This is a genomic window from Actinomadura sp. ATCC 39365, from assembly GCF_054392275.1.
Genome location: NZ_CP184335.1, coordinates 5159069 through 5215892, shown reverse-complemented (window position 1 = coordinate 5215892; position 56824 = coordinate 5159069). Strand labels below are relative to the sequence as shown.

At 71.9% G+C, this 56824-nt stretch carries 51 protein-coding genes and 1 pseudogene (2 of these 52 cut by a window edge); 31 read left to right on the top strand and 21 right to left on the bottom strand.

Going from position 1 to position 56824, the window contains the following annotated elements; genetic code table 11:
• Both ACNF49_RS25660 and ACNF49_RS25655 read left to right on the top strand, forming a co-directional pair.
• Nucleotides 1–652: the 3' portion of a response regulator transcription factor gene (locus tag ACNF49_RS25660; RefSeq protein ID WP_357981866.1), read on the top strand. Its footprint begins 11 nt before the window's first position; 652 of the gene's 663 nt are visible here — the last part of the coding sequence; its start codon lies beyond the left edge, outside the window; the stop codon is at nucleotides 650–652.
• On the top strand, nucleotides 649–1755 hold the full coding sequence (locus ACNF49_RS25655) for a sensor histidine kinase (protein ID WP_482945254.1): 1107 nt from the start codon (nucleotides 649–651) through the stop codon (nucleotides 1753–1755). The genes ACNF49_RS25660 and ACNF49_RS25655 overlap by 4 nt, the downstream gene beginning before the upstream one ends.
• Nucleotides 1756–1788: 33 nt before the next feature.
• Here the strand turns inward: ACNF49_RS25655 and ACNF49_RS25650 are convergent, their stop codons facing one another.
• Nucleotides 1789–2085 (bottom strand): WYL domain-containing protein, encoded by a 297-nt coding sequence (locus ACNF49_RS25650; RefSeq protein WP_498703836.1) that lies wholly within the window; start codon nucleotides 2083–2085, stop codon nucleotides 1789–1791.
• Nucleotides 2086–2168: 83 nt separating this feature from the next.
• Here ACNF49_RS25650 and ACNF49_RS25645 point away from each other — a divergent pair, with 83 nt between their 5' ends.
• From ACNF49_RS25645 to ACNF49_RS25610, 8 genes are all read left to right on the top strand, one after another.
• Entirely contained in the window at nucleotides 2169–2483 is a 315-nt protein-coding gene (locus ACNF49_RS25645; RefSeq protein ID WP_482945253.1) for an alpha/beta fold hydrolase family protein, read from the top strand.
• 474 nt (nucleotides 2484–2957) lie between these two features.
• Entirely contained in the window at nucleotides 2958–5255 is a 2298-nt protein-coding gene (locus tag ACNF49_RS25640; protein WP_498702998.1) for a molybdopterin-dependent oxidoreductase, read from the top strand.
• A gap of 42 nt (nucleotides 5256–5297) precedes the next feature.
• Entirely contained in the window at nucleotides 5298–5849 is a 552-nt protein-coding gene (locus ACNF49_RS25635) for an EF-hand domain-containing protein (protein ID WP_482945251.1), read from the top strand.
• Between the two features lie 188 nt (nucleotides 5850–6037).
• Nucleotides 6038–6223, top strand: a complete 186-nt coding sequence (locus tag ACNF49_RS25630) for a hypothetical protein (RefSeq protein WP_357981883.1) — start codon at nucleotides 6038–6040, stop codon at nucleotides 6221–6223.
• Between the two features lie 35 nt (nucleotides 6224–6258).
• A complete protein-coding gene (locus ACNF49_RS25625) occupies nucleotides 6259–7809 on the top strand; it encodes a hypothetical protein (RefSeq protein ID WP_482945250.1) in 1551 nt (516 codons plus the stop codon).
• Nucleotides 7810–7872: 63 nt separating this feature from the next.
• On the top strand, nucleotides 7873–8454 hold the full coding sequence (locus ACNF49_RS25620; protein ID WP_482945249.1) for a hypothetical protein: 582 nt from the start codon (nucleotides 7873–7875) through the stop codon (nucleotides 8452–8454).
• Nucleotides 8451–9767 (top strand): lanthionine synthetase C family protein, encoded by a 1317-nt coding sequence (locus tag ACNF49_RS25615; RefSeq protein WP_482945248.1) that lies wholly within the window; start codon nucleotides 8451–8453, stop codon nucleotides 9765–9767. The genes ACNF49_RS25620 and ACNF49_RS25615 overlap by 4 nt, the downstream gene beginning before the upstream one ends.
• Entirely contained in the window at nucleotides 9764–12709 is a 2946-nt protein-coding gene (locus ACNF49_RS25610; protein WP_482945247.1) for a lantibiotic dehydratase, read from the top strand. Before ACNF49_RS25615 ends, ACNF49_RS25610 begins: the two co-directional genes overlap by 4 nt.
• A gap of 132 nt (nucleotides 12710–12841) precedes the next feature.
• Here ACNF49_RS25610 and ACNF49_RS25605 read toward each other — a convergent pair whose 3' ends face one another.
• Complete coding sequence (locus tag ACNF49_RS25605) at nucleotides 12842–13432, bottom strand: hypothetical protein (RefSeq protein WP_357981897.1); 591 nt, start codon at nucleotides 13430–13432, stop codon at nucleotides 12842–12844.
• 496 nt (nucleotides 13433–13928) lie between these two features.
• Between ACNF49_RS25605 and ACNF49_RS25600 the strand changes: the two genes are divergently transcribed.
• The gene (locus tag ACNF49_RS25600) at nucleotides 13929–15017 is read left to right on the top strand and encodes an SGNH/GDSL hydrolase family protein (RefSeq protein WP_482945246.1); all 1089 of its coding nucleotides are present in this window, start codon (nucleotides 13929–13931) and stop codon (nucleotides 15015–15017) included.
• A 389-nt stretch (nucleotides 15018–15406) separates the two neighbouring features.
• A complete protein-coding gene (locus tag ACNF49_RS25595) occupies nucleotides 15407–15814 on the top strand; it encodes a VOC family protein (protein ID WP_482945245.1) in 408 nt (135 codons plus the stop codon).
• A 115-nt stretch (nucleotides 15815–15929) separates the two neighbouring features.
• Here the strand turns inward: ACNF49_RS25595 and ACNF49_RS25590 are convergent, their stop codons facing one another.
• A complete protein-coding gene (locus ACNF49_RS25590; RefSeq protein ID WP_482945244.1) occupies nucleotides 15930–16457 on the bottom strand; it encodes a MarR family winged helix-turn-helix transcriptional regulator in 528 nt (175 codons plus the stop codon).
• Between the two features lie 94 nt (nucleotides 16458–16551).
• On the opposite strand from ACNF49_RS25590, the gene ACNF49_RS25585 reads away from it, so the two are divergent.
• Nucleotides 16552–17193 carry an FMN-dependent NADH-azoreductase gene (locus tag ACNF49_RS25585; protein WP_482945243.1) on the top strand — a complete coding sequence of 214 codons (642 nt, stop codon included), beginning with the start codon at nucleotides 16552–16554 and terminating at the stop codon, nucleotides 17191–17193.
• A 204-nt stretch (nucleotides 17194–17397) separates the two neighbouring features.
• Here ACNF49_RS25585 and ACNF49_RS25580 read toward each other — a convergent pair whose 3' ends face one another.
• Complete coding sequence (locus tag ACNF49_RS25580) at nucleotides 17398–18270, bottom strand: alpha/beta hydrolase (RefSeq protein ID WP_482945242.1); 873 nt, start codon at nucleotides 18268–18270, stop codon at nucleotides 17398–17400.
• A gap of 507 nt (nucleotides 18271–18777) precedes the next feature.
• Here ACNF49_RS25580 and ACNF49_RS25575 point away from each other — a divergent pair.
• The 4 genes from ACNF49_RS25575 (at nucleotide 18778) to ACNF49_RS25560 (ending at nucleotide 21336) form a co-directional block, all read left to right on the top strand.
• Nucleotides 18778–19023 carry a hypothetical protein gene (locus ACNF49_RS25575; RefSeq protein WP_482945241.1) on the top strand — a complete coding sequence of 82 codons (246 nt, stop codon included), beginning with the start codon at nucleotides 18778–18780 and terminating at the stop codon, nucleotides 19021–19023.
• A 72-nt stretch (nucleotides 19024–19095) separates the two neighbouring features.
• Nucleotides 19096–20025, top strand: a complete 930-nt coding sequence (locus ACNF49_RS25570) for an alpha/beta hydrolase (protein ID WP_482945240.1) — start codon at nucleotides 19096–19098, stop codon at nucleotides 20023–20025.
• A 33-nt stretch (nucleotides 20026–20058) separates the two neighbouring features.
• Nucleotides 20059–20514 (top strand): GbsR/MarR family transcriptional regulator, encoded by a 456-nt coding sequence (locus tag ACNF49_RS25565; protein ID WP_357981921.1) that lies wholly within the window; start codon nucleotides 20059–20061, stop codon nucleotides 20512–20514.
• A 9-nt stretch (nucleotides 20515–20523) separates the two neighbouring features.
• Entirely contained in the window at nucleotides 20524–21336 is an 813-nt protein-coding gene (locus ACNF49_RS25560) for a class I SAM-dependent methyltransferase (protein WP_482945239.1), read from the top strand.
• On the opposite strand, the pseudogene ACNF49_RS25555 reads toward ACNF49_RS25560, so the two are convergent.
• The 3 genes and pseudogenes from ACNF49_RS25555 to ACNF49_RS25545 all read right to left on the bottom strand — a co-directional run bounded on the left by ACNF49_RS25555 (nucleotide 21324) and on the right by ACNF49_RS25545 (nucleotide 23982).
• A pseudogene (locus ACNF49_RS25555) lies at nucleotides 21324–22525 on the bottom strand (NAD(P)/FAD-dependent oxidoreductase). The gene ACNF49_RS25560 and the pseudogene ACNF49_RS25555 sit on opposite strands and share 13 nt — an antisense overlap.
• A gap of 23 nt (nucleotides 22526–22548) precedes the next feature.
• Nucleotides 22549–22746: a ferredoxin gene (locus ACNF49_RS25550; RefSeq protein WP_357981930.1), complete on the bottom strand. Its 198-nt coding sequence runs from the start codon at nucleotides 22744–22746 to the stop codon at nucleotides 22549–22551.
• A gap of 21 nt (nucleotides 22747–22767) precedes the next feature.
• Nucleotides 22768–23982 (bottom strand): cytochrome P450, encoded by a 1215-nt coding sequence (locus ACNF49_RS25545; protein ID WP_482945238.1) that lies wholly within the window; start codon nucleotides 23980–23982, stop codon nucleotides 22768–22770.
• 421 nt (nucleotides 23983–24403) lie between these two features.
• Between ACNF49_RS25545 and ACNF49_RS25540 the strand changes: the two genes are divergently transcribed.
• Nucleotides 24404–25045, top strand: coding sequence for a mycothiol-dependent nitroreductase Rv2466c family protein (locus ACNF49_RS25540; protein ID WP_357981935.1), 642 nt, complete (start codon nucleotides 24404–24406; stop codon nucleotides 25043–25045).
• Nucleotides 25046–25081: 36 nt separating this feature from the next.
• Here ACNF49_RS25540 and ACNF49_RS25535 read toward each other — a convergent pair whose 3' ends face one another.
• Nucleotides 25082–25630 (bottom strand): NUDIX hydrolase, encoded by a 549-nt coding sequence (locus ACNF49_RS25535; protein ID WP_482945237.1) that lies wholly within the window; start codon nucleotides 25628–25630, stop codon nucleotides 25082–25084.
• A gap of 271 nt (nucleotides 25631–25901) precedes the next feature.
• The gene (locus ACNF49_RS25530) at nucleotides 25902–27113 is read right to left on the bottom strand and encodes a cytochrome P450 family protein (RefSeq protein WP_482945236.1); all 1212 of its coding nucleotides are present in this window, start codon (nucleotides 27111–27113) and stop codon (nucleotides 25902–25904) included.
• Nucleotides 27114–27307: 194 nt separating this feature from the next.
• On the opposite strand from ACNF49_RS25530, the gene ACNF49_RS25525 reads away from it, so the two are divergent.
• Nucleotides 27308–27949, top strand: a complete 642-nt coding sequence (locus tag ACNF49_RS25525) for a histidine phosphatase family protein (RefSeq protein WP_482945235.1) — start codon at nucleotides 27308–27310, stop codon at nucleotides 27947–27949.
• Between the two features lie 72 nt (nucleotides 27950–28021).
• Entirely contained in the window at nucleotides 28022–28243 is a 222-nt protein-coding gene (locus tag ACNF49_RS25520; RefSeq protein WP_482945234.1) for a hypothetical protein, read from the top strand.
• Nucleotides 28244–28341: 98 nt separating this feature from the next.
• Here ACNF49_RS25520 and ACNF49_RS25515 read toward each other — a convergent pair whose 3' ends face one another.
• From ACNF49_RS25515 to ACNF49_RS25495, 5 genes are all read right to left on the bottom strand, one after another.
• Nucleotides 28342–29772: an FAD-binding protein gene (locus tag ACNF49_RS25515; protein WP_498702993.1), complete on the bottom strand. Its 1431-nt coding sequence runs from the start codon at nucleotides 29770–29772 to the stop codon at nucleotides 28342–28344.
• 169 nt (nucleotides 29773–29941) lie between these two features.
• On the bottom strand, nucleotides 29942–30961 hold the full coding sequence (locus ACNF49_RS25510) for a zinc-binding dehydrogenase (protein ID WP_482945232.1): 1020 nt from the start codon (nucleotides 30959–30961) through the stop codon (nucleotides 29942–29944).
• Nucleotides 30962–31035: 74 nt separating this feature from the next.
• Nucleotides 31036–31653: a polysaccharide deacetylase family protein gene (locus ACNF49_RS25505; protein WP_482945231.1), complete on the bottom strand. Its 618-nt coding sequence runs from the start codon at nucleotides 31651–31653 to the stop codon at nucleotides 31036–31038.
• 284 nt (nucleotides 31654–31937) lie between these two features.
• Nucleotides 31938–33149, bottom strand: coding sequence for a cytochrome P450 (locus tag ACNF49_RS25500; protein ID WP_482945230.1), 1212 nt, complete (start codon nucleotides 33147–33149; stop codon nucleotides 31938–31940).
• Nucleotides 33146–34138, bottom strand: a complete 993-nt coding sequence (locus tag ACNF49_RS25495) for a methyltransferase (RefSeq protein ID WP_482945229.1) — start codon at nucleotides 34136–34138, stop codon at nucleotides 33146–33148. Before ACNF49_RS25495 ends, ACNF49_RS25500 begins: the two co-directional genes overlap by 4 nt.
• 153 nt (nucleotides 34139–34291) lie before the next feature.
• On the opposite strand from ACNF49_RS25495, the gene ACNF49_RS25490 reads away from it, so the two are divergent.
• Both ACNF49_RS25490 and ACNF49_RS25485 read left to right on the top strand, forming a co-directional pair.
• The gene (locus tag ACNF49_RS25490) at nucleotides 34292–35833 is read left to right on the top strand and encodes a 4-hydroxyphenylacetate 3-hydroxylase family protein (RefSeq protein ID WP_357981981.1); all 1542 of its coding nucleotides are present in this window, start codon (nucleotides 34292–34294) and stop codon (nucleotides 35831–35833) included.
• Nucleotides 35834–35874: 41 nt separating this feature from the next.
• Complete coding sequence (locus ACNF49_RS25485) at nucleotides 35875–37029, top strand: epoxide hydrolase family protein (RefSeq protein WP_482945228.1); 1155 nt, start codon at nucleotides 35875–35877, stop codon at nucleotides 37027–37029.
• A gap of 63 nt (nucleotides 37030–37092) precedes the next feature.
• On the opposite strand, the gene ACNF49_RS25480 is transcribed toward ACNF49_RS25485, so the two are convergent.
• The 3 genes from ACNF49_RS25480 to ACNF49_RS25470 are packed head-to-tail and all read right to left on the bottom strand — an operon-like array spanning nucleotide 37093 to nucleotide 40062.
• Entirely contained in the window at nucleotides 37093–38472 is a 1380-nt protein-coding gene (locus tag ACNF49_RS25480) for an FAD-dependent oxidoreductase (protein ID WP_482945585.1), read from the bottom strand.
• Between the two features lies 1 nt (nucleotide 38473).
• Entirely contained in the window at nucleotides 38474–38875 is a 402-nt protein-coding gene (locus tag ACNF49_RS25475; protein WP_482945227.1) for an SgcJ/EcaC family oxidoreductase, read from the bottom strand.
• Nucleotides 38876–38886: 11 nt separating this feature from the next.
• Nucleotides 38887–40062, bottom strand: coding sequence for an acyl-CoA dehydrogenase family protein (locus tag ACNF49_RS25470; RefSeq protein ID WP_482945226.1), 1176 nt, complete (start codon nucleotides 40060–40062; stop codon nucleotides 38887–38889).
• Nucleotides 40063–40236: 174 nt separating this feature from the next.
• Between ACNF49_RS25470 and ACNF49_RS25465 the strand changes: the two genes are divergently transcribed.
• Nucleotides 40237–41445, top strand: coding sequence for an acyl-CoA dehydrogenase family protein (locus ACNF49_RS25465; RefSeq protein ID WP_482945225.1), 1209 nt, complete (start codon nucleotides 40237–40239; stop codon nucleotides 41443–41445).
• Between the two features lie 95 nt (nucleotides 41446–41540).
• Here the strand turns inward: ACNF49_RS25465 and ACNF49_RS25460 are convergent, their stop codons facing one another.
• The 4 genes from ACNF49_RS25460 to ACNF49_RS25445 form a co-directional block, all read right to left on the bottom strand.
• A complete protein-coding gene (locus tag ACNF49_RS25460) occupies nucleotides 41541–43088 on the bottom strand; it encodes an MFS transporter (protein ID WP_482945224.1) in 1548 nt (515 codons plus the stop codon).
• 24 nt (nucleotides 43089–43112) lie between these two features.
• Nucleotides 43113–44171, bottom strand: coding sequence for a glucose-1-phosphate thymidylyltransferase (locus ACNF49_RS25455; RefSeq protein ID WP_357981999.1), 1059 nt, complete (start codon nucleotides 44169–44171; stop codon nucleotides 43113–43115).
• 131 nt (nucleotides 44172–44302) lie between these two features.
• Complete coding sequence (locus ACNF49_RS25450; protein WP_482945223.1) at nucleotides 44303–47197, bottom strand: AfsR/SARP family transcriptional regulator; 2895 nt, start codon at nucleotides 47195–47197, stop codon at nucleotides 44303–44305.
• A 385-nt stretch (nucleotides 47198–47582) separates the two neighbouring features.
• Nucleotides 47583–47777, bottom strand: coding sequence for a hypothetical protein (locus ACNF49_RS25445; RefSeq protein ID WP_482945222.1), 195 nt, complete (start codon nucleotides 47775–47777; stop codon nucleotides 47583–47585).
• Between the two features lie 367 nt (nucleotides 47778–48144).
• Here ACNF49_RS25445 and ACNF49_RS25440 point away from each other — a divergent pair, with 367 nt between their 5' ends.
• The 8 genes from ACNF49_RS25440 to ACNF49_RS25405 all read left to right on the top strand — a co-directional run.
• Nucleotides 48145–48471, top strand: a complete 327-nt coding sequence (locus ACNF49_RS25440; protein ID WP_357982008.1) for a hydroxyisourate hydrolase — start codon at nucleotides 48145–48147, stop codon at nucleotides 48469–48471.
• 18 nt (nucleotides 48472–48489) lie between these two features.
• Nucleotides 48490–50244: a 2-isopropylmalate synthase gene (locus tag ACNF49_RS25435; RefSeq protein ID WP_482945221.1), complete on the top strand. Its 1755-nt coding sequence runs from the start codon at nucleotides 48490–48492 to the stop codon at nucleotides 50242–50244.
• Between the two features lie 57 nt (nucleotides 50245–50301).
• Nucleotides 50302–52872 carry an AAA family ATPase gene (locus ACNF49_RS25430; protein ID WP_482945220.1) on the top strand — a complete coding sequence of 857 codons (2571 nt, stop codon included), beginning with the start codon at nucleotides 50302–50304 and terminating at the stop codon, nucleotides 52870–52872.
• Between the two features lie 5 nt (nucleotides 52873–52877).
• On the top strand, nucleotides 52878–53072 hold the full coding sequence (locus tag ACNF49_RS25425) for a helix-turn-helix domain-containing protein (protein WP_482945219.1): 195 nt from the start codon (nucleotides 52878–52880) through the stop codon (nucleotides 53070–53072).
• A gap of 130 nt (nucleotides 53073–53202) precedes the next feature.
• Nucleotides 53203–53391, top strand: a complete 189-nt coding sequence (locus ACNF49_RS25420) for an acyl-CoA carboxylase epsilon subunit (protein WP_352366329.1) — start codon at nucleotides 53203–53205, stop codon at nucleotides 53389–53391.
• A gap of 35 nt (nucleotides 53392–53426) precedes the next feature.
• Nucleotides 53427–54419 (top strand): DUF1702 family protein, encoded by a 993-nt coding sequence (locus ACNF49_RS25415; protein ID WP_482945218.1) that lies wholly within the window; start codon nucleotides 53427–53429, stop codon nucleotides 54417–54419.
• A 143-nt stretch (nucleotides 54420–54562) separates the two neighbouring features.
• A complete protein-coding gene (locus ACNF49_RS25410) occupies nucleotides 54563–55540 on the top strand; it encodes a DUF1702 family protein (RefSeq protein ID WP_498702991.1) in 978 nt (325 codons plus the stop codon).
• On the top strand, nucleotides 55537–56824 hold the 5' portion of the coding sequence (locus ACNF49_RS25405) for a CRTAC1 family protein (RefSeq protein WP_482945216.1). It continues 659 nt past the right edge of the window; the window shows 1288 of its 1947 coding nt (coding positions 1–1288); its start codon is at nucleotides 55537–55539; the stop codon falls past the right edge of the window. The genes ACNF49_RS25410 and ACNF49_RS25405 overlap by 4 nt, the downstream gene beginning before the upstream one ends.

Genomic DNA, 56824 nt, shown 5'->3' with positions numbered 1-56824 from the left:
CGTCGTCGAGGACTTCGAGGTCCTCGCCCGCTCCGTCGGAACCGGGCTGCGCCGCGAGGGCATGGCCGTCGACGTCGTCCTCGACGGCACCGCCGCGCTCGATCGCCTGGCCGCCACCCGCTACGACGTGGTGATCCTCGACCGCGACCTGCCCGGCGTCCACGGCGACGAGATCTGCCGGCGACTCGCCCACGGCCGCTGCGCGACCCGCGTGCTGATGCTCACCGCCTCCGGCACGATCGAGGACCGCGTCGACGGGCTGAGCCTCGGCGCCGACGACTACCTGCCCAAGCCGTTCGCGTTCGCCGAACTGGTCGCCCGCGTCCGTGCCCTGGGCCGCCGCGCCACCCCGCCGCTCCCGCCGACCCTGGCCTGCGGGGACATCACCCTCGATCCGGCCCGCCGTACCGCGTTCCGGGCCGGGCGGCGCCTCGATCTGAGCCCCAGGGAGTTCGCCCTGCTCGAATGCCTGCTCGCCGTACCCGGCCTGGTCGTCTCCGCCGAGGAACTGCTCGAGCGCGCCTGGGACGAGGCCGCCGACCCCTTCAGCAGCGCCGTCAAGCACACCATGCACCGGTTACGGGCCAAACTCGGCGACCCGCCCGTGATCGAGACCGTCCGTGAAGGCGGCTACCGCATCGGACCGTCATGACCTCACAGCGGCTCGCCAGGAGATCCCTGCAGACGCGGCTCGCGCTCGCCTACGCGGCGGGCTTCTACGCCGCCGGGGTGCTCGTGCTCGCCCTCGTCGCCGTCCCGCTCGCCGGCATCGACGCGGCCACACCCGTAGGCCGGCCCTCAGCGAGCGCGATCATCGAGTCCGGGCCGGGGATCAGGCTGCCCCAGCTCCTCACGGGATCCGCCGTCGCCCTGATCCTGCTGATTCCCGTCGCCCTGGCCCTCGGCTGGTTCGTCTCCGACCGGTTCCTGCGCCCGCTGCGCGCCATCACCGCCACCGCCAGGACGATCTCCACCGGAAGCCTCCACCGGCGCCTCGACCTCGGCGAACCCATGGACGAGCTGACCGAGCTCGGCCGCACCCTCGACGACCTGTTCGCCCGCCTGCAAGCCTCCTTCGACAGCCAACGCCACTTCGTCGCCAACGCCTCCCACGAGCTGCGCACCCCTCTGGCCGGCCAGCGCACCCTGCTTGAAGTCGCCGTCGCCGACCCCGATGCGGACACCGACAGCCTGCGCTCGGCCTGCCAGGAGGCCCTCGCCCTGAACGGAGACCAGGAGCGGCTCGTCCAGGCACTGCTCGCCCTGGCCACCAGCGAGCGCGGCGTCACCCGCTGGGACACCCTCGACCTGGCCCACATCGCCGAGGGAGTGCTCGCCTCCCGCCGCCGCCAGGCCACGGAACGCGGCATCGACCTCGCCGGACACCTGGCGCCCGCGGTGACGGCCGGGGACCCGCGACTGATCGAGAGCCTCGTCGCCAACCTCGTCGACAACGCCATCCGCCACAACCACCCGGACGGGCACGTGAAGGTCACCACCCAGACCTCCGGCACGCAGGTGACCCTCACGGTCACCAACAGCGGGCCGGTCGTCCCCGGCGACGACCTCCAGCGCCTCTGCCGGCCCTTCCAGAAACTGGCGTCCGATCGTCACGACCGCGGCGACGGCTACGGCCTCGGCCTCGCCATCGTCAACGCCGTCACGCAAGCGCACCGCGCCACCCTCACCGCCGGCGCACGCCCCGAAGGCGGCTTGTCCATCACCGTCCGGTTCACCCAGGCATCTCGACCTTGACCACCGTGGCAGCGGGGTGAGAGGCGCCGGCGGTTACGGTGCCGGATGGGAGCGGGCGACGGCGAGGGTGAGCGCGGTGACGTGCTCGGCGAGCGCCGCAACCAGCGCGGGCGGATTGCGGACGGTGAAGGGCCAGGGCAGGCCGGCGAGGATGCGCGCCATGGCGGGCAGGTCCTCCGCGCCGCTGACCAGGAGCACGCCGCCGTCAGGGCAGGCGTGCAGGTCGCCGAAGGTGGCCGGCAGATGGTCGCGTCCGACCAGGTACCAGCGGCGTGCGTGCACGACGAGCCCGTACGGGTCCACCTCGCGTGCGCCGCGGGTGTGCTCGATCCGGACGGTGTGCCGCGCGGACGGCCGCGGCCAGCGTCAGCGCCAGGTGTGGTTCGGGGGTCAGCGGGCCTGCCGTCGCCGAGGTGACGGCGATCAACGCGGTGATGAGCGACGAGGTCATCGACGCCAACTTCGGCGAGCACGGCCTCACCCCCGAGGACAGTACCTGGCTGCGGGTACGCGGCGTCGGCCAGCCCATCGGCACCTACCAGGACCCGGCGCCGGCCGACCTGAGCGCGGCGCAGGGGCTGCCCCGTACCTACATCGCCTGCGCGGGCGACCCGGGCGGCCCGCCGCACCTGCCGGGCCTGGAGGTGATCACGCTGGACGCCGGGCACTGGCCGATGATCACCGAGCCCGAGCTGCTGGCCCGGACGCCGGACAAGGCGGCCCGGTGAAGACGCAGGAGCCACTGGACGGCCTGGCTGCCGAAACCCGGCGCCAGGCACCGTGCCAGCATGATCTGTTTGTCGGCTGGTGAACCGTCTGCACCGAGACCACCGTCCACACCCGGACCGCGCAGACGACGACGCCGCAGCCTGACCTCACCGGTGCGAGGGGATCTCGCACACGGCGCCGACCGGAAGTCCTCCGGCCACTCCGGCACGCATCAGCCACCTCGCAGGCCCTCTGACGTGGCCTCCTGCCCTGCTCCCCGCGGGGGGCCGCAAGAAGGGCCGCGTTCAACCGGAGACGCCGCGCGAGGTGCAGAACGAGCCGGTGCGCACTGACGGGATTGAGCAGCAGGGCATGGGGGAAAGTCTCCGTCCTGCGGGCCGCCGACTGAGGTGGAGCCCCCTGCGACGCAAGCAACCGCTGGTCGAAAGCAGGGGGAGCTTCAGGGATGGGGTTGATGCATGGTGGAACGACGCATGTCGGTTGCGACGCACTGGGGCAGCTTCATCGCGGTGGTCGATTCCGGGCGATTAGTACGAATTGAGCCGAGGCGCGAAGACCCCGTGCCGTCGCCCATCGGCCCCGGAATGGTGACAGCCGCCGACGACGGCGCTCGCGTGCTGCGCCCCGCGGTGCGCAAGGGCTGGCTCAACGGCGAGCCGCGCACCCACGACGCGGCCAGAGGCGCGGACACCTTCGTGGAGGTGAGCTGGGACGACGCGATCACGCTGGTGAGCGATGAACTCCGTCGAGTGCGTTCACAGCACGGAGACAGCGCGGTGTTCGGCGGGTCCTACGGCTGGGCGAGCGCGGGCGTGTTCCACAACGCGCAGAGTCAGCTCCACCGGTTCCTGGCGCTGGGCGGGGGTTTCACCGACTCTCGCAACACCTACAGCACTGCGGCGCTGGAGGTCATCCTTCCCCATGTGATCGGCGGGCATCCGTGGAGCTACCAGTCGCGGATGCCGATGTGGGACGAGATAGCCGACAACTGCGAGCTCGTGGTGGCGTTCGGAGGGCTGGCCCTCAAGAACAGCCAGATCAACCCGGGTGGGCTGGCCAGGCACCAGACGCAGAACCTGCAGCGACAGTGCCGTGCGGCCGGGGTGCGGTTCGTGAACGTCAGCCCCATCCGCAGCGACGTCGCCGGCTTCCTCGACGCCGAGTGGCTGCCCGTCATCCCCAACACCGACACCGCCGCGATGCTGGGCATCGCCCACACGATGCTGGTCAACAGGTGGCACGATGAGGACTTCCTCCACCGGTGCTGCGTCGGGTTCGACCGCTTCGCCTCCTACCTGACCGGCGAGCTCGACGGCGTCCCCAAGGATGCCGCCTGGGCGGCGAGGATCACGGGTATCGGTCGCGAGACGATCATCGACCTCGCTCGCCGCCTCACCGAGCGACGTTCTCTCATCATGGTCAACTACGCGGTGCAGCGGGCGGACCACGGCGAACAGCCGATCTGGATGTCTGTCGTGCTGGCCGCCATGGCCGGATCGATGGGCCGGCCCGGCTGTGGCTGGGGAGCAGGTTACGCGACGATGGACGCGACAGGCGTTGCCAGAGGCCGCCCCAGCGTGGCTGGGATACCCGGGGTCCCCAACCCCGTCCCGGACTTCATCCCTGTCGCGAGGATCGCCGACACCCTGCTGCATCCGGGTAGGACCATCGGCTACGACGGCCGGCGCCTCACGTTGCCGGAGCTTCGCCTGATCTACTGGTGCGGCGGGAACCCGTTCCACCACCACCAGGATCTCCATCGGCTGGCCCGAGCCTGGCAGGCCCCTGACACGGTGGTGGTTCACGAAGCCTGGTGGAACACCACGGCCAAGTTCGCGGACATCGTCCTGCCTGTCGCCACCAGCTTGGAGCGCGACGACTTCGCCGCCGGATTCTCCGATCCTCACCTCGTCGCGATGCCCAAGGTCCGCGAGCCGGCGGGAGAGTCACGCACCGACCATCACATCTTCACCGCCTTGGCCTCCCGGCTCGGATACGAGCAGGAGTTCACGCAGTCGCGCTCCGAGATCGAATGGGTCCGGCACCTGTACGAGCAGACGAGGGCCAACCTCGGCGACGACGCCGCCCTGCCGAGCTTCGAGGACTTCTGGGACAGCTCCACCGCTGAGCTGCCGGCGTTGACCGGACCGTTTCCCGGCAGCTTCGAGGCGCTCCGCTCAGATCCGCAGCGTTTCCCCGTGACGACGCCGTCGGGCCGGATCGAGATCTTCTCCGAGGAGATCGACTCGTTCGGCTACGACGACTGTGCCGGGCATCCGATGTGGTTCGAACCAGTGGAGTGGCTCGGCGCCGATCTGTCGGGCCGATTCCCGCTGCACCTGATCTCGAATCAGCCCGCCTCGCGCCTGCACAGCCAGTACGACAACGGTGGCCACAGCCTCCATTCGAAGATCCGTGGCCGTGAGCCCGTGACGATCAATCCGCTGGATGCCGCCTCGCGCGGCATCGAGAACGGCATGATCGTACGTGTCCACAACGACCGAGGCAGCTGTCTGGCGGGCGCGGTCCTGTCGGACGACGTCATGCCGGGCGTCGTACAACTGTCCACCGGAGCGTGGTGGGATCCGGTCCAGCCGGGCCTGAGCGGAACATTGGACCGCCACGGCAATCCCAATGTCCTCACGGCGGATCGGCCGTGCTCGCGTCTGTCCCAAGGACCGAGTGCCCTCAGCGCGCTGGTCGACGTCGAGCCCTACGACGGCCCTCATCCCGATGTGCTCGCCTTCACCCCACCGCACCTCGAGCATTGAGCCGCTTGCTTTACCGTAATCAATCGAATACTTTGCGTAACCGTGACTGCACTTCAAAACCTCAAGTACGGCCGGTGGTTCAGGGGCGCCGACGTCGACGGCGACGGGTTCATCACCCAGCGGGACGTCCGAATGATGAGCGAGCGTTACATCGCCGCCCGCGGCGCCGAGCCGGACTCCGAGACCGCCCGCCTGCTCACCCAGAGCATGGACACGTTCTGGGCGAACGTGATCGCCCCGATGGATCACGACGGTGACGGAAAGGTCGATCTGCGGGAGATGACCGAAGGGTTCAGGCGGGCCCTGACCGACCCCGCCCTGTACCCGCAACAGATCGAGCCGGTGACCGACCACTTCTTCGACCTCGCCGACCTCAACGGGGACGGCAAGATCGACCAGGCGGAGTTCCAGCAGATGTTCGACTCGGTCGGCGGCGTTCCCGGCGAGGACTGCGCCGCGGTCTTCGCCGCTCTGGACCGGGACGGCTCTGGCGTGCTGGACCGCGCCGAATTCCATCAGGCGGTCACGGAGTTCTTCTACGGCAACGACCCGGACGCCCCCGCCAACCACCTGTTCGGCAGGGTCGCCGGCTGACGGCCCACGATGCGGCCCTACCCGCGACGCCCACACCCCTGCCGGTGTGGGCGTCGCGGCGTGAAGCACATCGGATTTCCGCAGGCCGGCGCCCGGACGGAAGAACCTTGAAGAAGCCGATGGTTCTCTCTTGCCCGACGTCGAGCAGGACCAGCATCGATCCGATGAGACCGATGAGGGGAGTACCGATGGGGCAGAGCATCAAGGGGCCGATGGTCCTGCGCATCACCGAGGGTGAGATCGTCGACAGCCAGCTGTCCGAGGACGATATGAGAGCGCTGAGCGACAAGGGCGAGGGAGCCGCCGGCCTGGCCAGGGTCAGATGCCCCGTCCTGTACTGCGCCGCCATGTACGACTCCGGCCTCCAGCGCTGAGACCGCCGGTGAACACCGCTCAAGCAAGGCGGCAGATGGAGGAGATCCTCGCCGGCGACCGCCCGTTCGGCGACTGCGACTACATCCGTCAGCGCACCCGCCTGCACTACCGCCACCGTCTGCTTCTGCTCAAGGAGCACTCCAAGGGCGCGCATCTGCTGCTCGCCGCACAGGAGGACGCCTCCGACGACCGGCACCACCAGGTGCTGGGCGACCCGGCGGTCCGGGTGGCGACGGACACCTGGCTGAGCGCCGTGCTCGGCGGCCGTGATCTCCCCTGGCCGGAGGAGGAGCTGGACACCGTCCTGGAGACCGCGGCCGCTCAGAGTCCTCGCGTGACCGTGCCGCCGCTGGCCGAGGGCGCCGCGGACCTGGTGAGGCTGCACGAGGCCGCCTGGCCGTGGGTGTGGTCCGAGCCCCGGGCGGAGGTGGATCCGCTGGGCGAGTTCTTCCGCCGCGTCTTCTCCGCGAGCTTGCATGGGCTCACCCTGACGAGCCCCGAGGGCCGCGTGCGCGAGACGCTCCTGCGGGGTGCGGAGCTGCTGCACGAGCTCTGCCCCAAGCTCGCGCGCAGCGCGCTGAGCCACGTGCACCTGGTCGTCGTCGCCGGCAAGGAATCGCCGCCCGAGTCCGCGTCGCCCGAGTCCGCGTCGCCCGGGTTCGCGTCGCTCACCCATCCCCGCATCCCGGGGGTGATCTTCCTGTCGGCCGCCGTGCTGGGCGACGCGTGGCAGGCCGCCGAGTATCTCCTCCACGAGGCGATGCACGTCAAGTTCACCGACCTCGAGCACACCCACTCCCTGCTGGAGGAGGGCTACGACGCGGCGGTGTCGCCGCTGGTCCGTCCGCACTGGAACAGGGCCAGGCGGGAGGCTGGTGAGGGCTGGCCGGTCGATCGTGCCCTCACCGTGAGCCACGTCTACACCACCTTGGCGCTGTTCCACTCCACCGTGGCCGCGAGGCACGAGGAACTGGCCGACCGGTACGGGCCCATCGCCGGCGCGGACCCCGCCCGGCAGGCAAGGCGGTCCTTCGACCGGGCCCAGTACCTGCTTCACTGTCTCGGCCGGCACACGGAACAGCTCGGAGCCGGTGGCCGGCTCTTCCTGCGCTGGCTGGGCGGGATCAACGAGGCGTTCGACCCGTCGCCCGCGCCGCGGGGCGCGTACGCACACCTCGTGCTCGACCTGTACGAGCGTGAAGCGGACACGATCCGGAGGGCTCTGTCCCGCCCGGACGCCGGAGGCGCCGACGAGGACGCCGCCGCCCTGCGGAGCGCCGCGAGGCAGGAGATCAGCGGGTGTCTCGCCGTTCTGGCCGCGACCGGCGAGCCAAGCGGTCAGCGGCAGGAGCTGCAGGACCAGGACAGGGTGCTCGCGGAGCTCGAATCCTCGGGGGCGTCGTTCCGTGACAGCGCCGAGGCGTTCCTGCGGACGAGGGACCTGGTGCTGCGGGCGTTGGGGCCGGTGCCACCCGCCGCGTTCCTGGGCCCCGTGCCCGACCGGCCGGAGGAGACCGTCGCCGAGACGGTACGGGCGATGGCCGAGGAGTCCGGCCGCCGCCTGGGCGCCCTGCTGGAGCGCTGATCAAGGGGTCGCGGGGCCACGTCCCCGCGACCCGGCAACCGCGGACGTCAAGGAGCACAGGCGATGCCCGACGAGGACGAGAAGGCACCGGGGAGTGCCGGCAGATCACAGGACCCGATCGTGGAGAGGTTGCGGCCCGATCCGGCGCAGGCGCCCGCGGCGGTTCTGCGCATGACCGGCTTTCTCGGCGACAGCGACCAGCCGGACCACCGGCGGCTCTACTTCACGCGCGGGCTCGACTACTACGCGGAGTTCCGCACCGGCGACGTCATCGACATGACCACGGTCGCCCGCCACGAGGAGCCGTTCCGGGGCGAGGAGGCCACCCAGGTGACCCTTCGCCGCGACGCGATGGTGGAGTTCACCAGAACCCGTACGGGCCGCTCTCTCGACGAGTTCGACCTCGACGTGCGGATCGGCCGGTCGGGGAGCGGTCAGTGCATCCCGGGCCTGACCGACACCCGCGAGCACGACTGCCAGGAGCCGACGGCGGCGGACGGCGGGGACTGCGTGACGCCGGGCACCTGCCAGCCGAGCTGCGAGACCTGCGTGACCAACTGCGGATCCTGCTACGAGAGCTGCGTCATCGCCACCAATTGCGGTAACTCCGTGACGTGCGACGCCGGGTGCGGTGGGAACGGGTGAGCGCCGTCACGTCCGGGCCGGCGCAGAGGTGTGACGCCGCCTGGCAGAGCCCGCTCGACCCCGACCGGCAGGCGTCGGCCCTCCGCGTCGCTCGCGACGTCGCCGCGCGGGTGACCGACCCGGGCCGGGTGGCGGCGGCGCTCGCCGCGTCCGTCGAACAGACCCGGTTCCCGAAATCCCTGGCCCGCAGGCCCTACGCCGTGGCGGACGGCGACGCGGGCCTCGCGGTGACCTGCGCCTATCTGGACGCGTGCCTGCCCGGCGAAGGCTGGGACGCGGTGGGCCACCGGTTCCTCACGGCGGCCGCGACAGGCGTGGAAGCGGCGCCGGCGGGCCTGTTCGCCGGGTTGAGCGGGCTGGCGTTCGCCACCGTGTCACTGAGCAGGGACGGGACACGCTACCGGCGGATGCTCGCCACGCTGGACGACGCCCTCGCGCCCCGAGCCGCGGCGATCGGCAGGCGGCTCGGCGAGAGCCGCGAGCCGGGCCCGGTGAGCGCGTTCGACCTGATCTCCGGCGCCTGCGGGACAGGCGCCCACCTGCTGACGCACGACCCGCACGGCATCCTCCCGGAGATCCTCGCGGGGCTCGTGACGCTCGCCCGGGAGCAGGAGCCGCCCGCCTGGATGACGCCCGCCCACCTGATGGGCGACGAGACGATGTCGCGGCTGCACCCGCACGGCGCTGTGGACTGCGGTCTCGCGCACGGCATCCCAGGGCCGCTCGCCCTGCTGTCGCTCGCCCTGCGCGCGGGCATCGAGGTGCCGGGCCAGGCGGAGGCCGTCAGACGGATCGCCGACTGGCTGGTCGCCCACCGCGCCGGGGACGACTGGCCCGCGTTCGTACCGCTGACCGGCGAGGGACGGCCCGGCCGGGCCGCCCCGTCACGGAGCGCGTGGTGCTACGGGGCCCCCGGGGTCGCCCGCGCCCTGTGGCTGGCGGCCCAGGCGCTCGACGACGGCCTCCTGGGCGAGCTGGCGCTGGAGGCGATGGACGCCGTCCTGCGCCGCCCGGCCGAGCGGCGCGCCATCCCGTCGCCGACGTTCTGCCACGGGGTAAGCGGCCTGCTGCACATCGTGCTCCGCTTCGCCTGCGACACCGGCCTGTTCCGCCAGGAGGCGGGCGAGCTCGTGGACGAGCTGCTGGCCGCCTACCAGCCGGAACGGCCGCTCGCGTACGCCTCGCTGGAGCCGCAGGGCAACTCCGTGGACCGCGCCGGGGTCCTGGACGGCGCGGCGGGCGTCGTCCTGGTGCTGCTGGCCGCGGCGACGGACGTCGAACCGGCCTGGGATCGGCTCTTCCTCCTGTCATGACCCGCGCGAACCGGAGCCTGTACACGCCGATGGACTGGGCGCTGGTGCGCGCCCCGCTCCTGCCGGTGGACGCCGCCGTGCGAGCGGGCGAGCCGGCGGATCCGGGCCGCCTGCTGCCCGGCGCCCCGGCGGTGGTGGCGGCCCTCCAGGTGGCGAGCGGCGATCTGGCCGCCGCTCTGGCGCGAACGCCGCCCGGCCATCCCAAGGCTCGGCGGATCGGCCGCAAACTGCTGCGCTACCTCATCCGCATGAGCACGCGGCCGACCCCGTTCGGCCTCTTCGCGGGGGTCGCCCTGGCCGACTGGGGACCCTGCACCGACCTGGCCCTCGCCAAGCGGGAGCCGCGCACCCGCACCCGCCCGGACCTGGGCTGGCTCATGGACCTGGTCGCGCAGCTCGAAGCCGACCCCGACGTCCGCGCCCGGCTGCGGCTGGTGGCCGACCCCTCTGTGCTGGTCCGCGCCGGACGGGCGTTCCCGGCGGGCGGCACGGCCTCCGTACGGGCCACGTCGGCGGTACGGCGGGCGCTCGCCCTCGCCCGCGCGCCGGTCTCGCGTGCGGAGCTCGTCGAAGCGCTGATCACGCTGCCCGGCGCCACCCCGGAGAAGGCGGACGGGCTGGTCGAGGACCTGCTCCGGCAAGGGTTCCTGCACCACGACCTGCGTCCGCCGCTCACCCGCGACCCCCTCGGCCACGTGCGGGAACGGCTCGCCGGCCACCCCGTCGCAGAAGATCTCGCCGAGTTGCGCGCGGCCCTGCGGGAGTGGGACGCCCGCCCGCTCGGCGAACGGGCCCGCACGTGGCCGGGCCTGCTGGACCGGATCACCACGATCGTGTCCCCCACCGACCCGCGCAACCTGCTCCAGACGGACCTCGCGCTGCCGCTGTCCGGGACCGGCCTGAACAGGCGGATCGGGGCGGAGGCGGCGGTTGCGGCCGAGCTGCTGCTCCGGCTGAGCCCGCACCCCGCGGGACCGCCCCACCTCGACGCCTGCCGCCGGGCGTTCGAGAGCCGCTATGGCGCGGACCGCGAGGTCCCGCTCCTGGAGCTGGTCGATCCGGACTTCGGGCTGGGCCGCCCCACCGACGGCGGCAACCAGCTCCACGCGCCGACCACCCGGCACCGGCTGCTGACCGACCTGGCGGTGAACGCCTGCCGTGACCGGGTGACCACCGTCGAACTCGACGACGACCTGCTGGAACGCCTCCAGACCTGGACCCCGGCGGCCGCGCCGGCCCCACCGACCCTCGACCTCGCGGTCCTGGTGGCGGCCTCCAGCGCCGAGGCCGTGGACAAGGGCGACTTCCTGCTCGTCGTGGGCCCGAACCTGGGCGCGACCGCGGCCGGGCGCACCCTCGGACGCTTCGCCGACCTGCTCGGGCCTCCGGCGGCCACCGCGCTGGCGCGGGCGGCGGAGGCCGAGTCCCGGCACGCGCCCGGCCGCCTCCTCGCCGAGGTGGTCTACACGCCGGAGCGTGCCCGTTCCGGCAACGTCGCCGTACGCCGCTGCGGGCACCGCCACGAGATCCGTCTCGGCCCTTCCACCGGCCTCGCGGAGGAGTGGGTCGTACCGGTCGACGAGCTGGTCGTGGGCCTGCGCGACGGCCTGTTCACCGTCCGGTGGCCCGCACGCGACGTGGAGGTCGTCGCCACGCAGTGCCACATGCTGAACCCGTCGCACGCGCCCCCGGCGGCCCGCTTCCTGCTGGACGTCGCCCGCCACGGCCGGTGCGTGTTCACCTCGTTCGACTGGGGACCGGCCGCCGGTCTTCCGTTCCTGCCCCGGATCCAGCGGGGCCGCGTCGTCCTGTCCCTGGCCCGCTGGCGAGTCGATCCCGCGGCCCTGCGCGAGCCGGCCAGCCTGGCCGCCTGGCGGCAGGCGCACGGCGTGCCCCGCCACGTGTACCTGGCCGGTGGCGACAACCGGCTGCTGCTCGACCTGGACGACCCCGAGCAGGCCGAACTGCTGCGCGACGAACCGCCAGGACGTCCCGTTCTGCTCCAGGAGGCCCTGCCCCACCCGGATCACGCCTGGCTGCCGGGCCCCGAGGGCTCCCACCTCAGCGAGGTGGTGGTGCCGCTCGCGCTCAGGGAGCGACGGACCGTCCCGCCGCGGCGCCGGAGTCCCGCCGTCGTGCCCGCCGGGGCCCGCGCGCGGCCGCCCGGCAGCGACTGGCTCTACCTCAAGCTGTACGGCCCCCGCCGTTTCCAGGACGAGCTGATCGTCGATTCACTGCGCCCCTTCGGGCAGTTCGTCACCGGAGCGGGGCTGGCCGACGGCTGGTTCTTCCTGCGTTACGCCGATCCCGACCCGCACCTGCGCATCCGCTTCCACGGCGACCCCGCCACGCTGCTCGGCCCGCTCATGCGCCACGTCTGCGACTGGGCGGCCGATCTGATCTCCACGGGCGCGTGCGCGACCTTCGCCTTCGACACCTACGAACGCGAGATCGAGCGGTACGGCGGCCTGGACGACATGCCGGCCGCCGAGGGCGTCTTCATCGCCGACAGCCCGGCGGTAGCCGGTCTGCTGGCTCTGTCCAGAAACCACGGATTCCCCTACGACCCGGCCACCGTGGCCGCGCTCAGCGTCGACGACCTGCTCGACGGCCTCGGGCTGGACGTCGAGCAGCGCACGCGCTTCTACCGTGACGGCGTCTCCCGCTCGCCGGACGGCGGCCGGGACTACCGCAGGCGCTCCCGCGAGCTGCGCCGGCTCCTGGGCGATCCGGGTTCGCTCGGCACGACACCGCACGACCGGGCCCTGACGTCCCTGCTGGCCGTCCGCCGCCGGAACCTGCCGTCCGCCCGTCCCTCTTCCGCGGTGTGCCGCAGCCATGTGCACCTGCACTGCAACCGCTTGCTCGGCACCGGCCACGAGCTCGAACACCGCGTTCTGGAGCTCCTTCGCCGCACTCGCGAAGGTCTCGCCCACCGGTGACCGCGGCGCTCAGGCGTCGGTCACCACGCGCCCCCGCGTACATCTGTCCGGAAAGCCGGGAAACCCCCGTCCCGGCGAGAGCCCCCGGCCCTCTCGCGGTTCAAGGGGCCGGGGGCTCGCGGCGGTGCTCGTTCAGGCGGAGGGGGTCGCCCTCACGTAGCTGACCTCGACGTTCAGGTACGTTCCGACGCCGTAGTCATGGCCGCGGATGGCCAGGAGGTTGCAGCGCTCCAGGTGTCTGGCGGGGATGACGACGTTGATCGCGCCCGCGGCACAGCCACCGCTCCTGACGCTCTGGACGAGGCGGCCGTTGAAGTAGACCCGGGCATCGTTGTCGATCGTTCCTTGGATGCGGACCAGTCGTGCGTCGCGCGGGATATGCACCCAGTGGCGTACCAGGATGTCGGTGTTCACCGCCCAGGACGTCTTGACGTTGGTGGAATTGTTCCAGGCGCAGATGCCGTTGGTGGTGCCGAAGCCTTCTTGTCCGCTCGACCAGTCACTGTCGTCGAAGTTCGGGTCGTAGAAACGCGGGGCGTTGGCCGCAGGCGGCACCTGGAGGTATTTCCAGTCGGTGCTGTTGTAGCCGAGTACGGTGACGACGTTCTGCCGCATTCCGGCCTGGGAGACTGACGCCGATGCCGGTGCGGGCAGGGCCACGGTGGCCAGCAGCGAGCCGGCCGCGAGGCCGGCGGGAAGGAAACGCAGCAGTTTCTTGAACATGGCGATCTTCCTCCGTCGATTGTGCGAAATGTCGGTCCTGCAGCCGCCGAAAAGGACATGTCTATCCATGTCGCAATTCTGCCGCCTAACATCCCGGCCGGAATGGGTAAATCGAATCATAATTTCATCACGCACGAACAGGCTAGGCAATGGCAAAGAAAGACCGACAAGAGGCGGGCTCATTTATCAGCAAAAAGGAATTTTCCGATATGCCGATTATGAGCGCCCCCTCTCAACCGGAGCCGAGAAACATCGACACAGTTGGCGATCTGGGCGCACACCTCCCCCATCGCCATCGGGGCCGAGCCGGCCTTCACCGCGACCTGTTGGTACCTGACCAGCCGAGTACTGCGGCTGCGCACTCCCCCTGCCACCCCTGCTCGTCCGCGTGAGGGCGGTCTTACCTCCACGTCACATCGCAGTCAGTAGTCATACAACTACAGTGCGTGACGGGATGGCACGTACCAGTCCCCCTTTCCCCCGGAAGGACGTACGCATGACACGTACCCTGCGCACTATGGCCCTGGCCGCGGCGATCCTCGCCTCGGCACTGCCGATCACCGCGACCGCCGCCCCGGCCAGCGCCGAGCGCAGCCGAGCCGCACAACCACTGAACTGGGTAGCGCTAGGAGACTCCTACAGCGCGGATGTGATGGTCCCGCCCTGGGACGCTCCCGCCGACAGCGACGGGTGTGGCCGTTCCGGGTACAGCTGGGAGGCGATGCTGGCCCGGGACCTCAACGCGGCGCACCCCGGCTGGGTGAACAGGACGGACGTGACGTGCGGTGGGGCCACGGTCGCGCGAGGGGTTCTCGGGCCCCAGCCGGCGGGCGTGCTCTTCGGCCCACCCGCCAACGGCAAGGACCACGGCGGCTGGACCACCAAGCCGCCGCAGATCGACGCGCTCGACGCCGGCACCGACGTCGTCACTGTCGGCATCGGCGGCAACGACTTCGGCTTCGGGGAGATCCTGAACAACTGCCTGGCCATCGGAGCCGAGCAGACCCTGCCCGTCAAGTACTGCAAGACCTACTACGAGTCCGAGGAAGGGCAGCACTGGCTCAACGAGCGCTGGCAGATCGTCGAGGACAGCCTGCAGGCCCTTCTGGCGGACATCCACTCCAGGGCGCCTGAGGCGAAGGTGTTCCTGCTCGGCTACCCCGCCATCGTGCCTTCCGCGTTCGGCTGCTCCTACGGCAACTTCCATCAGCTCGGCACGATCCGGCTGCACAACGACGCACCGTACCTCGACTCCCTGCAGCAGCAGCTGAACCAGAAGATCTCAGACGCGGCCGGCGAGAATCAGGCCACGTATGTCGACACCTACACCTCGAGTGAAGGGCACGGCGTGTGCGCCCATGGCACTGACCGCTGGATGTACGGCGTCTTCTCGAATCTGGTCATGCCGCCCGGAGTGGACAAGCCGGCCGACCCGGCGCAGTACCAGTGCGCGGCCCGCGACCAGGTACCCGCGCTGCTCCCCAAGGGTGAGGCCTGCACCTTCGTCCACCCCAACTACTACGGCGCGCTCAACCAGCGCAACGAAGCCGAAGCCGCGTTCCAGGCCGCCGGCCTGACCCCGTAGGCGACCGGCCTGTGTCAGGGCCATGACCTGCGACGTCGTCTGTCCTCGCGGCCCCTGGAGAACCGCTCCGGGGGCCGCTTGCATGCGCCGGCGGTCTGCCCATAGGGCCCGACAGGTCGTCGTTCTCCAGCGCCCGACACAGCGTCGACCGGCCGGCTGCGCTGCCGCCGCAGTAGAACCACCGGAAGCAACCGGGGACAGCTCCACGGCAATACACGACGCAGGATGTCGTGATTCGTTGGGAGGCTTGACGCAGCGGGTCCAGGCGCGCGAGCGGTTCCCGCGGGGCCCGAACCTCGGCGGTCGAACGCTGCCAGGTTCGGACAACCATCGGTGACCGTTGCCGCAGTGCTGGCCGTTCGCCGTTCACTCACACCGAGGAGCATCAGATGGGATCCCAGCTCAACCCGTGCCTCGCTTTCGACGGGAACGCGCGACAGGCGATGGAGTTCTACCGCGACGTCTTGGGCGGCGAGCTGGAGATGGGCACGTACGCCGAGTTCGGCTCGCCGGACGCACCCGCCGACAAAATCATGCACGCCACGCTCCGCACCCCGGACGGCTACACGCTGATGGGTTGGGACGTCCGGGAAGAGATGCCCCACACCCCGGGCGACAACGTCGCGGTCTTCCTCGGCGGCGACGACGCCCGGCTCCGCGGCTACTTCGAGAGACTGTCCGTCGGCGGCACTGTGACGTTGCCCCTGGACAAGCAGTCATGGGGGGACGAGGCCGGCTCGCTCGTGGACCAGTTCGGGATCACCTGGATGGTCAACATCACCCGCCGGCAGCCCTGATCGACCACAGCAGCAGCCGGACCGGCTCGCCCGTGCTCCGGAGACCCGATCCGCACTTCGGCGCGCTGCTCGGTGGGATCTCGATGCTGCGCGGCGGTCCCCCGCGCCTGCCGGATCAGCAGTCACCGCTCTCCGGGCATGTCTCGGGCGCCTCCGCCATGGTGACGGCGGTGATCGCCCGGGCGGCGTCGCCGAGTGCGGCGAGCTGCTCGGGCGTCAGCGCGTCGACCACGAGTCGACGCGCCTCTCGGACGTGACCAGGGGCGATCTCCTCGATCTTGGCGAAGCCGGCGTCGGTGAGCCGTGCCTCCGTGTGGCGGCCACCGCGGTTGGGCAAGCTGTGCCGCTCGACCCAGCCAGCCCGCTCGAGCCGGGTGACCGCATGGGAGATCCGCGAGAGCGACCCCTGCGCCAATGCGGCCAGGTTGCTGAGCACCAGCGTGCGGTTGGGCGCCTCGGAGAGAGCCGCGAGCACGTGGTACTCGAAGCTGTTGACGCCGGCGTCGCGCTTGAGCTGGGCGTCCAGTGCGGGCGGCAGGGTCATGATCAGCGCGACCAGCGCACGCCAGTCGCGCTGCTGCTCGGGCGACAGCCATGGCGCGTGGTGCTCGGAGGCGGTTTCACGGGGGGGCTCGGTGCTCACAGATCAACTCTACCAGGCGATTTGAATATTCAAGTGGTTCGACATACTGTCAACTTGAACATTCAACTAGCACTCACCCGTCAGGGAGATCCCCATGTCCGTGCTCCGTGTCGACGCCACCATCCAAGGCGACCGCTCCGCCAGCAGCGCACTCGCCGACCTCGTCCTCGACGAGCTCGTGGCGGCCCGCCCTGGGGTGCCGGTGGTACGGCGTCACCTCGGTCAGGAGCCGCTGCCGGCACACGTCTGGGAGGCCGCGATCTCCAGCCGTCACATCCCGGAGGAGGGCCGCACCGCCGCGCAGCGCGAGGCACTCGCCACAGCGGAGCGGCTCGCCGCTGAGCTCCAGCAGGCGACGAGCGCCGTGCTCGCGATGCCGCTCTACAACTTCGGCGTCTCGCAGCACGCGAAGACCTGGATCGACCTCGCGATCGCCGGGGCGCCTCAGGGCGTCCGCCTGCTCGAGAGCACGCCGACCGTCCTGGTCACCACTCGCGGCGGCGCCTACGGCCCCGGCACCCCGCGCGCGGGCTGGGACCACAACATCGACTACCTGCGCCGGATCCTCGTCGACATCTGGGGCGCCGACCTCACGGTGGTCGAGCGCGAGTTCACGCTCGTCGGCGTGAACCCCGCCCTGGACGAGTTCACCGAGATGGCGGCGATCATGCACAAGACCGCCGAGGAGGCGGCAGGCGAGGCCGGACGAGCACTCGCCGCCCGGTACGCCGCCTGACCTACGAGCGCTGCGCATCACTCGCCGTCAGCGACCAGGTTCTCCGCCAGATCAAGAACATGCCTGCCGAGGCCACTGACCGCTGAGGCCGCGCGACCGCCCCCCGCACCACCATGTCCGCCGTCCCGGCTGAGGCGCAGCCACCTCTGCGGGAGTGGCAGAGCTCGAAGGCGAAGGGGACGGCCGGCCGTCCCCGGCCTTTTGCTAGATCGCGGCCTTGTCCAGGATGGCGGCGACCTCATCGGCCCTGAACAGGAACCCCACATGTGACGTGTCCAGCGTGTGCACGTCGTACGGGTTGCCGGGTGTCAGGGCGTCCGCTTCGGCGATCAGCCTGTCCTGCATGGCCACCGGCAGGGATCGGTCGCCGGCCAGGCGGATGTAGGTGCGGGCGATGGTGCCCCAGGTGGCGGCGTCGACGCGGGCGTCGGCCGTCATCACCGCGATCGACTCGTCCGGCTGCAGGATGTTGAGGAAGGCACGGAACTGCTCGTCGCTGACGTCCGCCATGGTGGCGGCCTTGAGCGCGTCGAGCAGTTCCGCGTCCGCGGTGCGGTAATTGGCCCGGCCGACGCCGAGCCGGGCGGGATCGCCGACGTTGAACGCGGCCAGCGGCCCCGTCAGGTTGCCGGCGAACTCGGGCTCCTGCATGTACTCGATCGGGTTGGCGCGCACCACGCACGACCAGGCGGAGATGTAGACGAGCCGATCCACCAGGTCAGGGATGGCGTTGCCCACACCGCTGATGGTCAGGCCGCCGAGGCTGGCCGCCACCAGCACCACGGGCCCGTGCTCGGCCACGCGCCGGACCACGTCGACGACCGCGTCCACGTTGTCCTGGAGGGTGACGTCGGCCAGCGTGGACGGCTCGGCCGCCCACGCCTCGAGGTCCTGGGGCGCCTGGTAGGCGAGCGGGTACTGCGCGTCGAGGCCATGGCCCGGCAGATCGACGGCGTAGCTGCGGTGGCCGAGCAACGCCAGCTCGCGCTGGACGGGAGCCCACATGAAAGAGCTGCTGCCGGAGCCGTGGACCAGCACGAACGTGGGCGACGACGAGTGGTTGGAGTTGGATCGCATGAAGAACAGTCCGTTTCGTTCGAAGGCATGGCGAACATGCCCGCGTCGCGGGGAACGACGTGCGGCTGCCGGGTGAGAACGCGGCAGATCAAGCCGTGAGAATGAAGCCGGCGATCGGCTGCGGGCGTAACCCATGTGGTGCGCGGCTTGTGCCCCAGCACCTGTCTGCGGGATCGAACTGCGCTGGTCGCTGAACGACCGGCGGGCAGACCACTTCAGCTGTTACGAAGACGGATGAACTTCTCGATCATGTCTGAGAGCGTATCAGCGGTCGGTGCCGCAGCCTGGCCCGTTGCCCCATTCCGGCGGGCCAGGAGAGCCCAGGCGGAAAGGTCAGGAGCAGTCCAGCAGGAGGTAGTTCACGAGCGCGTTCTGAGCCGTGACCGTCGTCCCCGACCCCATGTAGTCATTGTCCTGGAGTCCCCCGCTCGGAGACGGCGGCCACTTCGCCGACGTCCGGTTCCTTGGGGAGACACCGACGGGCCGGGGCCGGCGCGGGCGATCATCGTGCATCTGCCCACATCCGAGCTGCCCCTGCCGTCCGGCAAGGTCGACGCGCTCATGGCCCAAGCGAGGCCCGCGGGCGGCGGCTTCGGCGCGATCCTCGCCGGCCACCTCAAGACGCTGGTGCGCGAGGCGCAGTCCATGTCCTTGCCTGAGGTGAAGCGCCTCGGCGCCACCACACTGGCCTGGCGGCACGAGGCCCTGACCCGCGCGACGTCAGCCGCGGACGACGGCCACACACGTCGATGACGCCGAATGCGTTGAAGTTGCTAGTTATTTCAGTCATGATTGAAATAACTAGCCGCTACTAGGGAGCGAGCCATGGAACACGTGACCTTCAACAGCCTCGGCACCCGCTGCGCGGGCGATCTCTACCTGCCAGAGACGAGTGACCCGGTCCCCGGGCTGGTGCTCGGGCACAGCGGGGTGATGGTCAAGGAGGCGCTGGCGTTCTTCGCGCCGCACTTCGTCGAGGCCGGCTTCGCGGTGCTGGCCATCGACTACCGCACGGTCGGTTCCAGCGAGGGCGAGCTGCGCGGCCTGGATCACCCGGAGCGGCAGGTGGAGGACTTCCGCAGCGCCGTGTCCTACCTGCGGACCCGTCCCGAGGTGCAGCCGGAGCGGATCGGGGTGTGGGGGGTGAGCATCGGCGGCTCGGTGGCGGCCCAGGCCGCCGTGCTCGATCGGCGCATCAAGTGCGTCGTGGTGCAGAGCCCCAGCGTGTGGGACGGATGGCGGTACACCGAACGCCTCCTGGGCCGCGCCGGCGTTCACGCGCTGCGCGACCGGCTGCAGCAGGACTGGCAGCGGCGCCACGAAGGCGAGCCGAGCGCTCGCGTGCCGCACCTGACGCTGGAGGGCGACAGCGTGAAGGACGCTCCGGACATCTCGACCCGCCTGTTTCCCGCCTACCGCAACGAGAAGACCCTCGACTCGGCCGAGCACCTGCTCACCTTCGCCCCGGAGAACCTCATCCACCGGCTCGCGCCGACGCCGCTGCTGATGATCGCCAACGGCGGGTGGGACCCGTACCACATGCTCGAAGAGGTGCAGAGCGCCTTCGCCAAGGCGGGCGAGCCCAAGCGGCTCGCGGTGCTGCCGTACGACGTGCTCGGCCTCTACACCGGGCCCGGCCTGCGGGAGGCGATGGCGCTCGCCATCGACTGGTTCGACCTCTACCTGCGCAGGACCCCGCTCGCGGGCCGCACCCCGGCGCCCACCTATGAGTCGGTGGCCGCCATGACACAGTGAACCGGCACACGATCACCAAGGGAGGACGCGACGATGAGCGCTGAGGAACAGCAGGACCGGCTGCTTCGATGGGTGGAGCGGGTGTCCGCCTTCTGCGTCGAGGAGTGGGGGCTGCCGCCCATCACCGGACGCATCCTCGGCTGGCTCATGATCTGCGACCCGGCCGAGCAGTCCGCCGGCCAGATCGCCGAGGCCATCCAGGCCAGCCGGGCCTCGCTCACCTCGAACATGCGCTTTCTCACCGCCATCGACCTGGTCAAGAAGGTGAGAAGGCCCGGGGATCGCACCTCCTACTACCGCATCGAGGACGACGCCTGGCAGAAGGTCATCCAGCGCAAGCTCGACAGCCTGAGCGCGTTCGGCGAGATCGCCGACGAAGGGCTCGACCTCGCGGGCGGCGAGGGGCAGCGCACCGAGCGCATCAAGGCCGCCCACGACTCCCTGACATGGCTGCAGAACCTCGCGGCCCACCATCCGCTACGCCATTGAGGAATCTCCATGCACCGCTGGAAACCCGAGCTGGGGCTGATCCAGGAAACGCTGCTGCTCACTCTCCACGCCAGGGCCCTGGACGCCGGGCTCTCCCATCCGATCCTCGGCGACACGCTCTCCGCCGACCTGGCCGGCACCATCGACTACGACTTCGGCAGGCTGAAGGTCAAGCCCGGCCTCGTCCTCACCACGGCACTGCGCGCCAGGAAGCTCGACGACGTCGTCCGCGCCTACGTCGGCGCACACCCCGGATGCGTGGTGCTCGACCTGGGCTGCGGGCTGGACACCAGGATGTCCCGTTGTGATCCGCCGCCGGGCGTCGACTGGTACGACGTCGACTTCCCCGAAGTGGTGAACCTGCGGTCCGAACGCCTGCCCGGCCGTTCCCACCTGGTCGGAGCCGACCTCACCGGCTCCGACTGGCTCTCGGCCATCCCCGGCGACCGGCCGGCGATGATCGTCGCCGAGGGGCTGCTCCCCTTCATGCCCGGCGACTCCTTCCAGGCGATGACCCGCGCGCTGACCGGCCATTTCCCCTCGGGCGAGCTCGCGCTCAACGGCTACACCCGCTTCGCCGCCCGGGCCATGAAGTACCACCCGACCATCAAGGCACTCGGCATCAAGGCCGCCCAGGGCTTCGACGACGCGCACGAACCCGAGTCGTGGCACGCCGGCCTCGAACTGATCGAGGAGCAGATCCTCACCCGCGCTCCGGAAGTGGCCCGATTCCCGCAACCCCTAAGGGCGCTGACCCGTCTCACCGCCCGCAGCACGACCTTGTCCCGGCAAGGGGCACGCGTTCTCCGCTACCGGTTCTGAGCCTGGGCCGGAGACGTCCGCGAGTGCGCCCGCGCCGCCGGGGCCTGGCGCCACGGGGTCCGCTCGGCGACGTGACGGCGGAGCTCCCGTGCCTGCCGGGGCAGGTTCCAGGTCATGGCGCCGATGACGTGGCCGTCCCTGCCGTACAGGCCGGCGAACCGGCCGGTGGCGGGGTCCCCGGCGACGACCCGGAACCGGGCGTCGCCGCCTGTGACGCCGTGGACCTGGATCTTCACGTCGTACTGGTCGGTCCAGAAGTAGGGCACGGGGGCGAAGGGGGTCTCGCCGCCGAGGAGCGTCCGGGCTGCGGCCGTGCCCTGCTCGGTGGCGTTCAGCCGGTGTTCGACGCGCAGGCGGCCGAAGCGGGGGTGCCACCAGGAGGCCACGTCGCCGGCGGCGACCACGCCGGGAGCGGCCCGGCACCGGTGGTCGCACTTGACGCCGTCCTCCACGTCCAGGCCGCTGCCGGTCAGCCAGCCGGTCGCCGGGGCCGAGCCGACGGCCACGAGCACCAGGTCGGCCGGGACGTGCGCGCCGCCGTCCAGATCGACCCCGGTCACCTGGCCGTCGTGGCCGGTCAGGCCGGTGACCAGGGTGCCGGGACGCAGCTGGACGCCGTGCCCGGCGTGCAGGCCGGCCAGCAGCCGCGCCACCCGGTCGCCGAGCCGGTCGATCAGCGGCGCGGGGCGCGGATCGACCAGGGTGACGTCCAGGCCGAGCTGCCGGGCGACGGCGGCGACCTCCGTACCGAGGAAGCCCGCGCCGACGACGACCACCGACCGGGCGGCGCGCAGCCCTCCCGCAGGGCGAGGGCGTCGTCGAGGGTGCGCAGCACGTGCACGCCGCCGAGTTCGTGCCCTGACGGCAGCCGGCGCGGGACGACGCCGGTGGCGATCACCAGCCCGTCGTAGGGCAGGACGCCGCCGTCGGACAGGGCGAGTTCGCGCGCGCCGGTGTCGAGGGCGGTGGCGGCGACGCCAAGCCGCCAGTCGGCCCCCAGCGCGACACGGCCCTCATGGCGGCGCAGCGTCACGCGGTCGGGCGCCCACCTGCCGAGCAGGATCTGCTTGGACAGCGGCGGCCGGTCGTAGGGCTCCCGCCGCTCGGCGCCGACCAGGGTCAGCGAGCCGGTGAATCCGTCGCGGCGCAGGGCCTCGGCGGCGGTCAGGCCCGCCGCCGAGGCGCCCACGACCACGATCCGGGAGGGCCGGCTCACGACGCGCTGAGCGTGATCGCGCGGGCCGGGCAGATCCGGGCGGCCTCGCCGACGCCCTCGCGCAGCCCCGGTTCCGGGCTGTCCCGCAGCAGGACGACGATGCCGTCCTCGTCGCGCTGATCGAACACGTCGGGACAGAGGAGGACACACTGCCCCGAGCCGGTGCAGGCGTCCTGATCCACGGTGACCTTCATGTGCTTGACTCCTTCGCTCGATCACCAGGTGACGGGCAGTTCGCGGACGCCGTAGAAGACGGCCTGCTGTTTGAACGCCAGCTCCGCCGGCGGCACGGCCGCCGCCAGCGTGGGGACGCGCCGGTGGAGCGTGCCGTGGACGACCTGCAGCTCCACCCGGGCCAGCGACTGCCCCAGGCACTGGTGGGCGCCGAACCCGAAGGCGACGTGGTGGCGCACCTCGCGGCGGACGTCGAGGACGCCGGGGTCCGGGAAGGCCGACGGATCCCGGTTGGCGGTGCTCTTCACGACGACGATGCCCTCGCCCGCGCGGATCATCGTGCCGCCGACCTCCAGGTCCTCGCGGGCGACGCGGCGGGCCTCGGTGTGGGTGATGGACAGGTAGCGCAGGAGTTCCTCGACGGCGTTGGCCACCAGCGCCGGGTCGCCGTCGCGCACCGCCGCGAGCTGGTCGGGGTGCGCCAGCAGCGCGGCCGTGCCGAGCGCGATCATGTTGGCGGTGGTGTCGTGCCCGGCCACCAGCAGGAGCTGGCCCATCGTGGAGATCTCGGTCAGGGTCATCGCGCCCGTCCGGTACTGCTCCACGGCCAGCCTGCTGAGGACGTCGTCACCCGGCTCGTCGCTCTTCGCCTGCACCAGCGCCTCCAGGTAGTCGTTCAGCTCCTCGGCGGCGGCCAGGGCCCGCGCGGGGTCGCCTTCGTCCATGACGAGCTCGGCCGCCGCCCGCTGGAAGAAGGCCCGGTCCGCGTAGGGCACGCCGAGCAGTTCGCAGATCACCAGCGAGGGGACCGGCAGCGCGACCGCCCGCACCAGGTCGGCCGGATTGGGACCGGCGAGCAGGTCGTCGATGAGGTCGTCGACGATCCGCTGGATCCTGGGCCGCAGCGCCTCCATCTTCCTGATCATGAAGTCGGCGGTCAGCAGGCGCCGGTGTGCGGTGTGCTCGGGGGCGTCCATCTGCATCAGCGTCTTCATCCGCGCGTCGCGTGCCTTGCTCACCGCGTTGGTGTGCGGGAAGCCGGGCTCGGCCACGTCGACGCTGACGCGCGGATCGGCGAGCACCGCGCGGACGTCGTCGTAGCGGGTGACCAGCCAGGGAGTGGTGCCGTCCCACAGACGGACGCGTGAGACGGGCGCTTCCGCGCTGCGGCGGGTCAGCTCGGGCGCCGGGTCGAACGGGCGGGCCGCCGCGCGGGGCATCGGGAACGTCACCGGATCCGGCAGGGCATCGGTCATGATCTCTCCTCACCTCGGTCGTGTGGTCCGCGCAGGGGCGATGACGGCCGCCCGGCGGGAACCGTCGTGGTCCGCAGCGCTCATACGTCAAGGCTGTCGTTGAACCAGCCCCGGAGACTTCCGCCCGGAAGCGCCGGAAGGGCGGGCGGAAAGCCTCAAGCGGCGGTGGAACCTGGGCGGACGGTCCATCGGGGTGTGTCGGTGGTCGGGAACAGCCGCCGGCAGTACTTGCCGGCGGCTCAGCACGCCGTGACCGAAGCCGGCGTGATATACAACCAGGGCGAACGCCGGCCCGCATCGACCTTCTGGACACCATCCCGATGGCCGAGCACCTCATCCTCAGCCTGCCCCGCCACCTACTCGACACGTTGCCGGCGCACTTCGCCCTCTGCGAGATCGGTCCGAGAGGAAGGAAGGCATCATGACGATCACGAAAGAGTCGGAGCTCGTCGAGGTCCCGTTCTGGTTCGATCCGCTGTGCCCATGGGCGTGGGTCACCTCACGCTGGCTGCTGGAGGTCGAGAAGGTCCGGCCGGTGCACGCCGACTGGCGGCTCATGTCGCTGGCCCACCTGAACCTCGTCCAGCGTGGGGGTGAGGGGATGAGCGAGGACTACCGGAACCAGATGGAGAAGGCCTGGGGGCCGGTCCGGGTCTGCGCGGCCGCCGCCGAGCACGCCGGCCGTGAAGTCCTCGGCCCGCTGTACACCGCCATCGGCACCCGGTTCCACAACCAGAAACGTCGCGATGACCCCACAGTCGTGCCCGAAGCCCTCACAGAGCTGGGCCTGCCCGCCGCGTTGGCGGCGGCCGCCGACAGCGAGGAGTTCGACCAGCTCATCAGGGACTCCCACGATGAGGCCTTCAACGAGGTGGGGCTCGATGTCGGGACTCCCGTTCTGCGCATCGGCGGCATGGCCCTGTTCGGCCCGGTGATCAGGCAGGCGCCCCGTGGCGAAGCAGCCGGCCGGCTCTGGGACGGCCTGGTCCTGGTCGCCGGGACGGAGGACTTCTTCGAGCTCAAGCGGAGCCGGGGGCGGAGCGTCAGACCGTCCTTCGACTGAGGGACGCCGCAGCCGGCCGGACGCGGTTGACGGGTTCTAACCGCGGGCCGGTACGGCTCGCGCGATGCGCGAGCCGACCAGGCGTTCGGCCTCGTCGAGCGGATACCAGCCCGCATCCGTCACCTCGGACTTCTGGATCGGCCCCATGTCCGCGTGCGTCACGAACGCGTACCCGATGTCGAGGTGATGGTGCGCCGGCTCGCCCTTCTGCGGTCGGGCCGGAACGCGGGCGTACTCGATGTAGACGGGGCTCTGCGACGCCGGCATGACCTGCGCGGGGTCGATCCCGGTCTCCTCCGCCAGCTCGCGCACCGCTGCGTCGATCAGCGAGGCGTCGGCCGCCTCCAGATGGCCGCCGGGCTGCAACAGGATCCCGTAGGCGCGGTGCTCGACAAGCAGGACCTCGGTGCCGTCGCGGACCAGCAGCGCGCCGGCGGTCACATGCATCACGAAATTCCGCCGCGAGGCGAAATCCCGGCCCTCGGACAGCAGGCGGAGCGGCTCGGACAGCAGCGCGGCCTCGCCCGGGAAGCGCGAGAGGTGGTCCCGGACGGCGCTCGATATGTCCGCGTCAGTGATCGCCACAGGTCACTCCCGCGCCTGACCGACGGCGCAGCTCCTGGTGACCGACCGCCGAGACGGGATGAGCGATGGACACCGGCACAGTCTGCTCCTTGACCGAGAGGAGGCTTCGCACCGTACAGGTGCGACCGGTCGGCGCACGCCCGCCACGCCGAACGGACAGGGCAGGCAACTCGCCGGTCCGTCCCGAGTCCGGCTCGCCGGCTGCGCGACGGTTGTCGCCGGTGCGGCGGGCGCGTTCAGAGTTCACGACGCGCGCCGTCTGCGCACGACACTAGGTGCCACGCGTCACGGGCAGTCGCAGCACGTCGGTGCCGATGAAGGAGGGGATCGGCTGGAGATCCGCCGGGCCGGCGGCCAGCCGCAGATCGGGAAAACGGTCGAACAGTGCGGGCAGCGCGATGCGCGCCTCCAGCCGGGCCAGCGGCGCGCCCAGGCAATAGTGCATGCCGTGGCCGAAGGCCAGGTGCGCCCGGTCGCGCCGGTCGATGTCGAAGCGGTCAGGCTCGGCATTGACGGCAGGGTCACGCCCGTGAGCGCCGAAGCAGATGAGGATGAGGTCTCCGGCCCGGATGGTGGTCTGCCCGTCCAAGGGGATGTCCGCGGTGGCGTAGCGCATCGGCAGATGCATGACGGGCGGGTGCAGACGCAGACTCTCCTCGATGACGTCGTCCCAGCGTGCGGGATCGCGGCGGACGACGGCGAGCTGCTCGGGGTGGCTGAGCATCGCGATGACGGCGTGGTCGAGCAGGGACACCGTGGTCTCGCTGCCCGCGCCGATCATCAGGAGCAGCGTGCTGACGAGCTCGTCGTCGCTGAGCTGGTCGAGTCCGCTGTCCCTGGCGGCGATCAGCCGGCTGGTCAGGTCGTCGCCGGGCTGAGCTCGCTTGGCCTCGACGAGGCGGTGCATCGAGGCGATCATTTCCTGCTGGACGCGGATCGCCTGCTCGGCTGACAGGCTGGTGTCCAGCACGGCGTCGATGGCGGCCAGCATGGCGGGCCGCTGATCCAGCGGCACCCCGAACAGGTCGCAGATGACCTGGGTGGGGATCTTGTAGGAGTAGCGTGCTCGCAGGTCCAGCACGTCTCCCGGGGCAGCGGTGCTCAGGTCGTCCAGCAACGTGGTGACGATGGCGGTGATCGGCTGCTGCATCGCCTCCACGCGGCGGGGTGTGAACGCCTTGCCGACCAGGTTCCTCAACCGCTGGTGGTCGGGGTCGTCGGCGGTGAACATGCTCCGCACGTCGACCCAGGCGGTGAGCCAGCCGATCGCGTAGGGGCGGTAGCCGGGCCAGGACTTGCGCGCGTCCTTGGAGACGTGGGGGTTCGTCAGCAGGTGCTTGACGACATCCCCGTCGGTCACCGACCAGGCGGTGAGGTCGCCGGGCAGCTGGACGGGCACGGCCGGTCCGGCGGCGCGTAAGGAGTCGGCCTGCTCATGGATGCGGTGTCCGCTGCTGTCGAGAATCACGGCTGTGGGAGTCACGCATGCCTCCTGTCTGTTTCAGACTCCACAACGTGTCGACGATCGTTTCAAGGGTCCCGGGGTGATGTGTGCCAGCCCCTGCCCTCGGCACGCCAAGAAGGCAGGGCATGCCGGGGAACCTCGACCCCCTGCTGCCCTCGTGAACAACTCTTAAGATCACTCAGGAACAGCCCCCGAACAGGAAGACTTCACACATGCGCACCATCTACGCCGTCACCCATCCCGAGGCGACGCACCACGTCGAGAGGGTGGTCGGTGGCTGGCATGATTCACAGCTGACGCCGGCCGGCCTCCGCGCGGCGGCCTCCATCGCCCAGGCGCTGCGGGCCCGGATCCCGGACGGCGCCGACGTGGAGCTGTTCTCCTCGGATCTGCGGCGCACCCGGCAGACGGCCGAGAAGGTCGCCGAAGTGTTCGGCGTGAAACCCGTCCTGGACCGCAGACTGCGGGAGAAATCCTACGGAGAGGCAGGGGGAAGGCCACAGGAGTGGCTGGACCGGCGGTTCGTTCCGCCGCCGGCTGTCGGGGAGCGGTTGGAGCACGACGAGGGCGTGGAGGGCGCCGAGACCAAGGCGGCGTTGGCGCAGCGCGTCTACGCGGCGATGGACGAGATCTTGCAGCGTCCCTGCGAACACCAGATCATCGTGACCCACGGCGGCTCCCTGACATGCGTCGTGACGTCCTGGATCAAGATGCCGATCGCGGCGGTCGGCTACGCCAGCTTCCGGGTGCCATCGGGCAGCATCACCACGCTGCGCGAAGACGACTTCTTCCACAACCGCACGGTCGTCAGCCTCGGCGACGCCCGTCATCTCGATTCCACCGAAGCCGGCTGACCTCCTCGGGGCATAGATCAGCCCACAGTCGCGGACGGCAAGGAGCAGGCTCCCACCGCCCACCCCTTCTCGGTGCTGAGGAAACTCGGCACCTCGCCCCCTCCGACCGGCCCGCATGAGTGCGCGACCGCGACCACACGCTGCGACGGCGACATCGAGGTCCCCCTTGACCGGAAGAACCCCTCCTCCGACCGCATCTCCGTGGCCTTCACCTTCCTCCCCGCCAAGGACGCCGACGGCACGGTGGCGGCCAACCGCGGCGGGCCGATGGCGGCCGACGCACCCACAAGGTGACGCTCTCCTGGACGGCGTTCTCCACTCAGCGATCCGTATCCGGCACCGTCGACGGCATCCCCTTCGCGTAGGCCCAGCGCCACGGCCGGACGCGGGCTTCACGGACCCGGAGGGAAGACGCCCTGGCCCGGGGTGAGGATTCCGTCGGGGTCGTAGCGTTCACGCGCCGCCTCGAAGGCAGCCCACGCGGGGCCGTAGTGGGTGCGCCACTCCTCAGGCGTGGTGGGTATGGAGCCGACCGGGTACTGGTAGCCCCCCACGGCCTGGGCGCGCAGGTAGAGGGAACGGTTGGCCGCCACCATGTCCTGCGGGTCCTCGGCTCCGTACGAGGCGGTTCTGAGCAGGGTGAAGAGGAAGACCGTCTCCTCGTCGGGCACGCGCAGCAAGGGCAGGTGCAGGCGGTCGCGGGGGAAGGGATAGAGCAGGAGCACGCCGCTGGCGCCGACCTCGGTCTCGGTCAGGTCCTTGACGACGGCCTCCACGAAGGCGTCGGTGCGGCTCGCGGGCAGGAACATGTTCCACCACGGGTGCGGGCGGTACCACTCGCCCGTGGACTTCAGCTCGGCGACGCCCGGGGCGAGCCGGTTGAGGAAGTCGAAGTAGGACATGTCCTGGATCTGCCGGTCGCCGGGCTGGTCGCCCAGCCCGGCGAGCAGCCTGGCGTCGTCGGGCGGGGTGGTGCCGTCGAAGAAGGCGACCGCTTCGAGCTGGTAACTCCAGCCGGCGGAGCCGGTCGGCAGTTCGAGCTCTCCCTCCACGTAGGCGAAGCGGCCGTCGTCGACCACGCGCCGCTGGTCGGCGGTCAGCGCGGCGACGCTCGGGTAGGTGAGCAGGTAGTGGCGGACCGTCGCGGGGGCGGGCAGCAGGCGCACGGTGGCCCTGGTGATGATGCCGCACTGTCCTCTTCCCGCCAGCACCGCGCGGAAGAGGTCGGGGCGCAGCCGCGCGGAACACCTCCTCAGGGCGGCCTCCCCCGTGACGACCTCCAGCTCCACGACGCCGTCCGCCTGGGATCCGTAGTGGTGGGTCTGGCCGCCGAGACCGCCCACCGAGAGCGTGCCGCCGACCGAGAGCTCCAGGTAGTCGGTGAAGACCGGAGGGGTCAGGCCGTGGGCCAGGGTCGCCTGCGCCAGGCCGCTCCAGAGCGCGCCCGCCTCCACGACGGCCGTGTCCTCCCGCACCTCGATCGCGTTGAGCGGGCTCATGTCGATGATCAGGCCGCCCGCGACCTGGCCCTGGCCGAAGGTGGCGTGTCCCTGGCCGCGCGCGGCCACCTGCAGGTCGTGCGTGCGGCAGTACTTCATCATCAGCATGATGTCCGACACTGCGCCGGGCTCCAGAACGGCCCCTGGGGTCCGATGGACCAGGTGCCCGAAATCGTCGGCCGCCTGGCCGCGCGAGGCGGGATCGGTCACCACCTTGCCCTTCAGCGGCGGCAGGTCGACCATCCCCTGAGACCGGGCGGCGTCGGTGACCCACGTGCGCGTGGACGGGTCGAAGCCGACCACGGCCGCCCCCGCCGTGACCAACGCTCGTCTCCACGAATGCCACGTCATACCCGACCCCCTCGTAGCGCGGTCACGTCGCGTCGATAATCGCCGACGGCACTCGGCGGCGCTACCTGAACGAATCCGGATGACAGCCATAAAAGGGTTACCAAGGCCGTTCGGGCTCGACGGGCCGAGCAGGGGCTGGCGGTCACCGCTCCCCCTCCGTGCCGGTCCAGTCGAAACAGAGCGCTCCGGCCGGTGCGCCGCCGTCCCGCAGGCGTGCGTAGACGGACGCCGCGTCCATGGGGGACACCTGTTCGGAGATCATTCCGGCGGTCCGGAACGTGCCGGAGGCGAGGCGGCGGAAGTACAACCCGGTCACCGCGTCGCGGTTGAGCGGGCCGGCTGACGGGTCGTCGGAGACGAGGTCGGCGTGCGCCCCGAGGATGGTCAGCGAGTCGCTGACCACGCCGGGGCCGAGCATCTGCCGGGACGGCGTGGGCGTGTCGCCGAGAAGGACGACCCGGCCCAGCGGGCGGGCCAGCCGTACCGCCTGGGAGAGCACGGCGGGGTTGCCGGTGACGTCGAAGACCACCTCGGCGAGCCGGCCGCCGGTCAGGTCGGCGACGGCGGCGCGGGCGTCGGCCGCGGTGGCCTCGATCAGGTCGCTCGCGCCGCTCGTCCGCGCCAGGTCGAGGCGCCTGGCATCGGTGTCGACGGCGACGACGCGGGAGGCCCCATGCGCGACCGCGTACTGGACGACCAGCTGACCCACCGGGCCGAGTCCCAGGACCACGACGGTCTCGCCCAGGGTGATCGCGGCTCGGGCGGTGCCCGCCGCCGCGGTGACGACGAGGGGCACCCACACCGCCTCCTCGGCCGTCACGCCGCCGGGCAGCAGCCGGACGTCGCGCTCGGCGAGCGTGACCAGTTCCTGGTGGGGCGCGTAGCTTTGCACGCGGTCGCCGGGCCGCAACCTCGTGGCGCCTTCGCCGACCGCCTCCACGATCCCGGCCATGCTGTACCCGGGCCGGAACGGGTAACGCACCCACTCCTCCCAGTTGGTGCCCGGGTCGAACTCGCCGCGCAGACAGGCCAGCTCGGTGCCGGGGCTGATCAGCGACAGCGTGGTGCGGCACAGCACCTCGCCGAAGCCCGGAGGAGCGACGTCCTCGCGGGCCACTCGCACCTCGCCCGCTCTCGGGAACTCCACGAACAACGACCTCATTGATCCCTCCCAAGGTGTACGGTCCGGCCGCGGGCCGTGCTCCGGTTTGCGGCCCCGATGGCGCGGTGGGCGGTTCAGACCAGTTCGTCCATACGGACGAAGCGGGCACCGGCCGCGCGCAGACCGTCGATGACCAGCGGCAGGGCACGGCCGGTGGCCTTGGTCCATGGATGGAGCAGCACCACGGCGCCGTCGCCGTGCGCGGTGGCCTCCTCGATGACCAGGCGGGCGACGCTCGGCCCAGTGGCCTTGCCGCGCCAGTCGAACGGGTCCACGTGCCAGCTCGTCTCCTGGTAGCCGAGCCGGTCCAGCGCGGACCGGATCGCCGGATCCTCGCTGCCGTCGCCGAACGGGCAGCGGAACCAGGGACGCGGGTCGTGGCCGGTGGCGCGCCGGATGGCGCGTTCGGCGAGCTGGACGTCCCGGTCGAAGGCCTTGGGCGACAGCCAGGTCATCGGCGCGTGGTGATGGGAGTGGTTGCCGATCAGGTGACCACCGGCGGCCAGGTCCTCGGCCAGCGAGGGGTTCGCCTGGGCCCAGCGCCCTTGGACGAACATGGTCCCCACGGCAGGAACCTGCTCTCCGCCCCGGTCAGCCAGGTGACCGCGCCGGACGAACGCCCGTACCGCGAGCAGGACCAGGATCGGGGGCGCCAGGAAGTACAGGCCCCAGCCCGCCTGCGCGCTCACCATCTCCGGCGGCCCCCCACGCGCCCATGCACCCCGGTCCGTACGCCCGCGTGCCGGCCGGCCAGGGCCAGGGCGAGCAGCGGCGCGCCGCCGAAGTCGAAGATCAGGAGTTCCCAGAGCGGGAGGCCCTGGATCAGGGTGTGGATCCGGACAGCGGCGACCGGATCAGGTCGTGGAGGCCGGGAGCGAGTGCGGTGAGCGTGGCCGCACCCCATGAAGCCCATGATCGTCGGGACACGGGAGGGAACACTGGAGGAGCGGTCCGACAGGGAGGAAGAGCCTGGCGGTCAGGAGGTGGTGACGAGGAAGCGGTGGAGGCCGCGGCCCACCCAGCGGTCGCGATGGTCCGGCGGCTCGGCCGCGGACAGCGCCGGGAAACGCCGCAGGAGCAGCGGCAGCGCGATGCGGGCCTCCATGCGCGACAGCGGCGCCCCCAGGCAGAAGTGCGGCCCGGCGCCGAAGCTGAGCGGCTGGACGTCCGGCCGGTCCGGGTCGAAGCGGGCCGGGTCGGGGAAGCGGCGCGGGTCCCGGTTGCCGGCGGCGAGCATGAGGACGACCTTCGTCCCGCCCGGCACCGAGACGCCGGAGATGTCGGTCGCCGTCTCGGCCCACCGGCTGGTCGCCTGGACGGGCGCCTCGAACCGCAGGACCTCCTCCACGTACGCGGTGGCGAACCCCGGCTCCTCGCGCAGCCGCGCCGCCTGGCCCGGATGCTCGAACGCCAGCCGCAGCCCGTGCCCGAGCAGGAAGCTCGTCGTCTCGAACCCGGCGGTCAGCAGCAGCATGAGGTTGCCGACCAGCTCGTCGTGGCTGAGCCGGGTGCCGTCGTCGTGGGCGCGTACGAGCGCGGTCAGCATGTCGTCGGCGGGGTGGCGGCGGCGGTCGTCGATCAGCTCGCCGAAGTAGCCGGCCAGCTCGTCCATGGCCTTGTCGGCGATGGACAGCCTGGAGACGTTGGTGATGCCCTCCAGGGCGATCGTCAGGTCCGAGGCGACCTGGCGGAACCATTTCTGGTCGTCCTCGGCCACGCCGATGAGCGCGCTGATGACGGCGATCGGCAGCCGGGAGGCGAACTCGGCGATGTAGTCGACGGGCGTGCCGCCGGCGCCGAGGTCGGCCAGCCGGTCCAGCAGCCGGTGGACCATCCGCTCGACCGACTCCTGCATCCCGGCCACGCGGGCGGGCGTGAAGCCGCTGCTGACCAGGCGCCGGGTCTGGGTGTGGCCGGGCGGGTTGCGGTACAGCATGGAATCGGTGTAGCCGCGCAGCGAGGAGTGCGAGCGCCAGGCGGGATAGATGTGGTCGTACCCGGCGGCGTCCTGGACGCGGAGGCGGTTGTCGCGCAGCGCGCGGTTGATCTCGGCGTAGCCGACGGCGACGGTGAGACCTGGGCGTACCGGGACGACCGGGCCGTGGGCGCGCAGCAGCTCGTACAGCGGGTAGGGGTCGCGGCGGCCCTCGGGGGCGACCAGGGCGGCGACGATCTCGGCGGGGGTCACGGGCGTGCCACCAGCCGGACGATCCGCAGCGCGCCCGCCGGGTGCACCGAGGCGACCTCCAGGCCGCAGCGATCGGCCAGGGCCCGCAGGTCGGCGACGGCGCGCTCGCGGCCGCCGTAGTAGACGAGCATGCGCAGGTCCATCCCGGTACGCGGCGACTCGCCGTCGGGGCCGAAGTCCTCCACCACGAAGACCGAGCCGCCCGGCCCGGCCGCCTCGGCGCAGCGGCCCAGGATGACGGCGGCGTCGTCGTCGCTCCAGTCGTGCAGGATCCACGACAGCAGGTAGCCGTCGGCGCCCGGCGGCAGCGGGTCGAAGAAGCTGCCCCCCACGGCCTCGCCGCGGCCGGACAGGCCGGCGGCCGCCAGCGCCGCGGCGGCGGCCCGCGCGGTGGCGGGCTGGTCGACGACCGTGCCGCGCAGGCCGGGGTAGGCGGTGAGCAGCGCGATGAGCAGGGATCCGTCGCCGCCGCCGACGTCGACGATCCGGCCGAGGCTCCCCCAGTCGAAGCCGGCCACGATGGCGGGGGCCCGGCCGGGGACCTCGGCGGCCATGCGCGCGTCGAACGCGGCGGCGCGGGCCGGGTCGGCGGCCAGGTCCGCCCAGAAGGAGCGGCCGAACTGGCGGGGGAAGGCCGCCTCGCCGGTGCGCACGCTGTGCAGCAGGTGGGCGAAGGCCAGCTCGGCCCGGCCCTCCCAGCTCTCGATGTCCAGCATGGCGCGCATCCCGGCCGGATGGTCGTCGCGCAGCTCCTCGCCGATGGCGGTCAGCGTGTATCTGCCGTCGTCGTCTCGGCCGAGCACTCCCCTGGCGGCCAGGTAGCGCATGAGGCGCTCCAGCACACCGGGGTCGGCGCCCACGGCGGGGGCGAGTTCGGCGCCGGTGGCCGGCGCCTTGGCGAGCCGGTCGGCGATCCTCAGCGTCGCTGCCACCCGGATCGCCATCGGGGTTCCGAGGTGGGCCAGCGCCCACAGGCGATGCTCCGTCACGCGGTCATCGTCACATCGGGGCGCGCGTACGGGCACCTTCCAGAATGCCGCCCGCGCCCACGCCGGCGGAACAGCGCACATCGCGAGATGGCCGCCGCGGGCCCGGGTGCCACGCTGAGGATGCACCGTGCTGCCTGCCCTGGGAGATGTCCGATGCCCGATGCCGCGCCGAAGACCCGCCCGCTCACGGGCAGCGAGTACGTCGAGAGCCTGCGTGACGATCGTGAGATCTACCTCTACGGTGACCGCGTCAAGGACGTCACCGAGCACCCGGCCTTCCACAACCCGGTGCGGATGACCGCCAGGCTCTACGACGCCCTCCACGCCGACGGCACCCGTGAGCTGCTGACCTGCCCCACCGACAGCGGCGGCGAGGGTTACACGCACCGCTTCTTCACCACCCCGCGCACGGTCGAGGACCTGGTCGCCGACCAGCGGGCCATCGCGACGTGGGCCAGGATGAGCTACGGCTGGATGGGCCGCAGCCCCGACTACAAGGCCTCCTTCCTCGGCACGCTCGGCGCCAATGCCGGCTTCTACGCGCCCTTCGACGGCAACGCCCGCCGCTGGTACCGCGAGTCGCAGGAGAAGGTGCTGTTCTGGAACCACGCGATCGTGCACCCGCCGGTCGACCGCAACCGGCCGCCGGACGAGGTCAACGACGTCTACGTGCACGTCGAGCGGGAGACCGACGCGGGGCTCGTGGTGAGCGGCGCGAAGGTGGTGGCGACCGGCTCGGCGCTGACGCACTACAACTTCATCGCCCACTACGGCCTGCCGGTCAAGAAGCGCGAGTTCGCGCTGGTGGCCACCGTGCCGATGGACGCGCAGGGCCTGAAGCTGATCTGCCGCCCGTCCTACGGCATGGCCGCGGCGCTGACCGGCGGCCCGTTCGACTACCCGCTCTCCTCCCGGCTGGACGAGAACGACAGCATCCTCGTCCTGGACAAGGTGCTCATCCCCTGGGAGAACGTGTTCATCTACGGCGACCTCGGCAAGGCGCAGCTGTTCACCGGCCAGTCGGGCTTCACCGAGCGGTTCACCTTCCACGGCTGCACCCGGCTGGCGGTCAAGCTGGAGTTCATCGCCGGACTGCTGGTCAGGGCGCTGGAGATCACCGGCACCAAGGACTTCCGCGGCGTGCAGACCCGGATCGGCGAGGTGCTGGCCTGGCGCAACCTGTTCTGGGCGCTGTCGGACGCCGCCGCCCGCAACCCGGTGGAGTGGCGCAACGGCGCCCTGCTGCCCAACCCGCAGTACGGCCTGGCCTACCGCTGGTTCATGCAGATCGGCTACCCGCGGATCAAGGAGATCATCCTTCAGGACGTGGCCAGCGGGCTCATCTACGTCAACTCCGGCGCGGCCGACTTCAAGAACCCCGACATCCGCCCGTACCTGGACAAATACCTGCGGGGCTCGGACGGCACCGACGCCGAGGGCCGCGTCAAGGTGATGAAGCTGCTGTGGGACGCGATCGGCTCGGAGTTCGGCGGCCGCCACGAGCTCTACGAGCGCAACTACGGCGGCAACCACGAGAACACCCGGGTCGAGCTGCTGTTCTCGCAGATGGCCGGCGGCCAGCTCGACGAGTACGCGGCCTTCGTCGACCGCTGCCTCGGCGAGTACGACCTGGACGGCTGGACGGTGCCCGACCTGTCCTCCTTCGAGGAGCTGCGGCGCACCGGCACCGGCTGACCTGCTCGACCCAACCCTGACAAGAGAAGGGCGGACCACCCATGCGTCCATTCCGCATCGACATCCCCGAGGCCGAGCTGGCCGACCTGCACCGCAGGATCGACGCCACCCGCTGGCCGGACGAGCTGCCCGGCACCGGCTGGGAGCGCGGCGTGCCGCTGGGCTACCTCAAGGAGCTGGCCGACCACTGGCGGCACGGCTTCGACTGGCGGGCGGCCGAGGCCGAGCTGAACCGGCACCCGCAGTTCGTGACCGAGATCGACGGCGCCGACGTGCACTTCCTGCACGTGCGCTCGCCGGAGCCGCAGGCCGTGCCGCTGCTGCTGACGCACGGCTGGCCGGGCTCGGTCGCCGAGTTCCTGGACGTGATCGGGCCGCTCACCGACCCGCGCGCGCACGGCGGCGACCCGGCCGACGCCTTCCACCTGGTCATCCCGTCGATCCCGGGGTTCGGGTTCTCGGGGCACACCAGGGAGGCGGGCTGGCATCCGTACCGGGTGGCGCTGGCGTGGGCCGAGCTGATGCGCCGGCTGGGCTACGACCGCTACCTGGCGCAGGGCGGCGACGCGGGCGCGGTGATCTCGCTGGAGCTGGCCAGGCTGGCCCCCGAGCACGTGATCGGCGCACACGTCAACATGCTGATGGCCTTCCCGTCGGGCGATCCGGCCGAGCTGGCCGGCCTGACGCCCGCCGAGCAGGGGCGGCTGGCCGGGCTGGCCCGGTTCGACGAGGAGCTGTCGGGCTACATGAAGCTGCAGTCCACCCGCCCGCAGACGCTGGCGTACGCGCTCACCGACTCGCCCGTGGGGCAGCTGGCCTGGATCGTGGAGAAGTTCCACGACTGGACGGACTCCGACAAGGCGCCCGAGGACGCCGTGGACCGGGACCGGATGCTGACCAACGTGTCGATCTACTGGCTGACCGCGACCGCCGGGTCGTCGGCGCGCTTCTACTACGAGGGCGCGGCGGGGCTGAAGATGGCCGCCGAGGGGCACCGGCCGCCGCCCATCACCGTGCCCGTGGGCGTGGCGGTCTTCCCCAGGGACATCTTCGTGCCGGTGCGCCGGCTGGCCGACCGGGACGTCCCGACGATCAGCCACTGGACCGAGTTCGAGCGGGGCGGCCACTTCGCCGCCATGGAGCAGCCGGAGCTGCTGGTGGGCGACGTCCGCGCGTTCGCCCGCTCGCTGAGGTAGCCGTACGGATGAAAGGGACGCCGGCGGGGATCCGCCGGCGTCCCTTTCGTCGTTCGGACGGGGTCAGGGCTTGAGCAGCGGCACCTGCGGGCGCTGCTCGGGGGCGGCGGCCGGCGCGGGGCCGGCGCCGCTCTGGCACAGGACCCGCAGCATGAGCGCGGGCCGCATGAGCGTCTGGGGCGGGTCCACGAGCCCGGCCACCCGCATGAACGCGGCCGTGACCGCGCCGTCGCGAGCCGCCGCGGCGTGCAGGCGCGCCATGTAGGCGTTGCCGATGCGCACCTTGGCGGTACGCCGCCCCTCCACCCCGGGGAAGGCGAGGTCGGCGCCGGCGGAGATGTCCCACGGGACGTCGATGACCCGCGAGATGTCCCTGAAGAAGGCCTGCCAGGGCGGCACGGCGCCCGCCTGGAGGTGCTCGCGCAGGATCATCGCCTCCATGGCGGCGACGGTCATGCCCTGGCCGTAGACGGGGTTGAAGCTGCACACGCCGTCGCCCAGCACCAGCAGGCCGTCGGGGAAGGCGGGCAGACGTTCGTAGCGGCGCCGCACGCTGGCCGGGAAGGTGAAGGTGACGCCCTCGTCGAGCGGTTCGGCGTCGCGGACGGCGTCGTAGACGTCGGGCACGGGCAGGGATTTGGCGAAGGCGAGGAAGCCCTCCAGGTCCGCCGGCGGGTGGTCGCCCAGGATGCCGGTGAGGGAGAGCATGCTCATGTCGCCGGGCAGCTTGGGGAAGAACGCGCCGCGCGGGTTCGCGGGCGAGGCGACGGGGTTGATCGACAGGTCCTCGCCGTACGGGTCGCGGCGCAGGCGGAAGTGGCGGGTGGTGTAGGCCAGGCCGATCTTGACGCGGTCCTCGTCCGGCCGGGGGAAGCCGAGCTCCTGGAGCCAGGCGGGGGTGCGCGAGCCGCGGCCCGTCGCGTCCACCAGCAGGTCGCAGGCCAGGTGCTGCTCGACGCCGTCCGTCCCGCGCACGCGGACGCCGGTGACCCGGTCGCGGGCCGGCGTCGCGGTCGGCCCGAGGATGTCGGTGCGCTCCAGGAAGCGCACGTTGGGCAGGGCCGCGACCCGGTTCCTGACCTGCTCCTCCAGGACGGGCCTGGTGGCCGAGACGCTGATCAGGCCGGTGGGGGCCGGGCGCAGCCGGCGGCCGTTGAAGTACCAGCGCAGGCTGGTGGCGAGGTCTCCGGCGGGCACCCCGTCGTCGATCATCTGCTGGGTGAGGCCGGGGAACAGCTCGTCCAGGATCTGCTGGCCGCGGGCCAGCAGGGCGTGGGCGTGGCAGCCGTGCGGCACGCCCCGGCGCGGGCCCGCCGCGCCGGTCAGCGTGTCCCGGTCCACCAGCAGGACCTCGGCGCAGTGCTCGGCGAGCACGCGCGCGGCCAGCAGCCCCGCCATGCCTCCGCCGAGCACCACCGCGCGCTGTGCGACGTGAGCGGCCATCTCAGTCACGCGGGCTGTTCTGGTAGGCGGCCAGCTTCCACTGCCCGTCGCGGCGGACGGCCAGCCAGGAGGCGCGGACCGCGCGCTCGGGGGCGACCTCGCTCTCGCCGGCCGCCAGCACGCCGCCCTCGGTGGTCAGCAGGCAGACGTCCTCCGCGAGGAAACGCAGGTCGATGGGCTGCCCGGTGACCTGGGTGCCCTGGTACGGCCCGGCGAAGGCGTGGGCCATGAAGGCGCGGATCTCGGCCTGGCCCTTGCGGTACACGCCGGGCAGGATCATGGAGCCGTCCTGCGTGAAGACGGCGGCGAACGCCTCGGCGTCGTGGGCGGCCCAGGCGGCGATGATCTGCTGCGGCAGGGCGGCGACGGCGAGGGTCTGGTCGGGGGCCGACACGGTGGTCATGGCGATCTCCTTCAGATGTAGAGGGTGTCGGGTTCGAGGCCGCACAGAATCCGCCCGTACAGCTCGGCGTTGGTGTTGGGGTGCATGAGGGCGTGCTGGTTGACGGCGTGCACGTCGCGGGCGATGCGCTGGATGGGCACGTCGCTGTAGATGGAGGAGCCGCCGCTGGCGGTGGCCAGGATGTCGACGGCCTCCTTGGCCAGGCGGCAGACGGCGCCCATGTCGGCGCGGGCGCGTACGCGCTCCTCGACGGTCCACCCGGCGGAGTCGGCGTCCTTGGCGTCCACGGTGGAGGACAGGCGGTGGGCGTGGAACTCGGCCTGGTCGATCTTGAAGGTGGCCTCGGCGACCTGGAGGTGGGTCAGCGGGGCGGCGCTCTGGCTGGCGTACCCGGTGTAGGTGATCTTGCGGTCCGGCAGCCGCTCGAAGAAGACCTCGCGGGCGGCCTTGGCCAGGCCGAGCACGGTCCCGACCGAGGAGGCGGCGGCCACGGGCAGCAGCGGCGAGCGGTAGATCGGGGAGCCGGCGTTGGCGCCGTCGGCGTGCTGTCCCTGGAGGATCGCGCCCAGCGGCATGACCCGCGCGGCCGGGACGAACAGGTCCTGGGCCACGGTGCTGACGCTGCCGGTGCCGCGCAGGCCGGAGGTGTGCCAGTCGTCGATGACGGTCAGGTCGCTCATCGGCACCAGCGCCATGACCGGCTCGGGCTCGCTGTCCGGGCCGACGACGACGGCCACGATCTCCTGCCAGTGGCTGTGGTGGGCGCCGCTGACGAAGCCCCACTTGCCGTTGACCACGATGCCGCCCTCGGCGCGCACGGCCATCGCGGTGGGGCTGAGCGTGCCACAGATGCGCACGTCGGGGGTGGCGAACACCTCGTCCTGGACGGCCTCGGGGAAGTGGGCGGCCATCCAGGTCGGGATCCAGTAGACCGAGGCCGTCCACGCCGCGGCGCCGTCGGCGCGGCCCAGCTCGGCGGCGACCTCGACCAGGGTGCGCGTGTCCGCCTCGAAACCGCCGTAGCGGCGCGGCGTCCGCAGCCTGAAGACGCCGGCCTCGGCCAGCGCCTCGATCGTCTCCTCGTGCAGCCTGCGGTTCTCCTCCGCCCAGGCCGCGTTCCTGCGCAGGACAGGGCCTGCCTCCGTCGCGCGGCGGACGAGCTCTTCCCGCGCCGGAGCACCTGTCATCAACACCATGTCCTCCCGGGACGTCAGTCGAGACACTGCTCCCTGAACGTCCCATTCGCCGGTTGACGGGCGCATCTTCCGGCGTGCGGGATTGCCGGGCACGCACGGAGATGCGAAGGTCACCGGAGCCGGGCGAGCCTTGAGGGAAAACCCGAGACGAAGGGTTCGCGCAGCATGACAGCCGTCACCCACGCCCCCATGGCTCCGCCCGAGCCCGGGCTCACCCCCGACGAGATCGTCGCCAGGGCCGAGGCCATGGTGCCCGCCCTGGTCGAGCGCCAGGCCGAGACGGAGCGGCGCACCTACTACGCCCCCGACACCCACGAGGCGTTCGCCAGGGCGGGCTTCTACCGCATCCTGGTCCCCCGCCGCTTCGGCGGCTACGAGTTCGGCGTGGAGACCTTCATGCGGGTGTCGATGACGCTCGCGCGGGGCTGCCCGTCCACCGGCTGGATGTACTCCTTCGGCTCGGCGCACACGCTGGCGGTGGCCACGCTGTTCGGCGAGCGGGCCCAGAGCGAGCTGTTCGCCTGCGGGGACTTCGTCTGCCCGGCCACGGTCGCGCCCGGCGGCTCCGCCCGTCCGGACGGCGAGGGCGGGTGGCTCCTCGACGGCACCTGGAGCTACTGCTCGGGAGCCCCGTACGCCACCCACTTCATGGGCCACGTCGTCGTGGACGGGCAGCCGATGTTGTTCGTCGCGCCGCGCGACCAGTGGCGCCGGCTGGACGACTGGGGCGGCCAGCTCGGCCTGAAGGGCAGCGGCTCGCACAGCATCGCCATGGACGGCGGCCGCGTCCCCGGCCACCTCACGCTGCCGATCCACCTCAGCCAGGCCGTCGTCACCGGCGGCACCCCGGGCCGGGAGCTGCACGGCAACCCCGAGTACGGCGGCGGCCCGCTCAGCGTCATGCTGCTCGGCAGCGCGGCCGTCGTGCTGGGCATGGCCCAGGGCGCCCTGGACGCCTACGAGGAGCTGATGCGCACCAGGACGACCATCTTCCCGCCGTTCACCACCCGCGCCGAGGACCCCGACTACCAGTCCTGGTACGGCGAGGCCGCCGGCATGCTCGCCGCCGCCGAGGCGGCCATGACGAACGCCGTCCAGCAGTGGAGCCGGACCTGCGCGGCGGGCCCGGAGGCGTTCACCAGGGAGCGGGACGTGCGCCTGGCCACCGTCAGCCGCGAGGTCGCCCGGCTGGCCTGGCGGGCCGTGGAGGGCTGCCTGTTCCCGACGGCCGGTTCCAGCGCGGTCAGGGACGGCCAGCGCATGGAGCGGATCTGGCGGGACATGTCCACCACGCACAGCCACGCCGGGTTCGCGATCTACCTGGCGGCCCTGGCCAACCGGGAGCTGTCCCGCGCCCGGTTCGGCCTGACCTGAACCTCCGGAAGACCAAGGCGGGCCCGGTCACCCGGGCCCGCCTTCTCGTGTGCTCAGTCTGGTGTGCTCAGTCTGGTGTGCTCAGTCTCGTGTGCTCAGTCCACCAGGACGGGCTCCTGGTCCGGCTGGTGGTGACCGTCGTGGACCCCGGCGAAGGGCGCCACGCCGCGCAGCCGGACCAGCGCGAGCACGGCCAGCACGGTGCACAGGGCCGCGCTCGCCCACGCGACCGCGTGCAGCCCGGTGGTGAACGCCTCGCGGGCCGCGCCGAGCAGCGCCGCGCCCTGGTCGGCGGGCAGCTGCCCGGCCACGGTGACCGCGCCGGTGATGCTGTCCTGGGCGAGCGCCGGGGTGCCGGCGGGCGGGGTGAACGTGCCCCGGTAGACCGCGGTGCCGAGGCTGCCCAGGGTCGCCACGCCGAGCGCGACGCCGAACTCGCCGCCGGTGGCCACCAGCGAGGCGGCCGAACCGGCCTGCTCCGGCGGGCTGGTGCTCATCGCCACCTGGTTGATCATGCCGCCGACCGGCCCGACGCCGAAGTAGCACACGCCGAGGAAGACGATCAGCGCGGTCACCGCGCCCACGACGACCTGGGTGAGCAGGAGCTGCCCGACGACCGCGATCAGCATGCCGCCGCCCAGCAGGTACGCCGGCCGCACCCGGCTGGCCAGCCGCGGGGTCAGGTTGATCGAGACGATGAGCGCGACGGCCGGGCCCAGCAGCCACAGCCCCGCCTCCAGCGGCGACATGCCCTCGACCGTCTGCAGGAACAGCGCGACCTCCATCCCGGTCCCGGTCTGCAGCGCCCCGCACAGCAGCCCGATCAGCACCGCGGCGGTGAACGCGCGGTGGCGGAACAGCCGCACGTCCAGCAGCGGGTGTGCCAGAGCGCGCTGGCGGTGCACGAACACCGCGCCCAGGAGCAGCCCGGCGGCGACCGCGACGGCCGGACCGGCGCCCCAGCCGTCGCGGGCGACCGCCTTGAGCCCGTAGATCAGCGGCAGGATCGCCGCCAGCGACAGCACGACGCTGACCAGGTCGATCCGGCCGCCGGAGGGATCGCGGAACTCCGGCAGCAGCGGGGCCGCTGCCAGCAGCAGGAGCATGACCGGCACGCCCATCAGGAAGACCGACCCCCACCAGAAGCGCTCCAGCAGCGCGCCGCCGACCACCGGGCCGAGCGCGATGCCGAGCATGAAGGCCGTGCCCCAGGCGGCCATGGCCAGGCCGAACTGCCGGGGGTCGCGGAACATGACGCCGATCAGGGACAGCGTCGAGGGCAGCAGCGTGGCCCCGGCGACGCCGAGCAGCGCGCGGGCCACGATCAGCATCTCGGGGCTGGTGGAGAAGGCGGCCAGGAGCGACAGCAGGCCGAAGGCCGCGCCCCCGGCCAGCAGCAGCCGCCGCCGGCCGATCCGGTCGCCGAGCGAGCCCATGGTGACCAGGAAGCCGGCGGTCATGAAGCCGTAGATGTCGGTGATCCACAGTTGCTGGGTGGCGTCCGCGCCCAGGTCGGCGCTGAGGTGCGGCAAGGCCAGGAACAGCACGCTGATGTCCAGGGCCACGAGCATCGTGGGCAGGAACAGCGCCACCAGCCCGAGCCACTCTTTCCGCCCCGCGCGCGGGGCGCCGTCGTCGGTCACGTCCTCACTCCTTGTTCCCTGGGTTCATGTGGTCAGCTCGATCCGCGTGTGGTCGCCGACCACGAGACGGTGGTCGCTGCGGCCGGGAGCGACGGTGGTGTAGCGCCCGATGAGCGAGCCGCGCAGGCCGCTGGCGGCCACGATGGAGGCGCCGTCGAGCACGATGGAGTCGGACAGGCGGGTGGAGCGCACCACGCAGTCGCGTCCGATGGAGGTGCCGGGCCCGATGTGGCTGTCCACGATCAGGGTGTCCGGGCCGATGATCGCCGGTCCCTCGACGACGGAGGCGACCACCCGCGCGCCGGGGCCGAGCACGACGTCGCCGCGTACCAGGCTGGCGGCGTCCACGTGGCCGGCGATGTCGCGGGAGAGCCGGGCCAGCAGCCGCCGGTTGCACTCCAGGACGTCCTCGACGCGGCCGGCGTCGCTCCAGTAGCCGCGGTAGAGGCTGGCCCGCACCTCCTGGCCGGAGGTGAGCAGCCACTGGACGGCGTCGGTGATCTCCAGCTCGCCCCGGCGTCCGGGGACGATGCGGTCCACCGCCTCGTGGACGGCGGGGGTGAAGAAGTAGACGCCGGTCATGACCAGGTCGCTGCGCGGATGTTCCGGCTTCTCCACCACCCGCAGCACCGCGCCGGTCTCGTCGGTCTCGACGACGCCGAACGGCCGGGGGTCGGCCACCCGGTGCACCACGATCTGGGCGGCCGGGCGCAACGCGTGGAACTCCTCGGCGATCGGGCCGATGCCGTCGGCCAGGACGCAGTCGCCGAGGTACATGACGAAGTCGTCGCCGCCGAGGAAGGGTCGCGCCAGCTTGACGCAGTGGGCCAGCCCAAGCGGGCGGAGCTGGCGGATGTAGGTGACGCGCGTCCCGAACCGCGAGCCGTCGCCGACGACCTCGGCGATCTGCGCCTCCCTGTCGCCGACCACGAGGCCGATCTCGGTCACGCCGAGCGCGCGCAGACTATCCAGCACGTGCTCCAGGACCGGTTTGTTGGCGATCGGGATGAGCTGCTTCGGCATGGAGTGGCTCAAGGGACGCATGCGGGTGCCCGACCCGCCGGACAGCACCAGAGCCTTCATGCTCGCCAGAATCCCAACGCCGAGCCCCCGCGGGCATCTCTGACAGTGCGGGATGACGGTGCGGGGCGACGGTGGGGGACGACGCGGGACAGTGCGGGGCGACGGTGCGGGGCGAGGCGGCGAGGTTCGGGCTAGCCGATGCCCTCCACCAGCCCGGCGGCCGAGGACAGGTTGTCACGCAGCCGCTGACCGGCCCGTTCGTCGACCGTGTCGGCCAGTTCGTGCACCCGCGACAGCGCCCGTTCGGCCGCGCTGGCGTCGCCGAGGGCGACCAGCACCTCGCTCAGCATCGTGAGCGTCTGCGCCTCGAACAGCGGCGCGCGCATCTGGCGGAACAGCGTGACCGCCTTGCGCAGGCGGCCGATCGCGTCGCCGGGCTCGTTCGTGGTGACGGCCAGCTCGCCCAGCCCGGCCAGGGCGTGCGCCTCGGCCAGGCGGTGGCGGGCGGTCTCGGCCACGGCCAGCGCCCGGCGCAGCAGGTCGCCGGCCTCGCGCAGGCGCCCCCTGCGCAGGTGGGCGATGCCGAGGCCGTGCAGGGCGAAGGACTCGCCGACGGTGTCGCCGATCTCCTCCACCAGCGTGAGCGCCTCCTCGAACGCGCCGGCCGCCAGCGCGAACTCCTCGGCCTGCAGGTGCACCCGGCCCATCCGGTGCAGGATCTGGGAGATGATGCGCCGGCTGCCGCCGCTCTTCCCGCGGACCAGCGCCTCGGCCAGCATGATCTTGGCGTCGTCGATGTCGCCGCACTCCGACCGGATGGCGGCCAGGTTGTCCAGCGTGTGCGCGGCCGAGATCTGGTCGCCGATGTCGGTGAAGATGGCCAGCGCCTGCTCCAGGTGCGTCGCGGCGGCATCGAGCTGGCCGTTCATGCGTTCCAGGAACGCCAGGTTCCGCCGGGACCGGGCGATCTGCACCACGTTGCCGGTCTTCTCGAACAGCGTCAGGGCGGCCTCGAAGTCGCGTCTGGCCTCGCCGAAGTGCTGCTCGGTCTGGGCCAGCGTGCCGCGCACGCACAACATCTCGGCCTGGCCGCGCTCGTCTCCCGCCCGGCGGGCGGCCTCCAGGGCGATCTCCTGGATCTCGCGCCAGTCGTCGAGGTAGACGTGCAGCTCGAAGAAGGGCTCGGCGTTCATGGCGGTACGCCAGCACAGCTCCACGAACCCGGCCTGGGCGGCCTGGCGGATGCCGGCCAGCAGCACGTGGCGCTCGCGTTCGAACCAGCCGATCGGGTCGGCGACCAGCCGCTCGACCAGCTCGGCCGGGAGCGGCGAGTCGGTGCCGGGCCGCAGGTGGGGGCCGGCGGGCGGGCCGTACTCGCGGGTCCTGGCGGTCTCGGTGAGGCGGTGCAGCGCGTCGAGCACGCGGGCCAGCGCCGCGCTGCGCTCGGCGGGCGGCTCCTCGGCGGCCAGGCGTTCGTGGGCGTAGACGCGGATGAGGTCGTGGAAGCGGTACTGGACGTTGACGTTCCTGCCGACCCCGGCGACCTCGATGAGCTGGGCGTCGACCAGGTCGTCGAAGAGGTCCTGGGCGTCGGCCAGCGGCCGGTCGAGCAGGGCGGCGCCGGTCCAGGCGGAGAAGATGTGCGAGTGCAGGATGGCCAGCCGGCGGAACAGGCAGCGGGCCTGCTCGGTGAGCGCGTCGTAGGTGAGCGAGAGGCTGGCCCTGATGCCCATGTCGCCGTGCTTGAGCTCGTCGAGCCGGCGGGCCTCGTCGCCGAGCCGGTCCACGAGCTGCTCCACGGCCCAGTGGGGGCGTGAGGCCAGGCGGGCGCCGGCGATGCGCAGCGCGAGGGGCAGGAAGCAGCACAGCTCGGCCAGTGCGGCGGCCGACTCCGGCTCGGCCCGTACCCGCTCGGCCCCGGCGATGCGGGACAGCAGCTCGACGGACTGGGCGGCGTCGAAGAGGTCGACGTCCACGTGGGTGGCGCCGGCCAGCCCGCCGAGCCGGGTCCGGCTGGTGGTGATGACGGCCGAGGTCGGGCTGCCGGGTAACAGCGGCAGCACCTGGCTCTCGGCGGCGGCGTCGTCGAGCACGATCAGCATCCTGCGGTCGGCCAGCAGCATGCGGTACAGCTCGGCCCGCTCGCCGAGGGTGTCGGGCAGCGCCGTCCCCTGCACGCCGCAGGCCCGCAGGAACCGGTCGAGCACCTGCATCGGGTGGACCGGGCGGGAGACGCCGCCGTGCAGGTCGGCGAAGAGCTGGCCGTCGGGGAAGTGCGCGGCGACGCTGTGCGCGGCGTGCACGGCGATCGTGGTCTTGCCGATCCCGGCCCGCCCGGCGACCGCGATGACGGGCACGGCGAAGCGGCCGTCCCCGGCCAGGGGGACGGTCACCCGCTGCCTGATGACGTCGAGCTGGGCCTGCCGCCCGATGAAGTCGGCGATGTCGGAGGGGAGCATGCCGGGCACCGCGGGCGGACGGGCGGGCGGCTCGGCCGGGGCCGCCGCGGGCGGCGGCTGCGCCTCCAGGCTCTCGTCGGAGGTGAGGATGGCCGACTCGAGCTGCTGCAGCCGTTCGTTGGGCTCGATGCCCAGCTCCTCGACGATGACCCGCCGCGCGTCGCGGTAGACCTGGAGCGCCTCGGCCTGCCGTCCTGAGCGGTAGAGGGCGACCATGAGCTGGGCGGCCAGCCCCTCCCTGAGCGGGTGTTCCTGGACGAGCGCGGCCAGCTCGCCGACGAGCTCGTGGTGGCGGCCGAGGTCCAGTTCGAGCTGCACGCAGTCCTCGTTGACGGTGACGCGCTGCTCGGCGATCCCGCTGGCCAGCGCCTGCACGGCCCTGCTGTCGATGCCGTCGAAAGCCGGGCCGCGCCACAACGCCAGCGCCTCGCGGTAGTGCTGGATGGCCTCGGGGAAGGAACGTCCGTCGCGAGCCTTGCGGGCCCGGCTCACAAGGCTCTCGAAACGGCGTGCGTCGATCGCGTCGGCGGGGGCACGCAACATGTAGCCCTGCCGGGTGGTGACGATCATCTCGGGGTGGCCGTGGGCGCTGAACAGGCGCCTGAGCGCGGAGATGCAGATCTGCACCTGCGCACGCGACGTGGCCGGGGGTCCTCGTCGTAGATCGCCTCGACGAGGCGGTCCAGAGTGACCGAGTGATTGGCGTTCAGGATCAGGACGGCGAGGACGATCTGCTGCCGCGCCCCGCCCAGATCGAGCTGTCTCTCGCTCGCAGTTACCTCGAGCGCACCCAACACGCGAAACTCCACCCGCATCCCCTCAAACAAATCATCGCCCTCGGTCAAAGATCTTTCCCGACGCGACCGGAATCCGGGCGTGATTGCCATGATGAGCGGCGTAACTGGTGCTTACCCCTCAAAAGTTTCTGCCATGGTTGGGTGGATGGTACAACGCCATTGGGTATGTGGCCAGTTTTGGAGCGTTTCAGGGTGATCCGTGTTGCCTGTCACCGTCAGCGCTGAAAGACACCCTCGATCAGGCCCCAGGGCCAGTCCATCGTGCCGTTGACGGTGTCGTGCTGGCCGGCGGACGGAACGGCGTGCGCGGGGGCCGGCGCGGCGGCGATGGCGGCGAAGCCGGCCAGCGCGGCGAGCAGCAGGGCGATGGTGAGGCGGACGCGGGCGGTGATGACGGTGGTCGCGGTCATTTCGATCTACCTCCGGGTGATTACCGCGGTCTTCGTGCGCGGCTTCGGAAATGACGCTCACACGGTGCGCAATTCGCCCTTTATCCATCTTCTTTTCACCGGCCATCAGCGCACGTTGGACGCTGTGCGCACCGATCCCCGCACCCCCGGCGATAGCCGCGATAGCGCAAAATAAGGCGGGCGCCTCTTTTCGTCATCGGCGGCGATCGGACGGCGATAGCGCGGCGATAGCGGAGGGAGGTCCGGCGGATAGGCGGCGGCGCGAGCCTTGGGCGCGAGCCCGGGCGGCGCGACGTGTCGTCGTCCGGGTGGCCATGTGCGCGGACGGCCCGCGCGGACCACTCGGAGAGGTTCGATGGGAATAGCGGTGCAAGCCCAGGACGCGGTCTACGGCCGGGGTGCGGCTGACCTGCACGTACGCCTGGACCATGACGCCGACGGGCAGTGGGTGCTCGAAGCCGAGACCCGTACGGACCAGGACGGGTCGGTCAGCGAGTGGGCCGACCGCCCGCTCGACCGCGGCCTGTACCGCATCGTGTTCGCCACCGACCCGTACTTCGTCGGGCTCGGGCTGCGGCCGGCGTATCCGGAGATCGTCGTCACCTTCCGCATGGTGGACGAGACCGCCGTGAACCACATCGTCGTGCTGATCTCGCCGCATTTCTCGACCGTCTATTTCGGATCGCTCAGCTGAGGGACAGTGAGGCCGGACATGAAGATCAGCCGCTATCGACCCTTCCCCCGGATGCCGCTCGGCGACCGCGCCTGGCCGGACGCCGCGCTCACCGCGCCGCCGCGCTGGTTGTCCACCGACCTGCGGGACGGCAACCAGGCGCTGCCCAGGCCCATGGACCCCGGCCGCAAGCTGGTGCTGTTCGACCTGCTGGTGGGCATGGGCTACAAGGAGATCGAGGTCGGCTTCCCGGCGGCGAGCCAGGACGACTACGACTTCGTCCGGCTCCTGGTCGAGCGCGACCGCATCCCGGACGACGTGTGCGTGACCGTGCTGACCCAGGCGCGCGACGAGCTGATCGAGCGCACGGTGGAGAGCGTGAGCGGGGCGCCCAGGGCGACGATCCACCTCTACAACGCGACCTCGCCGCTGGCGCGGCGGCTGGTGTTCGGGATGAGCCGGGACGAGTGCAAGGACCTGGCGGTCCAGGGAACCCGATTAGTCATGAAATATGCCGATAAATTACTCGAAGAGGGTGATGTTCGGTTTCAGTACTCGCCTGAGCATTTCCACGACACCGAGCCCGACTTCGCGCTGGAGGTCTGCGCGGCCGTCATGGACGTCTGGCAGCCGGGCCCGGACCGGCCGATCATCCTGAACTTCCCCACGACGGTCGAGCGCTCGACGCCCAACGTGTTCGCCGACCAGATCGAGTGGCTGCACCGCAACCTGCCGCACCGCGAGCACGTCTGCCTGTCGGTGCACACGCACAACGACCGCGGCACCGGGGTCGCGGCGGCCGAGCTGGCGATGCTGGCCGGCGCCCAGCGCGTCGAGGGCTGCCTGTTCGGCAACGGCGAGCGGGCGGGCAACGTCTGCCTGGTCACGCTCGGCCTGAACCTGGCCACCCAGGGCGTCGACCCCGGCATCGACTTCTCCGAACTCGACCGGGTGCGGCGCGTCGTCGAGGAGTGCACCGGGCTCGCGGTGCCGCCGCGCCACCCGTACGGGGGCGACCTGGTGTTCACCGCCTTCTCCGGCGGGCACCAGGACGCGATCAAAAAGGCGTTCGACGCCATGGACCGGGAGGCGGCCCGTACCGGGAGCGATCCGGCGCGGCTGCCGTGGGAGGTGCCGTACCTGCCGGTGGACCCGCGCGACCTGGGGCGCACGTACGAGGCGGTGGTCCGGGTCACCAGCCAGTCGGGCAAGGCGGGCCCGGCGTACCTGCTGAACGCCCGGTACGGGATCACGCTGCCGCGCGGGCTGCAGATCGAGCTGGGCCGGGCCGTCCAGGCGATGGCGGAGGCCGGGCAGGGCGAGGTCGAGCCGGAACGGATCAGGCGGCTGTTCGAGCAGGAGTACCTGACGCCCGGCGCCTCCCCCGGCGACCTGCCCGGCGACCTGCCCGGCGACCTGGCCGGGACGGTGGCCACGCTGCACGTCGACGGCGGCGCGTACGGGCAGGCCCGGCCCGACACGGCGGCGGCGCTGCGCGCGGCGCTGGAGGCCGCCGGCGTCCGGGTCCGGGCCGTGCACCACCTCGACGGCGCGGCCGGCGCCGCCGGCGGCGAGGTGACCGTCTACGCCCGGTGCGGCCTCGACGGCGGCACGGCGTGGGGCGCCGGCGCCGCGCCCGACGCGGTCGCCGCGGCCCTGGCCGCCGTGCGCACCGCCGTGGCCCGCGCCCGCCGCGCGGCCCCGCCGCCCACCGCAACCGCCCCTGAGCTGCCCCTTCCGGAGCCCGGACGCCGGCGCGCGGCCAGGAACCGGCGGCTGATGGCGGGACGATAGAGATCGAATACCACCCCGGCCTAGCGTGAGCGTAACACGACATGTGGGGAGACGGCCATGACTCTCATCGAACGGCAGGAGGAGATGTCCTGCCTGGAGTCGCTCGTCGCCAACGCCATCCTCGGCCGTGGACGGGTCGCGCTGGTCAGCGGGCCCGCCGGGACGGGCAAGAGCGCGCTGCTGCGCGCGTTGTCCGAACAGGCCATAGAGCTGGGCGCGCTCGCGGTGACGGCGACAGGATCGCGGATGGAGCAGGACCTGCAGCTGGGCCTGCTCCGCCAGCTCATCCAGGACGCCCCCTTGGTCGAGGAGGAGCGCGAGCGCTCGGAGAAACTGCTGGCGGAGGGCGTGCGGACCGCGACCGCGGCGCACGCCGACGCCGAGCGGCTGCTCGACCCGCAGGTCGTGCACGCCCTCGTCACGGTGCTGCTCGACCTGTCCGAACGCTGCCCGCTGGTGGTCGTCGTGGACGACGTGCACCACGCCGACCGCACCTCCCTGCTCTGCCTGGCCTACCTGGCGCGGCGGGTGCGCAACGCGCGGATCGTGGCGGTGTTCGCGCTCAACGACCGGCAGGGCACGGACGGTCCGCTGGAGACCGACCTGCTGCGGCTGCCGCACTGCCTGCGCCTGCAGCTCGCCCCGCTGTCCCGCAGGGGCGTGGCCGCGCTGGTGGCGGGCCAGGTGGGGCTCAGCGCGACCGAGCGGTTCGCCGACGAGTGGCACACGATCAGCGGCGGCAACCCGCTGCTGGCCGGTGAGCTGGCCGCCGACTACCGCCAGCACCTGCGGGCCGTGGAGGAGCCGCCGCGCGAGCTGGTCGTCGGCGACCGGTTCGTCCGGGCGGTCGAGACGTGCCTGCGGCGCAGCCACCCGCGTACCGTCCGGGTGGCGCAGGGCCTGGCCATCCTCGGCGAGGCCGACGGGCTGGCCGAGATGCTCGAACTGCCCGCGGTCGACGTCAGCAGGGAACTGCTCACGATCGGCGCGACCGGCCTGCTGCGCGGCGGCGGCTACCGGCACGAGGCGGTGCGCTCGGCGGTGCTGGCCGGCATGGACCTGTCCGAGCGCAAGGAGCTGTACCGCCGCGCCGCCGAGCTGGCCTACACGCGCGGCGTGCGGCCCGGCGTGGTCGCCGACCGCCTGCTCCAGGCCGCCCGGGTCGAGGCGCCGTGGGTGGTGCCCACGCTGGAGGAGGCCGCGCTGGCCGCGCTGCGCAAGGGCGAGGTGGAGTCGGCGGTGGCCTACCTGAAGCTGGCCTGGCGCGAGTGCACCGACGAGCTCCAGCGCTCCAAGCTGATGACCATGCTCGTCCGCGCGGAGTGGCGGATCAACCCGGCCGCCCCCGCCGGGCACCTGGACCAGCTCACCGAGGCGCTGCAGAAGGGCAGCCTGCACGGCAGCGACGCCGTCGTGCTGGCCCGCGCGCTGCTGTGGCACGGCCGCTTCGAGGACGCCCGCGACGTGCTGGAGCAGCTCAACCAGGAGGCGTCGGCGTCCGACCACGCGACGCTGGCCGAGCTGGTCGTGGCGCAGCTGTGGCTGCGGGTGACCTGTCCGCCGCTGGCCGCCTACGTGGCCAACCCGCCGCGGGAGCACATCCTGGCCGGGATGGTGTCGGTCGCCGTCAACCGGCGGCTGGAGTCCACGCTCGCCCTGGCCGAGGTGCTCACCCACGGCCCCCGGGAGCACAACCTCGACGCCGTCGAGCGCATCCTGGAGGGCGAGCGGCTGGACGAGATGTCCCTGGACGTCGTGGAGAACTCGCTGCTGGCCCTCACCTACGCCGGGCGCTGCGAGCGCGCGGCGCCGCTGTGCGACCTGTTCGGCGACGAGGCAGCGGCCCGTCAGGCGCCGAGCCGCCGGGCCCGGCTGGCGGCCATCCGGGCCGAGATCGCGATCCGCCAGGGCGACATGCCCGCGGCCGAGCGGCACGCCCGCATCGCCTTGGACACGATCCCGATGAGCAGCTGGGGCGTGGCCATCGGCGGCCCGCTGGCCAGCCTGATCATCGCGCTGACCGCGATGGGCCGGCACGAGGCCGTGCGCGACCCGCTGGACCGGCCGGTCGCCGAGGCCATGTTCCAGACCCGCTACGGCCTGCACTACCTGTACGCCCGCGGCCGCTACAACCTGGCCGGCGAGTCGTTCGTGGCGGCCCTGCACGACTTCCTGCGCTGCGGCGAGCTGGTGACGGCCTGGGGCCTGAACAACCCGGCGCTGATCCCCTGGCAGGCCGACGCGGCCGAGGCGTGCCTGCGGATGGGCCAGACCGAGGAGGCCAGAGAGCTGATCAAGGCCCACCTGGACGGCTGCGGCCCCGGCGCCTACCGGGGACGCGGCATCGGGATGCGGCTCAAGGCGGCCGTCTCCGAGCCGGCCCGCCGTCCGGCGCTGCTGCGCCAGGCGGTGGAGTACCTCCAGCTCGCCGGCGACCGGTACGAGCTGGCCAGGGCGCTGTTCGACCTGGTGGAGGCGTACGAGGCGCTGGGCGAGTTCCGGCGGGCCCGGACGGTGGCCGGACGGGCGCAGGCGGCGGCCCTGGAGTGCGGGGCCGAGCCGATGATCGGCGCGCTCAGCCGGGCGGCGGACGCGGACGGCGCGCCGTCCCCCTGCCGGGCGACCTGATCGGGGTGCTGAGCGTCGGCGAGCGCCGGGTCGCCGCGCTGGCGGCGGCCGGTTACAGCAACCGCGAGATCGCGGCCAAGCTCTACATCACGATCAGCACCGTCGAGCAGCACCTGACCCGCACCTACCGCAAGCTGAACATCCGCCGCCGGGCCGACCTCCCGCTCGTGGTGGAGTTCGACGACACCGCCCAATCCTGACCCGGGCCGACCCGGTCCGGCGAGCCTTCCGCCGCCGGACCGGGTTCACCCGTGCTCACCTGTGCTCCCGGCAGGCACCGGGCATGCAGGAAGTTGCGGCCGCGCGGGCCCGCGGGCGAGCGTCGAAGGCATGGAACTCACCGTGGTGCGGGGGCAGGCGACCCCCGAGGAACTCGAAGCGGTCGTCGCGGCGGTCTTCCGCCGCCTGGCCGAGGCGGCCGAGCGCGAGGCGTCGGCCTGGTCCGATCCGTCCGTATTGGTGCGCAGCCCGCTGCCCGGCGGTGGCGGCGACTGGCGGCTGGCGGCCTGGGCGAGCTGACCCGGGTCTTCACGGTACTGGAGGAGGAGCACACCATGTCGTCTCTGCTCGGTTCGCTGCGCCGGCTCGTGCTGGCGCCATCCCTGGCCGACGTGACCTTCGGCGCACGCGGCTTTCCCGTCGTCCCCTCGGCGCTCACCGGGCGCCTGGAGGCCATCCCGCAGGCCGTCGTGTGCGGCTTCGAGTGGGGCATCGACGTCCGCGACCAGTGGGAGATCGAGCGCCGGCTGTCCCTGGTGGACGTCGAGCAGCGCGGCTTCGCCTACGAGGGCGCGACGATGGCCTTCACCGTGCTGGACGCCATGGGCGGCGGGCGCGGGCGGCGTACCCGGGACCTGCTCATGGGCCCGGGGCAGCCGCACATCTTCCTGGCCTACATCGGCATCGGCTTCGCCATGGCCCGGCTGCCGCGGGTGTTGTGGAAGAAGGTGCTGCCCGACCTGGACGGCACCCCGTACCACCCGGTGATGAGCTGGCTGGCCGTGGACGGCTACGGCTTCGACCTGGCCTACTTCCACACCCGCCGGTACGTGGACGGGCAGCAGGTGCCGGCCCCCTACCCCTGGCAGGGCGACGCGGCCTACTTCCCGCGCGCCGTGGACCAGGGCGTCGGCCGGGCGTTGTGGTTCATCCACGGCGGCCGGCCGGGCGACGTGGCCGCGGCGGTGCGCGCGTTCGCCGCGGGGCGGCAGGCGGACCTGTGGAGCGGGGTGGGGCTGGCGGCCACGTTCGCCGGATGCGCGGCGGGCGCGGCGGCGGTGCTGCGCGAGGAGGCCGGGGAGCACCGGGGCGAGCTGGCACAGGGCTCGGTCTTCGCGACCAAGGCCCGGCACTACTCGGGGTTCGTCCCGGAGCATTCGGCGGCCACGGGCGCGGTGCTGACGGGGCTCGACGTGGCCGGCGCGGTCGCGCTGGCCGACGACGGCGAAGTAGCCGCGGGCACGTCGGAACGCGTCCCGGATTACGAGCTGTGGCGCGGCAGGGTGCGCGCGCATTTCGCGGCGGAGGCCGAGATCCCGGCCCGCTGAGCGTTTCCCGGAATAGGCACGTCATTCGCTTTCGCACGCCCAAAAATGAGCCTCCGAGCTGAGCAAACCCGAAGTTGTCCGGCCACCGGGCGGCATGTGTCAATGAAATTGGATTGTTCGGGCTATAAGCGGCGGAGGCTCAATTGGCAAGCGCATTGCGGTCACTCAGACGCAGAATTCTGGTGCCGGACGTCGGCGAGACGAAAGTCGAAAAGCGCGGCTTCTGGGTGAAGAACGCGGCGTCCACTGAAATACTGGAGACGGTCGGCGAATACTTTCTCGCCGGTTACGCCCACGCCGTGGAGTCGCGCACCGTCGCCGAGGCCGAGGACCGGCTCGAAGAGGTGCCCGCCCGCTTCCGCGGCTTCGCCTACGAGGGCGCGGGCATGGGCTTCGCCATCCTGGACTGCATGACCTTCGGCGACCTGCGCCGGGTCAACGCCTTCCTCCAGGGACGCGGGCACCACCACAACTACATGATCTACGTGGGGATCGGCTGGGCCATGGCCCGGCTCCCCCGCTTCCTGTGGCCCAAGCCCCGGCTGCTGGACCCGCTGCTGCTGTGGCTGGTCCACGACGGGTACGGCTTCCACCAGGCCTACTTCCACACCGACCGGTACGTGCACCAGCAGGTGCGCGAACCCCGCTTCTCCTGGCCGGCCGGCCAGGAGGACTACGCGGCCCACGCCCTCGACCAGGGCATCGGCCGCGCGCTGTGGTTCGTCGCCGGCACCAGCGCCGAGCGGGCGGTCACACTGCTCGAACGGTTCCCCGAGTCCCGCCACGCCGACCTCTACGCCGGCATCGGCCTGGCCGCCACCTACGCGGGCGGCGCCGACGAGGCCGAGCTGCGGTGGCTGCGCGAGCGCGCCGGAGCGCACCGGGGGCCGCTGGCCCAGGGCAGCGTGTTCGCCGCCGAGGCCAGGATCCGCGCCGGGCTGCTCTTCCCGCACACCGAGTCGGCCGTGGGCGTTCTCTGCGGCACCACGGCGGAGCAGGCGGCCGAGGTGAGCCGCGTGACCCGCCCCACCGCGACAGCACAGGACTCGCCGCCCGCCTATGAGGGGTGGCGCCGGCGCATCGCCGAGACGTTCGTCTTCCATGGAGGTGTTCCCTCGTGAGCTCGGTAGCCGCGTGGTTGCGCAAGCAGGCGGCGGGAGTCGCCGCACTCGCGCTGATGATCGCCGTCTTCGCGATCGGCCACCCGACCTTCGCCTCGGACGCGACCAAGGCCGACATGGCCGGCGCGTACGGCTTCAAGTCCCTGGCGATCGCCATGCCGGGCGGCGGCCCGGCCAAGACCGTCCGCAAGGTGAACCAGGCCTACAAGCACATCGACGCCTGGATCTCCTCCGTGGGGGCCGCGATCGCGCTGAACGACCTCGACGGCAACGGCAGGGACGACGACCTGGTGATCGTGGACCCGCGTACCGACCAGGTGGTCGTCACCCCGGCGCCGGTCGAGGGCGGCGGCGAGCGGTACCGGCCGTTCGCACTGTCGCTCGGCTCGCTGCCGGTCACCGACGCGATGGCGCCCATGGGCGCGGTGCCCGCCGACTACAACGACGACGGCCGGACGGACCTGCTGGTCTACTGGTGGGGCCGCACGCCCACGCTGCACCTGCAGCGGCCCACCGCGGCCCGGTTCGAGGCCGCCGCCTTCGACGCGGCCGAGCTGGTGCCCAACGCGGGCGGCGCGAAGTACACCGGCGAGCTGTGGAACAGCAACGTCGCGACCGTCGCCGACTTCGACGGTGACGGCAAGCAGGACATCTTCGTCGGCAACTACTTCCCCGACGGCAGCCCGATCCTCGACAGCCGCGTGGACGGCGGCGTGCAGATGAACCACTCGCTGTCCAAGGCCCTCAACGGCGGCCGGGACTACTTCTTCCGCGGCACCGGCAACGGCGGCTTCACCCGCCTGGACGGCGTGCTGCCGCCGGACGTCTCCACCGGCTGGGAGCTCGGCGCGACCAGCACCGACCTGGACGGCGACGGCCTGCCCGAGCTGCTGCTGAACAACGACTTCGGGCCCGACCACCTGCTCTACAACACCTCCTCCCCCGGCGCCATCAAGTTCTCCGCCACCACCGGGGCGCACGAGATCGGCGTGCCCAAGTCGAAGGTGCTCGGCGAGGACTCCTTCAAGGGCATGGGCTCGGACGCCGGCGACCTCAACCACGACGGAGTCCTGGACTTCTTCGTCAGCAACATCACCACCCCGTACGGCATCCAGGAGAGCAACTTCACGTTCCTGTCCACCGTCAAGACCCAGGCCGAGCTGCGCGAGAAGCTGCGGCAGGGCGAGGCGCCGTGGAAGGACCTCAGCGCCGAGCTGCGCACCGCCTGGTCCGGCTGGGGCTGGGACCCGAAGATCGAGGACTTCGACAACGACGGCGAGAACG

What these genes read in the sequence shown, in the direction of transcription:
- ACNF49_RS25605 (WP_357981897.1), bottom strand. Translation starts at nt 13,432, where the DNA reads ATGTTCAAGAAACTGCTGCGTTTCCTTCCCGCCGGCCTCGCGGCCGGC.
- ACNF49_RS25570 (WP_482945240.1), top strand. Translation starts at nt 19,096, where the DNA reads ATGGAACACGTGACCTTCAACAGCCTCGGCACCCGCTGCGCGGGCGAT.
- ACNF49_RS25620 (WP_482945249.1), top strand. Translation starts at nt 7,873, where the DNA reads ATGCCCGACGAGGACGAGAAGGCACCGGGGAGTGCCGGCAGATCACAG.
- ACNF49_RS25415 (WP_482945218.1), top strand. Translation starts at nt 53,427, where the DNA reads ATGTCGTCTCTGCTCGGTTCGCTGCGCCGGCTCGTGCTGGCGCCATCC.
- ACNF49_RS25600 (WP_482945246.1), top strand. Translation starts at nt 13,929, where the DNA reads ATGACACGTACCCTGCGCACTATGGCCCTGGCCGCGGCGATCCTCGCC.
- ACNF49_RS25455 (WP_357981999.1), bottom strand. Translation starts at nt 44,171, where the DNA reads ATGAAGGCTCTGGTGCTGTCCGGCGGGTCGGGCACCCGCATGCGTCCC.
- ACNF49_RS25560 (WP_482945239.1), top strand. Translation starts at nt 20,524, where the DNA reads ATGCACCGCTGGAAACCCGAGCTGGGGCTGATCCAGGAAACGCTGCTG.
- ACNF49_RS25630 (WP_357981883.1), top strand. Translation starts at nt 6,038, where the DNA reads ATGGGGCAGAGCATCAAGGGGCCGATGGTCCTGCGCATCACCGAGGGT.
- ACNF49_RS25420 (WP_352366329.1), top strand. Translation starts at nt 53,203, where the DNA reads ATGGAACTCACCGTGGTGCGGGGGCAGGCGACCCCCGAGGAACTCGAA.
- ACNF49_RS25505 (WP_482945231.1), bottom strand. Translation starts at nt 31,653, where the DNA reads ATGGTGAGCGCGCAGGCGGGCTGGGGCCTGTACTTCCTGGCGCCCCCG.
- ACNF49_RS25625 (WP_482945250.1), top strand. Translation starts at nt 6,259, where the DNA reads ATGGAGGAGATCCTCGCCGGCGACCGCCCGTTCGGCGACTGCGACTAC.
- ACNF49_RS25655 (WP_482945254.1), top strand. Translation starts at nt 649, where the DNA reads ATGACCTCACAGCGGCTCGCCAGGAGATCCCTGCAGACGCGGCTCGCG.
- ACNF49_RS25545 (WP_482945238.1), bottom strand. Translation starts at nt 23,982, where the DNA reads ATGACCGATGCCCTGCCGGATCCGGTGACGTTCCCGATGCCCCGCGCG.
- ACNF49_RS25580 (WP_482945242.1), bottom strand. Translation starts at nt 18,270, where the DNA reads ATGCGATCCAACTCCAACCACTCGTCGTCGCCCACGTTCGTGCTGGTC.
- ACNF49_RS25540 (WP_357981935.1), top strand. Translation starts at nt 24,404, where the DNA reads ATGACGATCACGAAAGAGTCGGAGCTCGTCGAGGTCCCGTTCTGGTTC.
- ACNF49_RS25565 (WP_357981921.1), top strand. Translation starts at nt 20,059, where the DNA reads ATGAGCGCTGAGGAACAGCAGGACCGGCTGCTTCGATGGGTGGAGCGG.
- ACNF49_RS25480 (WP_482945585.1), bottom strand. Translation starts at nt 38,472, where the DNA reads ATGGCCGCTCACGTCGCACAGCGCGCGGTGGTGCTCGGCGGAGGCATG.
- ACNF49_RS25445 (WP_482945222.1), bottom strand. Translation starts at nt 47,777, where the DNA reads ATGACCGCGACCACCGTCATCACCGCCCGCGTCCGCCTCACCATCGCC.
- ACNF49_RS25525 (WP_482945235.1), top strand. Translation starts at nt 27,308, where the DNA reads ATGCGCACCATCTACGCCGTCACCCATCCCGAGGCGACGCACCACGTC.
- ACNF49_RS25465 (WP_482945225.1), top strand. Translation starts at nt 40,237, where the DNA reads ATGACAGCCGTCACCCACGCCCCCATGGCTCCGCCCGAGCCCGGGCTC.
- ACNF49_RS25430 (WP_482945220.1), top strand. Translation starts at nt 50,302, where the DNA reads ATGACTCTCATCGAACGGCAGGAGGAGATGTCCTGCCTGGAGTCGCTC.
- ACNF49_RS25550 (WP_357981930.1), bottom strand. Translation starts at nt 22,746, where the DNA reads ATGAAGGTCACCGTGGATCAGGACGCCTGCACCGGCTCGGGGCAGTGT.
- ACNF49_RS25475 (WP_482945227.1), bottom strand. Translation starts at nt 38,875, where the DNA reads ATGACCACCGTGTCGGCCCCCGACCAGACCCTCGCCGTCGCCGCCCTG.
- ACNF49_RS25485 (WP_482945228.1), top strand. Translation starts at nt 35,875, where the DNA reads ATGCGTCCATTCCGCATCGACATCCCCGAGGCCGAGCTGGCCGACCTG.
- ACNF49_RS25640 (WP_498702998.1), top strand. Translation starts at nt 2,958, where the DNA reads ATGTCGGTTGCGACGCACTGGGGCAGCTTCATCGCGGTGGTCGATTCC.
- ACNF49_RS25490 (WP_357981981.1), top strand. Translation starts at nt 34,292, where the DNA reads ATGCCCGATGCCGCGCCGAAGACCCGCCCGCTCACGGGCAGCGAGTAC.
- ACNF49_RS25610 (WP_482945247.1), top strand. Translation starts at nt 9,764, where the DNA reads ATGACCCGCGCGAACCGGAGCCTGTACACGCCGATGGACTGGGCGCTG.
- ACNF49_RS25510 (WP_482945232.1), bottom strand. Translation starts at nt 30,961, where the DNA reads ATGAGGTCGTTGTTCGTGGAGTTCCCGAGAGCGGGCGAGGTGCGAGTG.
- ACNF49_RS25470 (WP_482945226.1), bottom strand. Translation starts at nt 40,062, where the DNA reads ATGACAGGTGCTCCGGCGCGGGAAGAGCTCGTCCGCCGCGCGACGGAG.
- ACNF49_RS25595 (WP_482945245.1), top strand. Translation starts at nt 15,407, where the DNA reads ATGGGATCCCAGCTCAACCCGTGCCTCGCTTTCGACGGGAACGCGCGA.
- ACNF49_RS25585 (WP_482945243.1), top strand. Translation starts at nt 16,552, where the DNA reads ATGTCCGTGCTCCGTGTCGACGCCACCATCCAAGGCGACCGCTCCGCC.
- ACNF49_RS25435 (WP_482945221.1), top strand. Translation starts at nt 48,490, where the DNA reads ATGAAGATCAGCCGCTATCGACCCTTCCCCCGGATGCCGCTCGGCGAC.